Annotated in this window: 39 protein-coding genes and 2 pseudogenes; 14 read left to right on the top strand and 27 right to left on the bottom strand. The window is 64.2% G+C overall.

Annotated features, from left to right (window positions below):
• Positions 1-27 precede the first annotated feature (27 nt).
• The 6 genes from ACLBYD_RS25785 to ACLBYD_RS25810 all read right to left on the bottom strand — a co-directional run bounded on the left by ACLBYD_RS25785 (position 28) and on the right by ACLBYD_RS25810 (position 5,295).
• Positions 28-576: an AMP-binding protein gene (locus ACLBYD_RS25785; RefSeq protein WP_447818638.1), complete on the bottom strand. Its 549-nt coding sequence runs from the start codon at positions 574-576 to the stop codon at positions 28-30.
• Positions 577-618: 42 nt separating this feature from the next.
• A complete protein-coding gene (locus ACLBYD_RS25790) occupies positions 619-1,323 on the bottom strand; it encodes an ABC transporter ATP-binding protein (RefSeq protein WP_447818639.1) in 705 nt (234 codons plus the stop codon).
• Positions 1,316-1,999 carry an ABC transporter ATP-binding protein gene (locus ACLBYD_RS25795; protein ID WP_447818640.1) on the bottom strand — a complete coding sequence of 228 codons (684 nt, stop codon included), beginning with the start codon at positions 1,997-1,999 and terminating at the stop codon, positions 1,316-1,318. Before ACLBYD_RS25795 ends, ACLBYD_RS25790 begins: the two co-directional genes overlap by 8 nt.
• A gap of 72 nt (positions 2,000-2,071) precedes the next feature.
• A complete protein-coding gene (locus ACLBYD_RS25800) occupies positions 2,072-3,178 on the bottom strand; it encodes a branched-chain amino acid ABC transporter permease (protein ID WP_447818641.1) in 1,107 nt (368 codons plus the stop codon).
• Positions 3,175-4,056, bottom strand: a complete 882-nt coding sequence (locus ACLBYD_RS25805) for a branched-chain amino acid ABC transporter permease (RefSeq protein ID WP_447818642.1) — start codon at positions 4,054-4,056, stop codon at positions 3,175-3,177. The genes ACLBYD_RS25800 and ACLBYD_RS25805 overlap by 4 nt, the downstream gene beginning before the upstream one ends.
• A gap of 48 nt (positions 4,057-4,104) precedes the next feature.
• On the bottom strand, positions 4,105-5,295 hold the full coding sequence (locus tag ACLBYD_RS25810) for an ABC transporter substrate-binding protein (RefSeq protein WP_447818643.1): 1,191 nt from the start codon (positions 5,293-5,295) through the stop codon (positions 4,105-4,107).
• A gap of 170 nt (positions 5,296-5,465) precedes the next feature.
• On the opposite strand from ACLBYD_RS25810, the gene ACLBYD_RS25815 reads away from it, so the two are divergent.
• Positions 5,466-6,308 (top strand): enoyl-CoA hydratase/isomerase family protein, encoded by an 843-nt coding sequence (locus ACLBYD_RS25815; protein ID WP_447818644.1) that lies wholly within the window; start codon positions 5,466-5,468, stop codon positions 6,306-6,308.
• Positions 6,309-6,382: 74 nt separating this feature from the next.
• Here the strand turns inward: ACLBYD_RS25815 and ACLBYD_RS25820 are convergent, their stop codons facing one another.
• The 7 genes from ACLBYD_RS25820 to ACLBYD_RS25850 form a co-directional block, all read right to left on the bottom strand.
• Positions 6,383-9,628 (bottom strand): carboxyl transferase domain-containing protein, encoded by a 3,246-nt coding sequence (locus ACLBYD_RS25820; protein ID WP_447818645.1) that lies wholly within the window; start codon positions 9,626-9,628, stop codon positions 6,383-6,385.
• A gap of 23 nt (positions 9,629-9,651) precedes the next feature.
• Positions 9,652-11,319: an AMP-binding protein gene (locus ACLBYD_RS25825; RefSeq protein WP_447818646.1), complete on the bottom strand. Its 1,668-nt coding sequence runs from the start codon at positions 11,317-11,319 to the stop codon at positions 9,652-9,654.
• Positions 11,319-11,981: a nitroreductase gene (locus tag ACLBYD_RS25830; RefSeq protein ID WP_447818647.1), complete on the bottom strand. Its 663-nt coding sequence runs from the start codon at positions 11,979-11,981 to the stop codon at positions 11,319-11,321. The genes ACLBYD_RS25825 and ACLBYD_RS25830 overlap by 1 nt, the downstream gene beginning before the upstream one ends.
• Positions 11,960-12,208 carry a hypothetical protein gene (locus ACLBYD_RS25835; protein ID WP_447818648.1) on the bottom strand — a complete coding sequence of 83 codons (249 nt, stop codon included), beginning with the start codon at positions 12,206-12,208 and terminating at the stop codon, positions 11,960-11,962. Before ACLBYD_RS25835 ends, ACLBYD_RS25830 begins: the two co-directional genes overlap by 22 nt.
• Before the next feature lie 196 nt (positions 12,209-12,404).
• The gene (locus ACLBYD_RS25840; protein WP_447818649.1) at positions 12,405-14,165 is read right to left on the bottom strand and encodes an acetyl/propionyl/methylcrotonyl-CoA carboxylase subunit alpha; all 1,761 of its coding nucleotides are present in this window, start codon (positions 14,163-14,165) and stop codon (positions 12,405-12,407) included.
• Positions 14,166-14,175: 10 nt separating this feature from the next.
• Positions 14,176-15,738, bottom strand: coding sequence for an acyl-CoA carboxylase subunit beta (locus ACLBYD_RS25845; protein ID WP_447818650.1), 1,563 nt, complete (start codon positions 15,736-15,738; stop codon positions 14,176-14,178).
• Positions 15,739-15,836: 98 nt separating this feature from the next.
• Positions 15,837-16,457, bottom strand: a complete 621-nt coding sequence (locus ACLBYD_RS25850) for a TetR/AcrR family transcriptional regulator (protein WP_447818651.1) — start codon at positions 16,455-16,457, stop codon at positions 15,837-15,839.
• A gap of 169 nt (positions 16,458-16,626) precedes the next feature.
• Here ACLBYD_RS25850 and ACLBYD_RS25855 point away from each other — a divergent pair, with 169 nt between their 5' ends.
• Positions 16,627-18,213, top strand: a complete 1,587-nt coding sequence (locus tag ACLBYD_RS25855; protein ID WP_447818652.1) for an AMP-binding protein — start codon at positions 16,627-16,629, stop codon at positions 18,211-18,213.
• A gap of 452 nt (positions 18,214-18,665) precedes the next feature.
• Here the strand turns inward: ACLBYD_RS25855 and ACLBYD_RS25860 are convergent, their stop codons facing one another.
• Entirely contained in the window at positions 18,666-19,250 is a 585-nt protein-coding gene (locus ACLBYD_RS25860; protein WP_447818653.1) for a TetR/AcrR family transcriptional regulator, read from the bottom strand.
• Positions 19,251-19,350: 100 nt separating this feature from the next.
• On the opposite strand from ACLBYD_RS25860, the gene ACLBYD_RS25865 reads away from it, so the two are divergent.
• The 4 genes and pseudogenes from ACLBYD_RS25865 to ACLBYD_RS25880 all read left to right on the top strand — a co-directional run.
• Positions 19,351-20,490, top strand: a complete 1,140-nt coding sequence (locus ACLBYD_RS25865; RefSeq protein ID WP_447818654.1) for an acyl-CoA dehydrogenase family protein — start codon at positions 19,351-19,353, stop codon at positions 20,488-20,490.
• 36 nt (positions 20,491-20,526) lie between these two features.
• Positions 20,527-21,711, top strand: coding sequence for an acetyl-CoA C-acetyltransferase (locus ACLBYD_RS25870; RefSeq protein ID WP_447818655.1), 1,185 nt, complete (start codon positions 20,527-20,529; stop codon positions 21,709-21,711).
• A 568-nt stretch (positions 21,712-22,279) separates the two neighbouring features.
• Positions 22,280-22,555 (top strand): hypothetical protein, encoded by a 276-nt coding sequence (locus tag ACLBYD_RS25875; RefSeq protein WP_447818656.1) that lies wholly within the window; start codon positions 22,280-22,282, stop codon positions 22,553-22,555.
• A gap of 359 nt (positions 22,556-22,914) precedes the next feature.
• Positions 22,915-23,082 (top strand): annotated as a pseudogene (locus ACLBYD_RS25880) (IS256 family transposase); the annotation flags it as partial.
• A gap of 560 nt (positions 23,083-23,642) precedes the next feature.
• Here the strand turns inward: ACLBYD_RS25880 and ACLBYD_RS25885 are convergent.
• Positions 23,643-24,011: a low temperature requirement protein A gene (locus ACLBYD_RS25885; RefSeq protein WP_447818657.1), complete on the bottom strand. Its 369-nt coding sequence runs from the start codon at positions 24,009-24,011 to the stop codon at positions 23,643-23,645.
• Between the two features lie 630 nt (positions 24,012-24,641).
• Between ACLBYD_RS25885 and ACLBYD_RS25890 the strand changes: the two genes are divergently transcribed.
• Entirely contained in the window at positions 24,642-26,249 is a 1,608-nt protein-coding gene (locus ACLBYD_RS25890; RefSeq protein WP_447818658.1) for an ABC-F family ATP-binding cassette domain-containing protein, read from the top strand.
• A gap of 290 nt (positions 26,250-26,539) precedes the next feature.
• On the opposite strand, the gene ACLBYD_RS25895 is transcribed toward ACLBYD_RS25890, so the two are convergent.
• The 3 genes and pseudogenes from ACLBYD_RS25895 to ACLBYD_RS25905 form a co-directional block, all read right to left on the bottom strand.
• Positions 26,540-26,734, bottom strand: a complete 195-nt coding sequence (locus ACLBYD_RS25895; RefSeq protein WP_447818659.1) for an SDR family oxidoreductase — start codon at positions 26,732-26,734, stop codon at positions 26,540-26,542.
• Between the two features lie 40 nt (positions 26,735-26,774).
• Positions 26,775-27,047: pseudogene (locus ACLBYD_RS25900) on the bottom strand (SDR family NAD(P)-dependent oxidoreductase); the annotation flags it as partial.
• Positions 27,044-27,295, bottom strand: coding sequence for an SDR family NAD(P)-dependent oxidoreductase (locus tag ACLBYD_RS25905; protein WP_447818660.1), 252 nt, complete (start codon positions 27,293-27,295; stop codon positions 27,044-27,046). The pseudogene ACLBYD_RS25900 and the gene ACLBYD_RS25905, both read right to left, overlap by 4 nt.
• Positions 27,296-27,598: 303 nt before the next feature.
• Between ACLBYD_RS25905 and ACLBYD_RS25910 the strand changes: the two genes are divergently transcribed.
• Positions 27,599-28,702 carry a hypothetical protein gene (locus ACLBYD_RS25910; RefSeq protein ID WP_447818661.1) on the top strand — a complete coding sequence of 368 codons (1,104 nt, stop codon included), beginning with the start codon at positions 27,599-27,601 and terminating at the stop codon, positions 28,700-28,702.
• A gap of 249 nt (positions 28,703-28,951) precedes the next feature.
• Here ACLBYD_RS25910 and ACLBYD_RS25915 read toward each other — a convergent pair whose 3' ends face one another.
• Complete coding sequence (locus ACLBYD_RS25915) at positions 28,952-30,211, bottom strand: multidrug effflux MFS transporter (protein ID WP_447818662.1); 1,260 nt, start codon at positions 30,209-30,211, stop codon at positions 28,952-28,954.
• Positions 30,212-30,311: 100 nt separating this feature from the next.
• Positions 30,312-31,331, bottom strand: a complete 1,020-nt coding sequence (locus tag ACLBYD_RS25920; protein WP_447818663.1) for a zinc-dependent alcohol dehydrogenase family protein — start codon at positions 31,329-31,331, stop codon at positions 30,312-30,314.
• A gap of 190 nt (positions 31,332-31,521) precedes the next feature.
• Between ACLBYD_RS25920 and ACLBYD_RS25925 the strand changes: the two genes are divergently transcribed.
• The gene (locus ACLBYD_RS25925) at positions 31,522-32,415 is read left to right on the top strand and encodes an MmyB family transcriptional regulator (protein ID WP_447818664.1); all 894 of its coding nucleotides are present in this window, start codon (positions 31,522-31,524) and stop codon (positions 32,413-32,415) included.
• A 29-nt stretch (positions 32,416-32,444) separates the two neighbouring features.
• On the opposite strand, the gene ACLBYD_RS25930 is transcribed toward ACLBYD_RS25925, so the two are convergent.
• Positions 32,445-32,591, bottom strand: coding sequence for a hypothetical protein (locus ACLBYD_RS25930; RefSeq protein ID WP_447818665.1), 147 nt, complete (start codon positions 32,589-32,591; stop codon positions 32,445-32,447).
• 76 nt (positions 32,592-32,667) lie between these two features.
• On the opposite strand from ACLBYD_RS25930, the gene ACLBYD_RS25935 reads away from it, so the two are divergent.
• Positions 32,668-33,066, top strand: coding sequence for an aldo/keto reductase (locus ACLBYD_RS25935; RefSeq protein WP_447818666.1), 399 nt, complete (start codon positions 32,668-32,670; stop codon positions 33,064-33,066).
• Positions 33,067-33,293: 227 nt separating this feature from the next.
• Here ACLBYD_RS25935 and ACLBYD_RS25940 read toward each other — a convergent pair whose 3' ends face one another.
• From ACLBYD_RS25940 to ACLBYD_RS25955, 4 genes are all read right to left on the bottom strand, one after another.
• Entirely contained in the window at positions 33,294-34,274 is a 981-nt protein-coding gene (locus ACLBYD_RS25940) for an NAD(P)H-dependent flavin oxidoreductase (protein ID WP_447818667.1), read from the bottom strand.
• Between the two features lie 111 nt (positions 34,275-34,385).
• Positions 34,386-35,183, bottom strand: coding sequence for an amidohydrolase family protein (locus tag ACLBYD_RS25945; RefSeq protein WP_447818676.1), 798 nt, complete (start codon positions 35,181-35,183; stop codon positions 34,386-34,388).
• A 51-nt stretch (positions 35,184-35,234) separates the two neighbouring features.
• Entirely contained in the window at positions 35,235-36,581 is a 1,347-nt protein-coding gene (locus ACLBYD_RS25950; RefSeq protein WP_447818668.1) for an MFS transporter, read from the bottom strand.
• 197 nt (positions 36,582-36,778) lie between these two features.
• Positions 36,779-37,636, bottom strand: a complete 858-nt coding sequence (locus ACLBYD_RS25955) for a response regulator transcription factor (RefSeq protein ID WP_447818669.1) — start codon at positions 37,634-37,636, stop codon at positions 36,779-36,781.
• 164 nt (positions 37,637-37,800) lie between these two features.
• Between ACLBYD_RS25955 and ACLBYD_RS25960 the strand changes: the two genes are divergently transcribed.
• Genes ACLBYD_RS25960 through ACLBYD_RS25970 form a run of 3 tightly spaced genes read left to right on the top strand, consistent with a single transcriptional unit; the run spans position 37,801 to position 41,258 of the window.
• The gene (locus ACLBYD_RS25960) at positions 37,801-39,417 is read left to right on the top strand and encodes an AMP-binding protein (protein WP_447818670.1); all 1,617 of its coding nucleotides are present in this window, start codon (positions 37,801-37,803) and stop codon (positions 39,415-39,417) included.
• 56 nt (positions 39,418-39,473) lie between these two features.
• On the top strand, positions 39,474-40,256 hold the full coding sequence (locus tag ACLBYD_RS25965) for an enoyl-CoA hydratase/isomerase family protein (protein ID WP_447818671.1): 783 nt from the start codon (positions 39,474-39,476) through the stop codon (positions 40,254-40,256).
• 6 nt (positions 40,257-40,262) lie between these two features.
• Complete coding sequence (locus ACLBYD_RS25970; protein WP_447818672.1) at positions 40,263-41,258, top strand: MBL fold metallo-hydrolase; 996 nt, start codon at positions 40,263-40,265, stop codon at positions 41,256-41,258.
• Between the two features lie 77 nt (positions 41,259-41,335).
• On the opposite strand, the gene ACLBYD_RS25975 is transcribed toward ACLBYD_RS25970, so the two are convergent.
• Entirely contained in the window at positions 41,336-42,040 is a 705-nt protein-coding gene (locus tag ACLBYD_RS25975) for an RraA family protein (RefSeq protein ID WP_447818673.1), read from the bottom strand.
• Between the two features lie 246 nt (positions 42,041-42,286).
• Entirely contained in the window at positions 42,287-42,907 is a 621-nt protein-coding gene (locus tag ACLBYD_RS25980) for a LysE family translocator (protein ID WP_447818674.1), read from the bottom strand.
• 129 nt (positions 42,908-43,036) lie between these two features.
• Between ACLBYD_RS25980 and ACLBYD_RS25985 the strand changes: the two genes are divergently transcribed.
• Positions 43,037-43,489, top strand: a complete 453-nt coding sequence (locus ACLBYD_RS25985) for an Lrp/AsnC family transcriptional regulator (protein WP_447818675.1) — start codon at positions 43,037-43,039, stop codon at positions 43,487-43,489.
• The last annotated feature ends 217 nt before the right edge of the window (positions 43,490-43,706 follow it).

Consider the following 43,706-nt stretch of genomic DNA (forward strand, 5'->3'; position numbering starts at 1 on the left):
CATCTGGCGCAACAAGCACGCCGAGGATCAACAGCTACGGGAGATCGTCGACAGGGCAAACGTTGCGTGATGCGGCACTAGATGGTAGACGTCCCATTCGTCCATATCGAGATAGTCGATGTTGGTGTCCGACCCTGCAAGCACTGTCTCGTAGTCGCGATAGGGCGACAGCGCGTGTGTGGGACCCAGTACCAGGACGCGGTCGTCGGAGATCTGTGGAAGGTTCTGGTGCGCTTCGCGGAATGTGTCGAGGAGCGATGCATCCACAATCACCGCCACCGCCTCCGAGTGGGCAATTGCGTACTCCATCTCGGCCGGCACGAATCGGTAACTTATCGGCACGATCGCCGCACCGAGTCCGGCGACGGCGTACACCGCTTCGACGTACTGTGCGCGGTTGGGCATGATTGCGGCGACCTTGTCCCCGCGTGTCACTCCCGAGGTCGCCAATGCATTGGCCAGGCGGGCCGTGCGTTCGCTGACCTCGCCCCAGGTGAAGCGCTCCGCTCCTTCCAGCACAGCGGTTTTGGAGCGTCGCGAATGGCGAGCGGCGTGTTCGTGCGGGATCTGTCCCACGGTCAGCGCTTCTCGGTAGATACTCACGTTGAACTCCTGTGCCTAGATTCCGAGGTAGGCAGAAACGACATGATCGGACTGGAGGATCTCGTCGGGGGACCCTTCGATCGTGATCGTTGAATCCTCCACCACCACAACACGCGTCGCGCATCTGGTGGGAATCGTCAGGTTCTGCTCCACGATGAGAATCGAGGTGCTCTCGGCCACTGCGGCGATGTTGTCCGCAATCTGCTCGACTACGATTGGCGCGAGACCATGAGATGGCTCGTCCAGCATCAGCACCTCGGGATCGGCCAACAGAGCGCGTGCGATCGCCAGCATCTGGCGCTCACCACCCGAAAGGGTGCCGGCGAATTGCGCGCGACGTTCATGCAGTCGGGGAAACAGTACGAAGATTGGTTCGAGTCGATTCTCCAGCTTGGCACCAGCGTGGCCACGAAGCGCTGCACCGATCTGGAGGTTCTCCATCACAGTCATCGACGGGAACGACATCTGCCCCTCCGGAACGAAGGCGAGCCCTCGTGCGACCCGTGTGTGGGCTGGAAGTCTCGTGATGTCCTGGCCTCGGAAGGTGATCGTTCCGCTGAGCGGCGTAACAAGTCCTGCAATGGTCCGAAGGAGTGTGCTCTTGCCGACCCCGTTGGCGCCGAGGACGCACAGGACCTCTCCACTCCCTACTGTCAAATCGATGTCTCGGAGGATGACGCGATTGCCATAGCCCGCAGTCAGGCCTTTGACCTCAAGCATGGTGTCCTCCTCCAAGGTATGCCTTGATGACCCTGTCGTCTCGCTGGACCTCCGCGGGGAGGCCCTGCGCGATGACCTCGCCGCCTTCGAGGACGATGACTCGGTCCACACTGCTCATGAGGAACCGCATGTTGTGGTCGATCACCAGAACGGTCGCCCCCGCCTCCCGGATTCGGTGGATTGCGACCGAGAGCTGGTCCAGGTCGTTTCCGGTGAGACCTGCCCCTGGCTCGTCCATCAGGAGAACATCGGGCTTGGTGGCCAGTGCGATGGCCACCCCGAGACGTCGAAGTTCTCCGAACGACAACTCGCCCGCTGTTCGATTCCAGCGGGCCGTAAGGTCCACCGTGGACAGGACCTCGAACGGATCCACATCGTGTACCGAGTTCAGTGCTCCGAGCTCCACGTTCTCCAATACCGTGAACTCGCCGAACACTCTGCTCGCCTGAAACGTCTTGGCAACGCCGGCACGAGCGGCTCGACTCAACCGCCATTTGCGGACCGGATCCCCGTTGAGCAGGACCTCTCCCGCAGTCGGCGCGGCCAGTCCGCTCAGCACATTGACAAGTGTCGACTTACCGGCGCCGTTCGGCCCGATCAGTCCGGTGATCGAGCCAGTAGGGAGTTCGATGTCAACATTGTTGAGCGCCTTCAGTCCTCGGTACGCGACCCCCACGCCCCTCGTGGCGAGAATAGGTGTCGCCAGTGAGTTGTCCGCGGCTGGTGTGTCTACCGTCGCATGCATGCGTCAATCTCCGTTCTGCGAGCGCCGCGCTGCCACCGACTTCTTCACGGTGGCGACCGTAGCGTGAAAGACCCCCATGATTCCCTTCGGCGCCACGAGCACCACGAAGAGCAGAACTACGGCATAGATCAGGGTCGAGTAGTTGTCCAGTTCCCGTGACGCTTCGGGAACTCCGGCGATGATGGCTGCACCGATCAGCGGACCGGCGATTGTTCCGGAGCCGCCGATGACCACCATCGCCAGCGGCTCGAAGGAGGCCACGGTGAAGTCGAACGAACCGGGAGTGATGTAGCCGAGCCAATGGCCGTAAAGCACACCGATCATGGCGATCAGAACGGACGACGCGATGAAGGCAGTTTTCTTGGCGTTGCCCACCTGGACGCCGACCGACGCGGCCAGAACCTCGTCATCTCGAACGGCTTGCCACGACAGACCCGTCTTGCGGCGGGTGACCACCGTCGTGCCGAGCATGATCAATACCAGGACAACGATCATTGCGAAGAGATAGTCGGACCCGTCGGAGAGTTCGATCGGTCCGAGGGTGAACGGACGGGCGATCCCGCCCTCTTCGACCGGCCCGGCGCTGGACAGCCCTGCAGCACCACCTGTCTGCGATTTCCAGGCAAGGACCACGTTGTACGCGATGATCGACAGGCCGGCCGTGATCAGCGCAAAGTGCAGGCCTTTGGTCCGGAAGATCACCAACCCCAATAGCCCTGAGATCGCGAGCGCGACTCCCGCCGTGACAGCAAGGCTCTGCAGCCCGGACCAATCCAACCTTCCGGTTCCGATCACCCCGATGTACGCACCGAGCGCCAGGAACGCTCCCGCACTGAGATTGAGTTGACCGGTGTAGCCGACGACCAGGTTCAAGCTGCTTGCGACCAAGGCGGCCGCGAGCACGGCGCTCAGGACATACGTGGTGTGTTTGTCCAATCCGCCGATCAGGACACCGGCGAGGATCACCGCTGCGACGGCGATCCCGATTCTCAGGGGAAGGGCAAGGCCGTGTTTGTCGCGCCATACCGACTTGCCGGGAATGGACTCGGTTTTCGGCGGGGCCGGCACGCGCTCCCCCACGCTGACTTGCGGATCGGATGTGGTTTTCACGCTTGAACCTTCTCCTCCGAGGCACTCTTGAATGCCCCCTGCGGGCGGACGATGAGAAACAGAACCAGGGCCAGAAAGACGATCATGCTGCGCGCCATGTTGTCGATATACCCGGCTGCGAGAGTCTCCAGGATCGCGACGGTGAACCCGCCGACGACGATCGTCGCCATGCGTCCTCCCGTGCCGGCCACCACCAGGATCGCAAAGGCAACGAGTGTCGGGTGTAGACCCATGTGCGGTTCGATGTTCCCGGTGGGAGCGAGCAGTGCACCGGCGAGACCGGCCACCGCCGAGGCGATAACGAAAGTCAACGCGCCGACCCGCGAGACATTCAAGCCCGCCAGTTGAGCAACCTCACGATTCTGCGCGATGGCACGAAGTGATCGACCGAAGCTCGATCGATAGACGAACCAGCCAAGGGCAACCGAGACCAGAAGCACGATGACGACGATCAGAAGACGGTAGTCGGCGATGCGCACCGGTCCGATCTCCCGTACTCCGGATATCGGAGCCGGCACACTGAGGGGATCCTCGCCCCAGACCAGGGCGATAATCTCTTGAAGAATGATTGCCAGCGCCAGTGAACCGATAAGAACGGCTAGAACACTGGCGGAGTACAGCCGCCTGAAGATCGTCCGCTCGAGCAGCCATCCGAGGACTCCGACCGCCACGACCGTCAGAAGGAGTCCTACCCAGAACGGGATGCCCAGGCCTACCACGACCGCGTACTGGATGTATGCCCCCAAGGCGTACATCTCGCCGTGCGCGAAGTTGGGCAAGTGCAGCGTCGTGAAGACCATGAACAGTCCTAGGGCGACCAGGACATAGGCCCCTCCGAGGACGAGGCCGTTGGCGACCTGCTGTAAGAAAATATCCACGATGACTCCTGAGCCATGGTTGGGCGCGCGGATGACCGTACGCGTCAGCTACCCGACGGTGCTCTGCTGTTCGACTACCCAGCCGGTACCGGGGATCCAGTCCGTGACAGCGCCCTTGACGACAACCTCGCGATTGTCGAACAGTCGATCGCCTTCCTGCGGCTCGAACGTCTGAAGTGTTTGGTCCGCAATGTCGGCGACGGTGATCTCCTGCATCGCCTTGATCAGGCCTTCCGGAGAGACCTCCTCCGCTTTTTCCAGCGCGGCAAGGAAGATATGGGCACCGTCGTAGTGGTTGGCGGTGAAGGCGCCGGCTTCGCTTCCGAGTTGCTCGGCGAACTCAACGGCCGCAGTGTCACCGGATGCCACGAAGGAGTCGAGACTGGTGAGAGGTCCTGCCTGAGTCACGTTTACCATCAAGTTCTCGTCACCGATGAGCGTCCCGACTTCGTCGTTGGTGAGCCCACCGTTCCACGAGATGTTGCCGGCGAACCCGAGTTCGCGGGCCTGCTTGGTGATCAAAGCTGTTTCGCTGGGGTACGCGCGAATCATGAACAAGTCGGGAGAGGAACTCGCCATCTGCGTCAGCGGCGCACGGAAGTCCGTGTCGCCCAGCTTGTGCTGCAACTGCAACACCACCTCACGGCCGAGCGCCTCGATACCCTTGACGAGGTTGGCCTGCTCACTCACCAAACCCGTGTGGACCTGGTCGGTGATCATCGCGACGGTCTGAATTTCGGGATGTTGCGCGAGCCAGTCGAGGGTCGCCTGAGTGTAAGTGTTGACTCGAGCAGCCGTCCTGAACACATTGGGGCTCTTGGTGGGTCCCTCGACGGCCGCTGCCATCAGGTGCCAGACGGAATCGGATTGGGCCATGAGTGACTGCACCGCGGACGCGGATCCTGACCCCATCGGTCCCCAGATGAAATCGTAGCCATCGTCCAGGATTTCGCGGGCTCTCGCCTGGGCGACTTCGGGATTCTGCTCGTCGTCGAAGACGTCCAGTTCGATGGTGTAGGTCTCGCCTGCCACCGGAACGCCGCCGGAAGCGTTGGTGTCTTCGATGACCTGCTCGAGTGCTGCAATGCTCGTTGTTCCCCAGCCCGCTGCCGACCCGGTCATGGGATATATCGCGGCGATCCTGATGACCCCGTCGTCGGCTGAGCCGCTTCCGCCGCCACATGCTGCGGCAGCGAATGTCAGTGACACGGCGACGGCCGCGAATCGAGTCTTCCGCATCCTCGCTCCTCAATCCGGCCATCAGCATCGGACTGACGGCACTTGTGAGCATGTGATGCACCCCACATGCTGCGGCACACATTACTGTGGACTTTACGCGGATGTAAAGTCATTCCGAGAAGGAATTTTACACCGGTGTAAAGTCATTGCTTCAAGTAAGGAGATCGGTCATGTCCACTGACGCAGGACAATCCAGGAGCGCGAATTCTTACCGAACCGACACGGACGCACCCGCTGCGCTGATCGAGCGTCACGGTGCCGTTGGGGTTATCACATTCAACAGGCCGCGCTCGCTGAATGCCGTCAACAGCGCCCTTTCCACCACTGTCGGGCGCGCTCTCGAAGTCTTCGACGGTGATCCCGAGATCCGTGCGGTGGTAGTGACCGGAGCCGGCCGGGCGTTCTGTGCAGGGGCAGACTTGAAGGAAGTTGCCGCACAGCGGAGTTTTCTCGATCCCGACCATCCGGAGTGGGGTCTCGGTGGTCTCGTGCACCATCCGTTCACCAAGCCGCTGGTGGCCGCGGTGAACGGACTCGCGCTGGGCGGCGGGGCCGAGATGGTGATGTCGTGTGATCTGGCCGTAATGGACGAGGATGCTCGTCTCGGCCTTCCTGAGATCCACCAAGGACTCATCCCTGGCGCCGGCGGACTCATTCGTTTCCCACGGATCATCGCGCCTAAGCGAGCTATGGAGCTTGCACTTTTGGGCGAAGCGGTCGGGGCCGAGGAAGCGTCCGCTCTTGGGTTGGTCAACAGAGTGGCCCCTCGTGGGCAGTGCCTCGAGCACGCGCTCGAACTTGCTGCCCGCCTTGCCGCACAAAGTCCGGTAGCTGCACGGCTCACGAAGCAGCTGGTTCGAGCAGCCTACGATCCGCCCCGATCGGACGATCCGACGATCTGGCAGCTGGAAGGCGACCTGGTGTCGCAGATCCTCGCCGACCCGGACGCGCGAGCACGAACACGAGCGTTTGCCACAGGACGCCGCACCGAAGCTGGTCCGTCCTCCGCGTGACACAGTCGATCGACTGCGGGCGTGGAACACGCCGCGCCCGCGGTCAACCCACTGCTACCACCCACTCGATTTGGTCACCACGAATCCAGATAGCCGGTGTCCGCACGATCCGCCCGGCGCGCAGAGTCGAACAGCGCGGTGACGACAGTGCGCGTCTGGGCGGGATCAATAACGTCGTCGATCTCGTTGACGGTGGCCACGCTGATCGCCTTGCCTCGGCTGTACAGCTCCTCGACCAACTCGTTGAACCGGCGATTCGCAGCTTCCGGATCGGTGATCGCAGCGAGTTCGTCTCGATAGCCGAGCCGCACGTAGCCTTCCAGCCCCATGCCGCCGAATTCTCCTGTGGGCCAGGATAACGTGGCGAGAGGAACGGTGAAATCGCCTCCGGCCATCGCCATCGCTCCGAGTCCGTAGCCCTTCCGCAGAACGACGGCGACCATTGGCACGTGCAGGTGTGCTCCGGCAAGGAAGAGGCGCCCGAACCGCCGGACCGTCGCGGATTCCTCAGCGGACGGCCCGACCATGAATCCGGGCGTGTCGACCAGCGAGACCACCGGAATCCGGTGCGCATTGCACAACTGCAAGAAGCGCGCGGCCTTCTCCGCCGCCGCCGCGTCGATGGCCCCTCCGAGATGCTGCGGATTGTTGGCGATCATGCCCACAGCACGCCCGCGAATGCGCCCCAATGCCGTGAGTATTCCGATCCCGAAGCGCGGACGAAGTTCGAGGACGGACCCTTCGTCGGCGAGGAAGTCGATCACAGTCCGGACGTCGTAGCTCCGCTTCCGATTCTCTGGGACCACCGACCGCAGCCGCAGCTGGTCGTGCTCCGTGTACTCGTTCTGACGCTCGCCCGCAACGAGCGCAAGGTAGGACCGCGCGACCGCGACGCCGGCAGCCTCGTCTTCGACCAGGACATCGATCACGCCGTTCTCGTTCTGAACCGATGCCGGACCTATTTCCTCGGGCCGGAACACCCCGAGCCCGCCCCCCTCGATCATGGCGGGGCCACCCATGCCGATGTTGCTGTCCGCAGTCGCAATGATGATGTCCGACAGCGACGCGAGTGCAGCGTTGCCGGCGAAGGTCCGGCCCGCAGCAAGAGCGACGATCGGCACCCGTCCCGAAAGACGTGCGGCCATGGTGAACGTCTCTTCGTCGAGTTGTGCGATGCCGGCCATGTCCGTGTCTCCGGGCCGTCCGCCGCCACCCTCGACGAACAGCACCACCGGCAGTCGTTGATCCGCTGCGACTCCGAACATCCGCCGCATCTTGGCATGGTTGAAGTACCCCTGGGTACCGGCCATGACCGTGTAGTCGTAGGCCATGACGACGATCGAGACACCCTGGACGGTTCCGATCCCGGTAACCAGACCATCGGCAGGAGTGCGCTCGATCAGTTGATCGATATCCATCCGCTGTCGCTGCGCGGCCAGCACCAGGCCCCCATATTCGACAAAGCTACCCGAGTCGACGAGATCGTCGATGTTCTCCCGTGCAGTCCGACGTCCACACTTTCGACGTCGCGCGACGGCCTCTGGCCGACCCTCGTCGAGGGTTCGCCGTCGTCGCTCATACCACTCGTCGAAGTCTCGTCTCGGCTGTTCGGACTCGTGCTCGTCGCCCCGATTGACGTCGTCGAAGGTGGACTCGTCCGCAGAGCGAAGCCGTACGAGCACCTCGCCCCGATGTACCCGGCTCCCGATTTCGACGCCGACGGAGTCGATCACTCCGGAGCACTCCGCCCGCACCACGTGCTCCATCTTCATCGCTTCGATGACCACAAGTGGCTGGCCGGTACTCACTACCTCGCCCGGCACGAGTGCGATCTCCACGACGACGCCCGTCATCGGTGCATGCAGCACCGTTCGATCGTCGTCAGCCGAATCCGGATCGGCGAGCTCGCAGCTCGAGAACATTGCTGTGTCAGCGGCTACTGGTGCGGCAGCGAGCAAACTGTCTACCCGGTTCTCGATGTAGTCGGTGGCGACGGGAGCGGCCTGGAAGTCCTCGTCGCTTAGGATCGCGTCGAGCAGTCCCACATTGGTCTCGAGACCGCCAATTACGAGTTCGCGCAGGGCTCGTCGTCCGCGTAGCGCCAGATTCCGACGGTCACCGCTGCTCTGGCTCACGACGATCTTCGCGACAAGGGAGTCGTACAGGCTTGTGATCTGGTCGCCCGGGCGCATGTGGGTGTCGACACGTGTTCCGGGCCCGCCGGGGAGGTCGAAGTTACTCAGTGTGCCCTCGGTAGGCACTACTGTTGCGTCGGGTCCCATCTGCTCGGCGGTGACCCTCAGCTGCATGGCACTTCTCTCCGGGACCTCGCCGGGTTGGTCCGGCAAACCGAGCTCTGCCAATGTTGCTCCGCCGGCAATGCGCAGCTGTAGCTCGACGAGGTCGATTCCGAGGATTTCTTCGGTGACGGTGTGCTCGACCTGGATTCTCGGATTGACCTCGAGGAAGACGACGTCTTTGCCACGTACGAGGAATTCAACGGTCCCGAGACTGCGGTAGGAGGTCGCCGCGGCAAGATCGGTTGCGTAGCCGAGCAGCTTCGCCCGGACGCCTGGTGCAAGATCGGCTGGCGCGATTTCGATCACCTTCTGTCGCCGCCGCTGGACACTGCAGTCGCGATCCCACAAGTGCAGGACACCTCCCTGCCCGTCGCCGACCACCTGTACCTCGATGTGACGGGCCCCGGCGAACAGCTCTTCGACGTACAGATCCCCGGATCCGAATGCCTTTCGCGCCTCCGAGGAACACCGTTCGAAGACCGCGGCGAGATCCCGAGGATCGTCGACCGGTCGCATGCCACGGCCACCGCCTCCCGCGACGGCCTTGACCATGACGCTGGCCCCGGCCCTCAGAGATTCCATGAATTCGGTGGCCTCGGCGAGGGAGGTCACACCCACAGTTCCTGTGGGTAGCGGAACTCCGCACTGTCGGGCCAGACGCCGAGCGGCAGTCTTGTCGCCGAAGGTCGCAAGCGTGTCGATCGACGGACCGACAAAACTCAGCCCCGCTGACTCGGTCAACTGTGCCAGCTCGCGACTTTCGGACAGGAACCCGTAGCCCGGGTGGATGGCGTCACAGCCGTTCTCGATCGCGGCATCGACGACCGTCGACGCGTCGAGATAGGCAGCCGGCCCCGCACCCGGAAGCCCGGCAACCTTGTCGGCATGCCGGGTGTGTCCCGAGCCGACATCGTCGGCAGATGCGACGGCGACCGTCTCGATACCCAAATCCGCAGCCGAGCGCATGATTCGGACAGCGATCTCGCCACGGTTCGCCACGAGAAGACGTTTCACGCTCATCGACGGTTCCCTTCGTCCGTATGTCATGAGTGCCGAGTGAGCCGAATTCCGGCGGACTCGCGGTCCCACACCGTTCCACCGGTCTCACCCCGTAGGAGGTGTTTCTGGATCTTCTGGGTTGGGGTTTTGGGAAGATCACTGACGATCTCGAAGTAGCGCGGAACCATGAAGTACGGCATGTGCGAGGCAAGATAAGTCGTCAGGGCGGCAAGGTCGATGCTCCGTCCCTCACGGGGTACCAAAACCGCCTTGATCTCGTCCTCGACGAGGTCGGAGGGGGCAGCTACGACAGCACATTCGAGAACGTCCGGATGGCCGTTGATCACGCGCTCGACCTCGAAGCTCGACACGTTCTCGCCACGGCGCCGGAGTGCGTCCTTTTTTCGATCGATGAAGTAGTACCGGCGCTCGGCGTCCCGCCGGAAGATGTCGCCTGTGTGCACCCAGCCGTCGACCAGGGTCTCCGCGGTCTTCTCCGGAAGACCGTGATAGCCCCGCATGACCTGCTCAGATGTTGCCGCCCGTACCAACAGCTCCCCCGTGGACCCGTCCGGTACGTCGTTTCCGCTCTCATCCACCAACCTGAATTCGTACTCGGATCGCGCGCGTCCCGCCTCGCCCGCCACTACGCCGGGTGGATCCGAGAACATCACTGCGCCGAGTTCACTCATTCCGTAGACCGCACCCACCTCGACGCCGAATCGCGAGCGGAATCCTTCGAAATCACTTGCCAAGGGAGCCATCACCGCGAACGTCAGCGGGTTGTCCCAGTCGTTCGATTTGGGTTCTGCCTGCTGTAGCAGCTCCGCCACGGCGCCGAGCATCACCGTTTCCGTGATGTCGAATTCACGGATCCAGTCCCAGAACTTGGTCACCGAGAAGGCCGGCTGCAGCACGGCTGTGGCGCCGGCGATTACCGATTGATATGCCCCGTACCACTGGCCCGCGAGGTGGAACATCGGCAGGAACACGAGGATGCGGTCGTCCGAGTTGGGCCTCGCGCTGTCCTCCCGGGATGCATAGGTGTAGGCATGGGCGTGGCTGATCTCCACGCCCTTCGACAGGCCCGTCGTTCCCGACGTGTACATGATTGCCATCAGGTCTGCGGGTCGAGACTCCGCGATGGGCGCGGGATCGCGTACCAACAGGTCGTCGAGGGTCACCACATCGAACCGTGTCGAACGCAGCGCGGTTCCGTCGCCACCCCGAATCACCACAGTCTCGAGATCTGGGACGTCGGCCTCGAGGGCCGTCAGCCGGTCGGCGTATCGATCCTCCATGACCAGTACCCGGGCACCGCTGTCACGCAGGATGTGCGCGAGGAACTGGCCCTTGTACGCCGTGTTGACCGGGACCTGCACCCGACCGGACAATCCCAATCCAAACGCAAGGCAGAGGAAGTCGAACGAGTTGTCGAGCATCAGCGCGACGCTTTCCCGTGGGTTCACACCGAGTTCCAGCAAGCCGGCAGCCACTTGCAGTGACCGCGCGACCGTGCCGCGATAGGTCCATTCGGTCCCGTCCGCCTCAACGAAGGCAGTCTTGTCCGGTGATGTCGACATGACGCGAGCGAACGCCCGCGGCATGGTACGGTCCTCGATCGCTGGAAGTGCATTCATGTGATCTCCCAAATGATGCGTTCGTTCTGCCTCGTTGCGCATGACCGCCTCTGACGGTCGCGCCGCGCCCATCAGGCGCCAGCCCTTGTCACCACCTCGTCCAACGGTGCGCGACTGGTGCGAAAGCGGTTTGCCGGATGATCCGGATCGGCCAGTCCAAGTGCCACCGCACACACCACGACTCGGTCGTCATCGATGCCGAGGTAGGTCCTGACAAAGTCCGAATACTGGGCAATCGCTGCCTGTGCAATGGATCCGACACCGAGCGACGTGGCCGCCAGGGTGAGAGCCGACACGTAGGCCCCGCAATCGATGGCACCGTAGACGCCCTGATTTCGGTCCGACGTGATGACCGCTACGTGCGGAGCTCCGAAGAAGCTGTAGTTCAGCATCAACTGGGAATGACGTGCATCGCGGTCGTCGCGGGCGATCCCGAGGCATTCGTACAAGCCGAACCCGGTCTCTCGCCGACGCTGGGCGTAGACACCTTCGTACTTTTCAGGCATGACGAGGTCAGGGCTCTGGGATTGCGCCTGCACGTGCTCGGTCAGAGCTCCGGCGAACGCTGCGGTCGCCGGTCCACTGGTGAGATGAACAGTCCACGGCTGTGTGTTGGACCATGATGGTGCTCGCTGCGCGAGGCTGAAGATTCGCTCGAGGTGCTCCTGCGATAGCTCGTCGGGCAGAAATGATCGGCAGCTGTAGCGCGCCTTCATGACGTCTTGAAATTCCATGATGTCCTATCTGTGTTCTTGCAGGAGGCCGCGACGGCGACAGCCAGCGCGGCTTCGTACTCGTTCGGCGTGACGTGCGCGCCCCACTGCACCTCATCGCCCTCCCACATTGCGAGGTGGACCATGAAGCAATCACGTACGGCGCCGTGCCAGTGTTCTTCTCCGGGAGGTGTGTGGATCACCTCGCCCGGACGCACGAGGTACACCTGACTCCGTGTCGCGACCACGCCGAGTCCTTTGTCGATTCCGAACGTCTGACCCGCACATGGCTGTGCCACGCCGTTCGTGCTCCGGGAGCGAACCAAACTCGATTGACTCGGATTCGGGACTCACCTTCACCGCGCGCGAGGACGTCGTAGTGCACGTTCCCGGTGAAGTAGGCAGCTGAGCCCTCGACGCTCGGTGCGGTTCGTAGCCGCTCCATTACGCGGGTACCTCCGTCGCGGCGGTCTGGTTCACACTTGCCGTCGATGTGACTACTGTGGCTACTTCGTGCCCGGAGGCGATCACGTCCCCAACCCTGGCGGTGACCGCGCCGACGACGCCGGCTGCTGTCGAACGGATCACGTTCTCCATCTTCATTGCTTCGACGGTGGCGATCGGATCAGCAGCGGCGACTTCCTGGCCGGCAACGACGTGCACAGCAAGAATCGTCCCAGCCATGGGGCTCACAACCGCTCCCCCGTCGTGTGCGGCACGCGCCGCAACACGCTCGCGTCGAGGCCGTTTGGCAGCCGGAGCGATCTGCTGTCCATCGACCTTGACTCCGCGGGGGACTCGGATGACGCGGCCCCCGACCTCCACGAGACCCTCTGCGAGTTGTGGGCGGTCGTCGGTTGCCGCAACCGACAGGGTCGGTTCGAGTACCGATTCGAACCAGCGGGTTCCCACCCCGCCACGCACGAACTCCGGTGCCGTCAACACAGCCATGTCAGCGGGCAGTGTGGTCGGCAGCCCTACCACCCGTACGTCGGCGAGAACACTCACGGCACGTCGAATTACCTGCTCGCGTGTCGGAGCTGTGATGACGAGTTTGCCGATCATGCTGTCGTAACACGACGAGACCGTGTCTCCGGACTCGTACCCGGCATCGAACCTCAGCCCGACACGATGGGGAACGGTCAGTTCGTCCAGTATGCCTGCGACGGGAAGGAATCCGCGAGCAGGGTCCTCCGCGTTGATTCTGACCTCGATAGCGTGACCACGGGGCTCCGGTGTAGCGGAGACGGTGAGTCGGTCGCCGGACGCGATCCGCAGTTGTTCGGCGACCAGATCGAGACCGGTGACAGCCTCGGTGACCGGATGTTCGACCTGAATCCGCGCGTTCACCTCCAGGAAGTAGAACTCGTCTCCGGCGACGAGAAACTCGACGGTCCCCAGTCCGATATATCCCGCGTCTCGACTCAGCCTTACTGCGGCACGGTGGATTTCATTGCGTAGTCCGGCAGGGAGGTGAGGCGCAGGCGCCTCCTCCAGCAGCTTCTGGTTCCTGCGCTGCACGGAGCAGTCGCGATCGCCGAGGGCGACAACATTGCCGTGGGTGTCGGCGGCGATCTGGACCTCGACGTGTCGGGCATTCTCGATGAAGCGTTCGATGAAGATCTCCCCGTTGCCGAAGGCGCTCGTTGCCTCGCGGATCGCACTCGTCACCGCGGACTCGACTTCGGCTTCCGCGCGGATGACCCGCATCCCACGACCACCGCCACCTCGTGAGGCCTTCACCACCAGCGGCCAGCCGTACCGATCGGCGAAGCGGATGATGGTGGCGGTGTCTGCGGCCGGCAGGTCGGAGCCTGGAACCACGGGCACTGCGGCTGCCACGGCTGCCCGCCGCGCCTGCACCTTGTCGCCGAGCAGGTCGATGGTAGATCTGTTGGGGCCGACAAAAGTCAGTCCCGCATCTGTGACCGCCTCTGCAAAGGAGCCGTTCTCCGACAGGAACCCGTAACCGGGATGGACGGCATCCGCTCCGGCCGAGACAGCAGCCGAAACAACCGCATCGACGTCGAGATAGGGGATGGCGGCATCGGACCGAAGGACAACGACCTCGTCCGCGAATCGAACGTGCAGCGCAGTCTGTTCCGTCTCGGAACAGACTGCCACGGAGGTGAGGCCCAGCGCTCGGCATGCTTGGCTCACTCGCACCGAGATCTCACCTCGATTGGCAATGAGGACCTTCTTCATGAGCGGGCTCCTAGATCGGTGAGATCGCACGAAACTTCGGGGGTGAGGTGCGCTGTCGTCGCGTGGGCGTGCGTTTGAGCTTCGACACCAGCAGATTCCTGGTCGCGCTGGGCGTAATTACGTCGTCGATGCCGAATCCGGACGCGGCGGCGAGCGGCGTGATGTGCTCCGAGAACTTGTCGTGCAAAGTCTGCCGGTATTCCTCGGGGTCGTCGGACGACTCGATCTCGCGTCGGAAGGCGATGTCGAGTGCGCCGTCGACAGAGGTGGCACTGATTTCGGCTGTCGGCCATGCAACTGCCAAATCCGCCGAGAAGCTGCGACCACCGCACATCGCGATGTACCCGGCTCCGTAGCCCTTCCGCATCACGACGCTCAGTCGCGGCACGGTCGCCTGCCCGAGCTCGAAGAACATGCGCCCGCTCCTGCGTGCCAGGTTGGAGTCCTCTGCGGCGCTGCCACCGAGGAACCCTGGCACGTCGACTAGATAGACCAAGGCAACACCGAATGCATCGCACAGCGAGACGAAATGAGCCACCTTGTCGCAGGCAGGGCTGTCCAGAGCACCACCGAGGTGCAAGGGTTGATTGGCGACGATCCCAACGGGACGACCACCGAGACGGGCAAAGGATGTCACGACGTTCGGCGCGTGACGCGGCCTAAGCTCGAACATGCTTTCGGCGTCGACGAGTGCGTCGACAACATCGAGCACGTCGTACGCAAGCTTCGGATTGATCGGCACCACGTCGTCCAGCGATACGGCGGTGTCACTGACCTCCGGCATGGAGTCATGGGGTGGCTCCTGTCCGGAGTTCGACGGGAGGAACCCGAGAAAGGCCCGCATCGCGTCGAAGGCCTCGTCTTCCGAGTCCACAGCAAGGTCCACGACACCACGTTCGGCCTGAATGTCGGCCCCACCGAGTTCTTCCTTCGACAAGACCTCACCCGTCGCTGCCTTCACCAGAGCAGGCCCGGCGATACCGATGGAGGAGATACCTCTTACCATCACGACGAAGTCGGAAAGTGCCGCGAAGTTCGCAGGGCCGCCGAACCCGGGTCCCAGCACCGCCGACACGATCGGGACAAATCCCGACAGCGCAACCATTTCCTCGAACAGGGCGAATCCCGCCGCGAAGTGCCAGGAGTCCAGGCCCTCCTGCAGGCGATGCCCGCCGCCGTCCAAGAGAAGGATCATGGGCGTACCTTCTCGGCGCGCCGACTCGGCAAGGCGATGCATCTTGAGTCCGCCTGCGGTGCCGTTGCTCCCGCCCGCCACGGTGAAGTCGAACGATGCCACGGCGACCGGCCGACCGTCCAGGTGACCCCATCCCGTGACGACTCCGTCTGCGGGAGCATCGATCTCACCGTCATACGCTGTATCTCGTGTCGGTGCAACCAACGCGCCGAACTCCGTGAACGAGCCTGGGTCGACCAGTCGGTCGATACGTTCACGGGCCGTCAACTTGCCGAGACGATGCTGACGCGCGACGGCATCCGACCGACCACCATCCAGCCCGGCCTGCCGGACTCTTTCGACCTGACCCGACGCTCTGCACGAGTTCGATTCCGCCATGGGTCTCCTCACCTCCGTATGTAGCGTTGACGGTAATGTCAACGCGTGGAGATCGTCAATGGGCGAGACCCCTCGGACAGGTATGCGCAGCTTGTGAGTCAGGCGTGAAGGGCAATGACCCGTTCATAGAGTCGGGACAGGCTTGCAACCAACTCCCGACGACCCTCTGGCCTGGTGCCCAGGCGGCGCCCGTGGTGAAGCAGGACGGCGGTCATCGCCTCCGCCGCCATGCCGGGCTCCACCGCTGGATCGCACGCGCCCTGCTCTTGCAGGCGCTCGATGAACCGGGCGCCGCGGTCGATCTGCCCCTTCCACAATCGATCCCAGATCTGCGCCACGCGCTCGTCCTCTCCTGCGCGCATTTCGATCAGGCGCACAAAGCCCGAACGTGAAGAGTAGAGCTCGAGTGCCGAGTCGATCGCGTGGGCGATGACCGCCCTCGGGTCCCGATGGTCGGCGCGCGGAGCTCGCTGAGCCTTCTCCGCCGCCTCCACCACGGATTCGGCCAGGGATACGAAGATCTCGTCGCGCGACTGGAAGTACACATAGAAGGTGGCTCGCGACACCCCCGCAACCTCGGTTATCCGCGCAATAGAGGCCTTGGCGTATCCGGCGTCGACGAACACCGACTCCGCAGCCTCGAGGAGGCGGGTGCGGGTAGCACTGTCACTCCGGTCGTAGTCGGTGCGTTTGAACCATGCCGATCTCGCCTCGGTCACGTCGAGAGCCTCCCGTCTGCAGTTCACGCGCTGCGCGCCGTACTGACAGTCTGTCCTATCCCGCGAGAGTGTGACATCACCCCCGAAGCACCGCTCCGACGTCTGTTGACATCACTGTCAACGCCACCTAATGTGACCAGCGCCACGGAACTCGACCAGGAGGATTCCAATGACCCCTGCGGTCTCCCTGCCCGCCATCATCGAAGAACGCAGCAGGACGAATCCTGACGACACCTTCCTCGTCGAAACAGTCTCCGGAGCGAGTTATACCTACGCCGAGATCCACCTCGCCGGCCTCGCGTGGGCCAGCGCGCTGTCCCGGCTCGGCATCGAACCGGGACACACCGTCACAACTCTGCTGCCACCCTGCGCAGACGCAGTCAGCGCGTGGATCGGCATCTCGTGGTTGCGCGCATACGAAGTGTCCGTCAACACGGGATACCGCGGCCGAATGCTCGAGTACATCCTCGGCGACTCGCAGTCGAAGGTCGCAATCATCCACGCGGACTACGTGTCCGAGGTGATCGCGGCCCTTCCCCAGGCGCCGAACATCACCACGCTCGTCGTCGTGGGCCAGGCATGCGTGGACACGCCTAATCTCACGGTGATCGCGGCAAGCGACTTGGTGGGTGCGGTCGACGAGCTAACTCTCACCCCGCCGGCGCCCCACGACATCGCCGCGATCATCTACACGTCCGGGACCACCGGTCCGTCGAAGGGTGTGATGCTGCCGTGGGCTCAGGTCGCCGCCACAGCGGACGGCATTGCTCCGACACACCTCTTCGGCTCCGAAGACGCTTTCTATTCACCCTTTCCGATGTTCCACATGAGCAGCAAAGGTCCCCTCGTTTCCATGGCGAAGGTCGGCGGTCGCTTCGTCATGAAACCCCGATTCGACACCAAGACCTTCTGGAATGACGTCGACCGGTTCCAAGTGACCACCACCATCCTCCTTGGTGCAATGGTGCAGTTCCTCCTCAGCAGGGACGAACTGCCAACCGACGCGGACTCCTCGCTCAGAGATGCCCTGATGCTCCCGCTCCCCGACGACCTCAGCGGATTCGAGAAGCGTTTCGGCCTGCGTGCACGCACCACGTTCAATATGACCGAGACATCGTGCTGCATCCTTAGTGACGGCTACAACGTGGCAAACAGCACAACCTGTGGCGTCCTGCGTGCGGGCTACTCCGCCCGGATAGTCGACGAACACGACCACGAGGTTGCCGACGGCGAGACCGGCGAACTCATCCTCCGTTCGGACACACCGTGGACACTCATGGCGGGCTACTGGAGAAAACCGGAAGCTACGGTGGCTGCCTGGCGCAACCAATGGCTGCATACCGGGGACATCTTCAAAAAAGACTCCGACGGAAACTACTACTTCGTCGACCGACTCAAGGACGCAATCCGCCGACGAGGCGAGAACGTCTCGTCGGCGGAAGTCGAGGCCGACGTCAACACTCATCCGGCCGTGCTGGAGAGCGCGGCAATTGCCGTTCCGTCTGACCAAAGCGAGGACGAGATCATGGTGTTCGTGGCATTGAAGGACGGACACAGCCTGACCCCAGGGGACCTCGTCAGCCACCTCGAAGAACGTACGGCACCGTTCATGGTTCCCCGGTACATCGAGATCGTCGATAGCCTTCCGAAGACCCCAACCCAGAAAATCCAAAAGGCCAAACTCCGCGAGCGTGGCATTTCATCGGACACCTACGATCGAGGCGACGGGCGCCGGTCCGCCGCAGTCGGCAATTGATCGGGCTGGAGTCCACGACGAGGACGAGCTGGGACAATTCGGCCACCGTTTCCCGAACGAGTTGTCTACCTAAGAGATTCGTTGAGCGTCGTGACACACTGCGACGAGGGCGGCATCGCAAGTTTTCGACATCTTCTCCTATCACTTCGCGGATGCAGATTCAGTCGTTGCGGATTCACCAGTGCGGTCTTGATGTTGGCGCCACGGGAAATAACTGGTGATGGACACCGTGCCTGACCTCAATGTCCTGTTCGTAGATCCCGGACAGCGTCTTGATGCACGAGAGCAGCAGGTAGTGAGCATCCACTATGGTCCCTCTTCCCGCGCATAACGAGGCGCAGTGAGAGTTCCTGTACTGGAACGGTCTTCGATCACAGAGCCGATCAACCAAGTGAAGGTTGTTCCGGCGCGACCGACCGTCTCGACCCAGCCGAATGCGGACAGACAAGTCTTCACTCTCTGGATACGCTGACATAAGCCGTAAGGACAGAAGTCAGTTCACGGTACGCAGCGGCATCGTCGAGACCGGTGCCGGCACGGACCCCGCCTTGCTGGATGCGCACCATCATCGTTGCAGCGAGATCTGCAATAAAAGCCACATGCACCTGGCGGAACTCTCCAGCGATCACCCCCTCGGTGATCAATTCCTGGACGCGACGGGCGGCGATGCGCGTGTTGCGTTCGTAGACCTCGCGTGCCGGGGCGAAGGCGTCCAGGTCGTTCATGAACTTGTCCGACGCTGCGGCGAGTGCCTCGCCGACCGCGGTCAGATATGCCGCGATGCGGTCGGACGATCCCGCGGCCGCCACCTTCGTCTCCACCTGTTCGGTTGCTTGTTTGAAAAAGTGCACTGTGGCCGCCGTGACCAGCTGCTCCTTGCTTCCCGCAAGGGTATAGAGCGTGGATTTGGAGCACTGAAGGCGGGCCGCGATCGCATCGAGGGTCAGATGCGCGAAACCTTCGGCGAGGAACAGCTCCACAAGCCCGTCGAACAGTTCGGTGCGGCGGGCGGTGGCGAACGACGAGCGAGGATCCATACGACCGATAGTACTTGGGGACGGATTGCAGTACTGCCCCGTCGACAGTACTGTGAAGCAGAATCGAGTACTGCCTTTCGTATCTATCGAGGAGAATCCTGTGGCCGTCGACCGCCTGCTGCCCACCGACGAGGCCCGTGACCTCATTCAGCTCACCCGCGATGTCGCCGACAAGGTGCTCTCCCCCATCGTCGACGAGCACGAGAAGTCCGAGACCTATCCCGAGGGTGTGTTCGCCACCCTGGGCGAGGCCGGGCTGCTGAGCCTGCCGTACCCCGAGCAATGGGGCGGCGGTGGCCAACCGTACGAGGTGTACCTGCAGGTCCTCGAAGAAATCGCCGCCCGCTGGGCCGCGGTCGCGGTCGCGGTCAGCGTCCACAGTCTGGCCTGCCACCCACTGATGGCGTTCGGCACCGACGAGCAGAAGCAGCAGTGGCTGCCGGACATGCTCGGCGGCGCCACGATCGGCGCCTACAGCCTGTCCGAACCGCAGGCCGGGTCCGATGCGGCCGCCCTGACCTGCAAGGCCGCCGCCACCGACGGGGGATATCGCATCACCGGCGCCAAGGCCTGGATCACCCACGGCGGTATCGCCGACTTCTACAACCTGTTCGCCCGCACCGGCGAAGGCTCGAAGGGTATCTCCTGCTTCCTCGTCCCCAAGGAGACCGAGGGACTGAGCTTCGGCAAGCCCGAGGAGAAGATGGGTCTGCACGCCGTGCCCACCACCTCGGCGCACTACGACAACGCCTTCGTCCCGGAAGAACGCCGCCTCGGCGCCGAAGGGCAGGGCCTACAGATCGCCTTCAGCGCCCTCGACGCCGGTCGCCTGGGCATCGCCGCCGTCGCCACCGGCATCGCGCAGGCCGCGCTCGACGAGGCCGTGGCCTACGCCCAGGAACGCACGGCGTTCGGCCGCAAGATCATCGACCACCAGGGCCTGGGCTTCCTGCTCGCCGACATGGCCGCCGCCGTCGACTCGGCCCGCGCCACCTACCTCGACGCCGCCCGGCGCCGCGACGCGGGCCTGTCGTACTCGCGCAACGCCTCGGTCGCCAAACTCGTCGCCACCGACGCCGCGATGAAGGTCACCACCGACGCCGTGCAGGTCCTCGGCGGCTACGGCTACACCCGCGACTTCCGCGTCGAACGGTATATGCGCGAAGCCAAGATCACCCAGATCTTCGAAGGCACCAACCAGATCCAGAGACTGGTCATCAGCCGCCACCTCGCCGGCTGACCCGCCGCCCCTCCCCTACTGCCGAAAGGTCACCTCATGACCAGCACCGTGATCGTCGCCGGCGCCCGCACCCCGATGGGACGCCTGCTCGGCTCGCTCAAGGACTTCTCCGGCGCGGACCTCGGCGGCATCGCCATCAAAGGCGCACTCGACAAGGCCCGGGTATCCCCCGAGCAGGTCGACTACGTCATCATGGGCCAGGTCCTGACCGCAGGAGCCGGGCAGATCCCCGCCCGCCAGGCCGCCGCCGCAGCCGGCATCCCGATGGACGTGCCGGCCCTGACCGTCAACAAGGTCTGCCTGTCCGGGCTCACGGCAATCGCGATGGCCGATCAGCTCATCCGCGCCGGCGAGTTCGACATCATCGTCGCCGGCGGCCAGGAGTCGATGAGCCAGGCACCGCACCTGCTCGAGAGCAGCCGCGCCGGCTTCAAATACGGCGACGTCCCGCTGCGCGATCACATGGCGCACGACGGACTCTACGACGTGTTCACCGCACAGGGCATGGGCAACCTCACCGAATACGCCAACATCGACGAACGAGCCGTCTCCCGCGAAGAGCAGGACGCCTTCTCCGCCGCCTCCCACCAGAACGCCGCGCGAGCCTGGAAGGACGGCGTGTACGACGACGAGGTCGTGCCGGTACCGGTCCCACAACGCAAGGGTGAGCACGTCCTGTTCACCGCCGACGAGGGCATCCGCCCCGACACCACCGTCGAGACACTCGCCGCGCTCCCGCCCGCATTCGCGAAGAACGGTACCGTCACCGCCGGATCGGCCTCCCAGATCTCCGACGGCGCCGCCGCCGTCGTCGTCATGAGCAAAGCCAAAGCCGAAGAACTCGGACTGTCCTGGATCGCCGAGATCGGCGCCCACGGCGTCGTCGCCGGCCCGGACTCGACACTGCAATCCCAGCCGTCGCGGGCCATCGTCAAGGCCTGCGCACGTGAGGGTATCGCGCCGACGGACCTCGATCTCGTCGAGATCAACGAAGCATTCGCCGCCGTCGGTATCGCCTCGGCCCGCGAACTCGACCTCGACCGGACACGCATCAACGTCAACGGCGGCGCCATCGCACTCGGCCATCCCCTCGGGATGTCCGGTGCGCGCATCGTGCTGCACCTCGCGCTCGAACTCGGCCGTCGCGGCGGCGGCACCGGTGTCGCCGCGCTCTGCGGTGGCGGCGGGCAGGGCGACGCCCTCATCCTGCATGTGCCCTAGGCACCCAACCGGTCCCAATAGCCTTCAGCTGCAGGAAATCCTCCGGTCCTTCCGAGACAGGAAGATCTTTATGAACATCGGTGGAGCCGTCACCACCGGCGGTACGTTCGGTCTCGGACGCACTGCTGTCCCAGCCCTGCACACGCGGCACTCGAACGGTGTTGACTGACCTATCGAGTTCGCGCGCTCGGACATCGCAGCAGCTCTTGATGAGAGGCGTGGGTAAGAGCACGCACTTTGTCGCTGTCGATGTCACCTCCGTGGGGAGCTCACCGCGGCGGTCGATTCCGCCGCGGATCTTGGCAATTTGCGTGTGCCGGTCAACTGCACAGATATCGCCACCCGGCCAGGCCTTGAGCCAATAGCCGGTAGGGCAAGAGGGGCACGTTCCGCGGTCGTACTGGATTGCGGACAATGCATCGGTGTAGGACTGATCATCGATGGGCGACCGTATACGGGTGCCACCGGAACTGCCGGTGTCGTCGGGTCCACAGGGGGAACGCCCCTGGATGAGCCCGAATTCTCGTCGCTATGGCACGCAGCACATCGAGACCCTCCATCACAGAATATGATTCGTGACATTGTCGACCGAATTGCCTACACTGCCCTGCTGATCGAGGCGATTGTCGACCCAGAGCTGCTCATCATCAGTGGACTCAGTTCCGAGCTGGAGGAACTCGGCAGCGCTCTGCAATCACGAATCACCGAATTGCGGCCACTGCCCAGACGAGACCGTACGAAGACCGAGCTTTCTCACATCGGTCGAGAACACCGAGTTCCGGTTATCGTGGCGCTTCAGCAACTCGATGAGGACATTGCAGCTCTGCTGCACACATCGAGTTGAGTTGACAACGGGTCCAGCCCTCTTGCGCGATAATGCTTGGTCTGGTTCTATTTTCGGGCGCCGTCGGCACGGGCAGTCGATGCAGCCACGGCTTCGGGGGACTGATGGCCTTTGCCGCTCCACGATTCTGAGCTGAGCAGATAAGGCGGTAAGCCAGGGCTCGACTCGCTTGCCGCCACCCCGCCCCGTCCCGTCCCAGTACCGCTGAAACACGCCGCTTGGTGGTTTCGACTCGTTAGGACAGCATTCTCGTCTTCGAAGCGGCCGAGCTTCCGCTCAAGGATCTCCGATTCGCTACCAGGGCTGGGCTGTTGGGCTTGGGGCCGTAAGAACCGCCTCGCCCCCATGGTCGATGAACCCGCGAACATTCTCCCAACCAACAAGCCGTATCGAAGCGTCTGTGTTCGGCAACCCGGGCCCGGGACCCGACCGGAAAAGGAACAACACGATGGGCAACGAGACGGAAGCCGGCACTGAACGCTTTCATTATCAGGTTCGAGGGCCAGATCACCCCGAGTGAGAACTAAGAGCGTGTCTCATGTGGATCAATTGGGTTGTGGTGCATGATGTGATCCGTGGTCGATGAGTTGTCTTGCTCGAGCAGTTCCGGTGCGCGGTCGATCGGTTGCCGCGTGGCTGCATGGACGAGGTGCAACTCCTCCTCGACTCCGATCCTGCGCGGTGCCGCGCGGGTCATGGCTCGACCGAACTGGCAACGACGGAAATCACGAAGAGCATGCGGAACTCGTTTCCCCGGGTACGCGAACCGGACGACACGCCACCGGAGCTGTGCGCGCGACCGCTCCCAAACCTTTCGATTTCTTCGCCAGCCGTTCCGACCGCCGAGACTGCACTCGCAAGTCTAAAAGGACTTCGGGCTCCGTTCTGCAACAACGGACGACATGGATACCGTGCAGCCTCCCGGCAGAACAGATCGCACCTCCACGGAGTGTTCGAGGTGATAGGCAGCCACGTGCAGCCCCGCACCGACCGCGGCCAGCGCCGCAAATACCAGAATGCGTCCGTATCCGAAACCGAACGGCCGTGACCGCCGGTGGTGCAGCACGACGCCGAAGGGGAACTGAAATTACACCCACCACAGACCGAACGTCAGACCGACTCCTGCCAGGCCCGTCACTGCGGCGGTCACATCCCATCCCTGCAGTTCGACGACAGCGCTCAGCGACGCGACCGTACCCACGATCACCTCACCAAGCGCGATGATGGTGAGCAGGCTATACCGCTCGGCGATGTGATGCGGATGCCATGGAGTCCGCGTGGCGCGCTCACCGAGAACGGGGCCGAGCAACTCGAGCAGGATCAGCGGGACGGTCAGCAGGAAGGTCTCCCACACTGGGACATCGACGAAAATCAGCACGATCCAGCCGACCGACTGCAGTACTGCCCTGCCGATCCAGGCGGACATGCTGCCCTTGTCCACAGGACGCAGTCGCATGCGGGTGAGGGTCAGCGGGCTGATAAGGTAATACGCATGGGACTGATCGAGATAGACAGAGCCTAGCCACCGAATTGCCGGTGGCTTTCACTTGAGCGGCGATTCTCCGCATCAGTGAATGTTCGTTCTCCGACACGTGCGGGAGTCCGTCCCATTCTGGGATGTCGACACCCGCGTAGTCCTCACCGGCACGTTCGCCTCGCACCGACCTCGGTCCTGAGTGCACGATTGCGAATATGGGTTCTGCCTTTCGGGGTGTGCCGTCTGTTCCTTCCTGACTGTCGAGCGACAGCTCCGCGTCATGGGAGCCAGTTCCGTGCTGCCCATCCGGTGTGACCTATCGCTTCATCGGCAGGCCCGTGGCCGGTTGTCCTGTTCACAACTGCTCACGAAAGGCTTTGCCATGCAGGCCCGCAAGTCCCCCGCTCCCACCTCTCAGCACCGCGTTCGCCGAAAGACCAGCATTCATGCGACCTGGCGACGCCAGTTCGGCACAGGCATCGGCGCCGACCACGGCACTTGCACGCGAACTACGTTGCGGCGTCGTCTCCAGCTACCGCCCCTATCGACACAGAACTGATTCCTGTCACACCCACCGGCGTCTGACGGCAGAGAAAGAGAAACACAGCAGTGTCTACGAAGTCCGCTATCACCCTGCACAATGTGACGTTCGAATGGCCCGACGGCACTCGCGCGCTTGCCGGTGTCGACGGCACCTTCAACACCGGCCGGACCGGGTTGATCGGCCGCAACGGCGCCGGAAAGTCCACCTTGCTCCGCCTCATTGCAGGCGAGCTGCACCCGACCTCCGGCCACATCGACACCAGCGGCGAGGTCGGCTACCTGCCGCAGACGCTCACGCTGCGGCAGGACACGACGATCGCCGAGCTGCTCGGCATCCAGCCGATTCTCGACGCGATGGAGGCGATCGAGTCCGGTGACGCCGATCAACGCCACTTCGATGCGATCGGCGACGACTGGGATATCGAGACCCGGGCCGACGAGGCGTTACATCAGGTCGGGTTCTCCGCTGCAGACCTCGACCGTCGCGTCGTCGAGGTTTCTGGCGGCGAGGCCATGCTCATCGCGATCACCGGCCTGCGCATCCGTCGTACCCCGATCACCCTGCTCGACGAACCCACCAACAATCTCGACCGCGCGACGCGCACGAAGCTCGCCGAGTTCGTCGACCAGTGGCCGGGCACCCTCGTCGTCGTCAGCCACGACCTCGAGCTGCTCGAGCACATGGACAACACCACCGAGCTGTACAACGGGACGCTGAAAACGTTCGGTGGCCCGTACAGCGCCTGGAAGGAACATCAGGAGCAGGAGCAGGCCGCCGCGGTGCAGGCTGCGCGTTCTGCTCAGCAGGCCCTGAAAGTGGAAAAGAGGCAGCGCGTCGAAGCGGAAACCAAGCTCGCGCGCCGGGAACGGACGGGCAGGAAGACCCAGAAAGATGGTGGCATCCCGAAGATCCTCGCCGGCAACCGCGCCAGCAAGGCCCAGGCGTCCGCCGGCTCCCTGCGGTCGACGCTCGACGACAAGGTCCAGGCCGCGCAAGCCGCGGTCGACGCGGCCGACTCGCGCGTCCGCGACGAGGAACACATCCACCTCGTCCTGCCCGATCCTGATGTGCCTCGCGGTCGGCGCCTGGCGGAACTGGAGGACGAAGACCGCACGATCATCATCCAGGGTCCGGAACGCGTGGCACTCGTCGGCGCGAACGGCGTGGGGAAGTCCACCTTGCTCGAGCAACTCGTCCAGCAGACCGAGCCTGTGGCCGGCCGGCCCCACGGCCGGTTGATCACGGACGCCGTCGGCTTCTTACCCCAGCGCCTCGACGGGCTCGACGACGACTCCAACGCGATCGAAAACGTGCAGGCCGTCGCACCGGAGACTCCGGCCGGAACCATCCGCAACCAACTCGCCAGGTTGTTGCTGCGTGGTGACAGCGTCGATCGTCCGGTGCGGACGCTCTCCGGTGGCGAACGGTTCAGGGTCCTGCTCGCGAGGCTGCTCTTGGCCGAGCCTCCCGCCCAGCTGCTGATCTTGGACGAGCCCACCAACAACCTCGACATCACCAGTGTCGAGCAGCTCGCCGAGGCCCTCGACTCGTACCGCGGGGCGCTTCTCATCGTCAGCCACGACGTCGCCTTCCTGGAACGGATCGGCGTCGACACCGTGATCGAGCTCGACGACAATGGAAGGATGCATCAGCGCCGAGAGCTCGGCGTCTGAATCCGTCGAGCCATCCTCAACGGCAACCGCAGGAGGTGGGCCGCCCGTCGGTCGATCCGCCTCCTGCGACTGGATTTTCGTCACCAGGGTGGCTGACGGGGGTGTCCGTGCGGATGAGACGGGCGTTCTTGCGGGCACCATCCGCGCATGCTGACGGCGCCCGTGATGCTGTTGCAGGCCGGCACTTACTGCGATATCCCCTTCTGGGGTATGCGTAAAGACTCCACCCGGCGCGGCGCACGAGCACACCGACCAGTTCTCCCAGCGCGGCGGGCAACGCGGTGCGCCGGTTACGCCGTCATGTAACCGCCGTCGACGGGGAGCACCGATCCAGTGACGTAGGACGCGGCCGGCGAGCTGAGGAAGACCACGGCGCATGCAACGTCCTGCGGAATCCCCCACGCCCCCAGCGGGGTTCGGTGCAGTATCTCCGCGTTGGCTTGCGGATCCTCCATATGTCCGCGTCCGAGCGGGTGTCGATCCATCCCGGTGCCACGGCGTTGACCCGGACACCGTCGGCCGTGTAGGCCTGACGAGCGACTTCGTCAGTTGCACGAGAGCACCTTTCGACGCCGCGTAGGCGGGGATGAAATTGCTGCCGAATGTCGAGTACATCGAGACGACGTTGACGATCGACGCCGCGCGCCCGGCCATGCGCGGACGTGCGAACGTACTCAGACGCATCGCCGCGGTGAGGTTGACCCGCAGCACACGGTTCCAGCCGTCCGGTGTGTGTTCGGATCCATCCTCAAGCGCAATTCCGGCGCAGTTCACCAGTACGTCCACATCCCCATTCATTCCAGCAGATCGGCGAGGGCTGTGTCGTCGGTGACGTCGGCATGGACGACGGTCACCGCCTCACCGCTCGTGTCGGGTTCGTGCCCCGGTGCCGGTAGACCCATGGCCCACACGTTGGCACCGAGGGCGGCGAAGGCCGACGCAATGCCGGCGCCGATGCCGGAAGTACCACCGGTGACAAGCACGGATCTGCCGGCGAACAGATCGGCGCGAAAGACGTCGGTTCTTACCGAACCCGAGGGATTCATCGGCTCTCTCCTCCACATCGCACGAAAGTCTTCACGCCACGGGTGCCCCCTGCGGCCATCGCGGTGAGCCCGGCAACCGCCGATACCGAGTCCGTATCTGCGCCCGGGGCAGAGATACTCGCTTCGACAGCTATCTCGATGAGGATCCCGTCGAAGACTACTTGATTCAGATGAGGCCAACGACGAACGTGGGAGCCCCGCGCCAGGTCAAACACACGTCGGGTCGGTGACCTGACGCCGCGCGCCGAAGCATCAGCATCTTCCACCCGTCACGGCCGCGGCGGTAATGATCTACTGGACGCCATGACGGCACGGGACACTCCGGCGAACCTGACCGAGGTACTGCTGGCCGGTCCGCGCGGTCGTCGTCTTCTCCTCGAATACGCGCAGATCGCCGACGACCGTGCACGCGACGAACACACCCTGGACTCGTTCTCGTCGGGAGTCTTCTACGCCACCTACCGCATCGACGTGGCACGCGGAACCGCAGGCGTGCTCTACGGCCCCGGCGCCGACCAGCCCCTCCCGGACATCTCCCCCGAGGACGTTGCGCGACGATTGGCGAACGTGCCGCTGCCCGCAGCGACCGAGACAGACCTGCGCACCGTGCTCGCAGCCACCACCGATTCCGCCCGGTACTGGCAAGAACCCGACGGCGACGACATTCTTGCTGCAACGGAGCCGATGCGCCCGCAACTGCGACGCATCGCCGAGCACCTCACCGCATCCGAGCACGCCCGATGGTGGAACACCGCCATCGTGCGGGACGAGCAGTGGTCACTGGGCTGGGTCGAACCTCACGCCAGTGTCCCTCCGGTCGGGCACGCGCTCGCCAGATGGCGCGAGAAGGCCATCGCCGAGGAGAAACGAGCAGCACGGGAACGACCCACCGACCCGACGGCCAACTGGTCCGGGGTGTGGTGGTCCACACCACTCGGCGTCCCGTGCTCCACACGAGCACTGGACGACGGTTCACCCGCATGCCTGTGGTTCGTCGAAGACTCCGGCGGCGAGAACCATGCCGGGGCGCGGCGACACCTCGTACCCGGCACCGTCGACGTACTCGAAATCGACGGGCCCGAGGACTGGGCGCAACTCTGCCGACGATTTCCCCTCGAGGTCACCGCACAGAAACGCCACGACTGGTACCGCACCACCGGCCGCGACGGATCGTGGGTGCTGCCCGACTGGCAGGCCGTCGCCGAGGTGCACGGCGGAGTGCACCTCACCGTCGCCGGCTACCTCGCCGCTGCGGGCATCGCCATCGACGTCGACGGTGATGCGGCGTCGGTGATCGCAGGTTGGGCACCCGACGAAACATTCTGGCTCACCGACGACGTTCACGCCGACGGCGACATCGTCGAATGGGTGCGCGACGACCACGACGAGGCGTGGTCCGAGATCTGATTGCTCGGTTCGAATGGCGCGTCGGCGCAGTGAAAGCGTAACGGCAGGATCACCTGAGCGCTGTACGGACCTGTCCTCGTCCTCGCTGGCCCGGGGCACTTTTTCAGGGTCCCGTTACTGACACGAAATCGAGAAACTGACACCGAGATCGAGAACCTACAACAACGGATAATCAGACAGGCGTGTGGCCGGGCCCCATAATCACTCACGGTTGCTGCCGGGTCGGTGACGTAAATTGCCGTTTCGGAATCACTTTCCCGAAACCAGTCGCAGGGCTTCGTCGGACACCTGGCCCACTCGGCCCGTGAGACGCCGACTGCGGTTTCTACGGCCCACCAACGCAATCAGCGCGACGAGCGAGAGCACCACACACACGACAGTCACGATCCCCAACGGCAACACGGCCGACGCTCCGCCGAGACCGACGAGCGGAGCAGCGACGCCGCCGAGACCGAACCGGGCGAGACCGAGAACCGAGGACGCAGTCCCAGCAAGTTCGGGGTACTCGGCAAGCGCGAGCGACGCAGACGGCGGAGCAGCGAACGCCACACCCGACGCCAAGACGAACAGGGAGACGAGCACCACCGACAGCGGCAATCCCATCAGACCTGTGGCCAGGAGTCCGACCGAGCCGAGGCCGGTCACGGCGACACCGACGGCGAGGGTGCCACGATCGGACCAGCGCTCAGCAGTGCGGCCGCCGATCCAACCAAAGACCATATAGCCAGCGGAATTCGCGCCGAACACCACCGAGTACCCCTGCGGAGACAACCCGTAGCCGTCCTGCAGGATGTAGGTCGCGCCGGACAGGTAGGCGAACAGCGCGGCGTGGGTAAGGCCACAGATCAGAACGGCACCGACGAACACTTTGTCGGCGAACAATAGCCGGAAGTCGCTGCCCGACTGTTTCATCCCGCCGGTAGTGCGCATGCCCCTGGGCAGGGTCTCCCGATAGAAAGCAAGAGTGGCGATCATGATGAGCGCACCGAGACCGGCAAGGAACACGAAGATGCCACGCCAGTCAGTGATGCGGGCGAGCTGACCACCAAGAACCGGGCCGATGACCGCAGCGAGACCGCCGAGGACGGTGACTCTGCCGTAGAAGCGGATCAGCGCGCTGCCGGAGTAGACATCGCGGCCGGCCGCTTGGGCGATGACGATGCCCACCGCACCGGCGAGGCCCTGGACGAGGCGCGCGGCGATCAGCGTCTCGATCGTCGGGCTGATCGCGCACAAGAGCGAGGCCGCGATGTAGGCGACGAGACCGACCATCAGCGGGGCCTTGCGGCCGAAACGATCCGACAGCGGTCCGGCGATGACCTGACCGACGGCAAGGCCGACGAGGCACGCGGTCAGGGTGAATTGTGCAGTCGAGGTCCCCGCACCGAGCTCCTGTGTCAGAGCCGGGAGAACGGGAAGGTAGAGGTCCATCGAGATCGGACCGAAGACGGTGAGCACAAGCAACAGAGTCGCGAGGACAGGACCGGCCTTGCGGGCGGTGTCGGACATGCGGAGTCTTTCATGAAGGGTAGGGACGGAATCGGCACAGCCGACAGAAGGCAGTGAGGATCCGGCGCCGGAGCGTTCCGGAGGCCGATGCTCCGCTCTCTCAAGGGGTAAGCAGCACCTTGGTCGCGCGACGCTCGTCCATCGCCTTGTAGCCCTCCGCCGCCTGATCGAGCGGAAGGGTGAGGTCGAAGACGACGCCCGGATCGATCTGGTCGGTCATGATCAGCTCGATGAGCTCAGGCAAGAACCGGCGCACCGGGGCGGGGCCACCGAGCAGGCTCACGGTGGCGAAGAACAGGTCCTGGCCGTCGAGCTCGACGCCGTGGGAGACACCGACATAGCCAACGTGCCCGCCGGGCCGGGTCGCGCCGATCGCCTGGAGCATCGACTCCTGTGTGCCGACAGCTTCGATCGTGGAGTGCGCACCATAGCCGCCGGTGAGCTCCTTGATCCTCGCCACACCCGCCTCCCCGCGCTCGTCGACGATGTCGGTCGCGCCGAAGCGGCGCGCGAGTGCCTGGCGGTCGGCGTGGCGGGACATCGCGATGATCCGCTCGGCGCCCAATCGCTTCGCGGCGAGGATCCCGAGCAGCCCCACCGCGCCGTCTCCGACCACCGCGACGGTCTTGCCGGGACCGACCTCGGCGGCGACAGCCGCGAACCAGCCGGTGCCGAGCACGTCGGAGGCCGCGAGCAGGCTGCGTGCCTGGGCCGCGGTGGGCTCGCCGGGCACCTTTACGAGGGTGCCGTCGGCCAGCGGGATGCGGGCGTACTCGGCCTGGGTGCCGATCGCGCCCATCATCACCTGGTGGACGCATCGGGACTGAAAGCCCGCCTGGCAAATTTCGCAGGTGTTGTCGGAGGCCACGAACGAACCCACGACGTAGTCGCCGACTTCGACGTTCGTGACGTCTGCGCCGATCTGCTCGACGACGCCGATGTATTCGTGCCCCATCGGCGCGTTCTCTACAGGCTCCGCGCCGCGGTAAGGCCACAGATCCGACCCGCAGATGCAGGAGGCGGTCACGCGGATGATCGCGTCGGTCGGCTCTTCGATGACCGGATCGCGGCGGTCCTGGACACGGACGTCTCCGGGAGCGTGCATGACAACACCACGCATGGTGGGGTCTCCTTCACTTGTTCGGTGGGCGGCTATCGCCGACGCACGGCGGTGCCAGGACCGGTTGCGGCACGGCTATCCCGCAGCCATGCCCCCAGCTTTCTCCTGATTTCCCGCATGAGGGAGTCCCGGCCGATGGGGGTACCACGAGGGACTGTCTCGTAGCACTTCGTGTGCCTACCGTGGAGACATGGACAATCGAGCACAGGTGCGTGAGTTCCTCACCACCAGGCGCGCTCGGGTGACCCCGAATCAGGTCGGGCTGCCGGAGGGCACGAATCGTCGTGTCACCGGCCTGCGCCGCAGCGAAGTCGCCGCCCTCGCAGGTGTGAGTGTGGAGTACTACACCAAGCTCGAGCGCGGTGCGATCAGCGGGGCGTCCCCGGAGATCCTCGACGCCCTCGCCAAGGCGCTGCTTCTCGACGACGCTGAACGTGCGCATCTGTTCGACCTTGCCCACGCCGCCAGCCCCGTCGCCCGGCCGCCGCGCAAGCGCAGTCCGAAGAGTTGGCGGCCGCATCAGAGCCTGCAGTGGATCCTCGATGCCGTCACCGCCGGTCCGGCGTTCGTGCGCAACGGTCGCATGGACATCCTCGCTGCCAACGTCCTCGCGAGGGCGTTCTACAAGGACACCTTCGACATGCCCGGCCAGCCGCCGAACATCGCCCGGTTCACCTTCCTCGACGAACGCGCCTACGAGTTCTATCCCGACTGGGACATGTTCGCCGACGTCACGGTCGCGATCCTGCGCACCGAGGCCGGCCGCGACCCGCACAACAAGGAGCTGCACGACTTGATCGGTGAGTTATGCACGCGCAGCACCGAATTCCGTTCCCGATGGGGTTCGCACAACGTCCGTCACCACGGCACGGGGTTCAAGACCTTCCACCACGATGTGGTGGGCGAGATGACGCTCGCATACGAGGGCATGCAGATGGAGTCCGAGCCCGGCTTGTCGATCACCGTCTACGCCGCCGAACCGGGCTCGGACTCCGCGGAGCGCATGCAACTGCTCGCCTCATGGGCCGCCGGCGAATACAGCGACACCGCCCAGATCCCGGACGCAGAGAAGTCCGAACGCTGACGGTCGCCCAGCACTCAGCCGGCGGACCTCTATCGCGCCCCCTGCCCGTCCAGCTTGATGACGCCATCGAGATCGTCGGTGGCGCCAAGGCGGATCACATCGCCGGAATAGTCCATCCCGGCGACGCCGTAGAAGAAGCCGAGATTGCGCCATGGCGGTGCAGGAGAACAGGTCACCGACCCGAGGGGTCCCTGTTGGTACCCCTTCCCACAGGGGCTCCCGCACCGCCGCGCCCAGCCATAGCGTCGAAGCATGAGCGAGAAGACCATGGAATACAAGCACCTCGGCCGCTCCGGACTGCGGGTCAGCAGAATTGGGCTCGGAACAATGAACTTCGGCGACGCCACCGACGAAGCGGAAGCGTTCGAGATCATGGACCGCGCCGTCGAGCGAGGCGTGAACTTCTTCGACACCGCCGACGTAGGTCAGAGGCTGACAGTTTTGTGCGGCCTCTCACCTGGGGTCGTTGTCAGTCTATGCCATCAGGCTTGTCAATCTTCCCTGCATCTCGACAAAGAACGGTGTAGCTTCTCGCCGAACTTGTCAGTAGTGCAGCGCGTGGACCTGCAGTGTTCCGAGTTCGTGTCAGTCAGGGATTCTCACGATCTTGTCGGAATCCTCGGATATTCCGGGCAGTGCGTCCGCTGGTGACTGCCGTGAACTGCAGAAACGCTGAGCCGAGTGTGTCCTACCGACACGAAATGCGGAAACCGACATCGGATCGTGGAACCTGCAAACGGTGTAGGTTTCCGCCGGGCTTGGCAGTAGCGTGGCGTCCTGGTCTGCGGTGTTCCAGATTCGTGTCAGCCAGAAATTCTCACGATCTTGTCAGGATCCTTGAATCTGTCGACAGCAACGCTGTTTCAGTCCCGAAACCGTCAATTACCGAGCTGCTCGGGCAGTGTGCCCGTAATGATCCGGCAGGCTTCGGTGATGATTGTGTGGACGACTGCTCGGCAGCTGGCGACATCGTCGATGAGTCCTTGGGCTTGGCTGGCCCACCACATGCCGCCTTCGACGTCACCGTTGGCCAGCACCTGCTCGCGTCCGCGCGCGCCGGACGCCAGATGGGCGATGTCATCGAATGTGGCTCCCGGTCGACGGGAGATCTCAATGATCTTCTCGGAGATCGAGTTGCGTGCGACGCGGGCGGTGTTGTTGAACTCCCGGAACACCAGCCGCGTGTCGCGTTCGGTGTGGGCGACTATTTGCTGTTTGACGTTGTCGTGGATGGGTGCCTCGATGGTGGCCATGAATCGGGTGCCCATGTTGATCGCCGACGCTCCGAGGGCCAGAGCGGCGACGAGGCCGGATCCGGTAGCGATGCCGCCGCTGGCAATGATCGGGATCGACAATGCCTTGGCTGCGGCGGGGATGAGGACGAGGCCGGGGACATCGTCGTCGCCGGGATGACCGGCGCATTCGAAACCGTCGATGCTGACGGCGTCGACTCCGAGGTGTTCGGCTTTGACGGCGTGACGGACGGAGACGGCCTTGTGGATCACCTTCACCTCGGCGGCCTTGAAAGCGGGCAGGTGCGGTGCAGGGCTACCGCCGGCGGTTTCGACGATGGTGATGCCGCTGTCGATGATCGCGTCGCGGTACTCGTGGTAGGGCACCGGGTTGATGGTGGGCAGGATCGTCAGGTTCACCCCGAACGGTTTGTCGGTCAGGTCGCGGCAGTGGGTGATTTCCTTGACGAGGGCCTCGGGGGTGGGCTGCGTCAGGGCGGTGAGGAATCCGAGGGCGCCGGCGTTGGCGACGGCACTGATCAGATCGGCGGTGCCGACGGCGGTCATCCCGCCACAGACGATCGGATGCTCGATCCCGAAGGTGCGGGTGAAGGCATTGGCGAACATACGTTTCCTCGGTTCTGTCGTTGGGGGTGGTCGGGTTGTACCGGGGTCCCTGGGATGGTCGTGGACGAGGTGGGCATTGTTGTCCACGATCACGGAACCGCCGCGAAATGGTCAGTGTGGGAGATTGAAGGCGCGAATTGCGTTCTCGCGTAGGAACGCAGCACGGGTTTGTTCGTCGAGATCGAGCTTGTCGAGTCCGGCGAGGCAATCGGGCGCGGGCCAGGCGGGGTGGTTGGACCCGAAGAGCACCTTGTGCCGGCCGTGGTTGCGGAGATAGTCGACGATCTCTGCCGGGTAGCGGTTGGTCTTGTAGGCGGAGGTATCGATGTAGACGTTCGGGTACTTCGTGGCCAGGGAGATCGCTTCGCCGGTCCAGGGCACACCGATGTGACCGGCAACTATCCTCAGGTCGGGGAAGTCCAGGGCGACGTGATCGAGAAATGGGATCGGGCGGCCCGGCTCGGAGGGAGCGAGCGGGCCGGTGTGCCCGATCTGGGTGCAGAAGGTGATGTCGAGGTCGCAGCATGCCGCATAGATCGGGTAGTAGTGGCGGTCGTCCGGGGGCAGATCCCACAGCCAGGGCAGGATTCGTACCGCCCGGGCGCCGTACTGTCCGACGCACCGGCGTATTTCCCGGACGGCGTCCATCGGGCGGCGCAGGTCTGCCGAGGCGACCATGACGAAGCGGTCCGGATGTTGTTCGACGATGGTGCCGACTTCGTCGTTGCCGATCAGTTCCCCGGCGGGGCTGTGCCAGGCGCTGAGCATGCCGACGCCGACGCCGGCCTCGTCCATGCGGTCGAGGGTCCAGGAGACCGGTGGTTCGGTCTCAGGAATGGTGCCTTTCGACCAGCGGCGCAGCGAGTTCAGGAAGGACATGTCGAGCCACCGCTGGGTCGGGTGTTGCATCCATGCGTCGATCGTGGTGTTCACAGGTCTTCTTCCGGAGAGGTGGACAGTTCACAGGGGTGCGGGGGCAGCTTTGGTGTCGTGGTCGGCGGTGGGGTTCTCCATGTCTCGGTGGCGGGTTTCGGTGAGGAAGAACGTGCAGATCAGGCTCAGGACACCGAATCCGGCGAGCATCCATCCGATCGCGGCGCCGCCGAAGCGTGCGGCAAGTTCGGCCGCCAGGGTGGGGGCGGTGCCGCCGCCGAGAACGCCGGCGATCGCGTAGGCCATGCCCGCGCCGGTGTAGCGGTATTCGGTCCGGAACATCTCGGGCAGCAGTGCGCCGGCGGGTCCGTAGGAGATGCCCATGATGACCAGCGTCAACGTCAATCCGGCGAAGAACGTGATCGGCGTTGCAATGTCGATCAGCGGGAACAGCAGCAGGCCGCCGGGGATCGACAGCAGGCACGATCCGACCACCATCCGGCGGCGGCCGAGACGATCGGAGTACCCGGCAGCGATGGCGGTGGCCGCGGCGAATGCGACGGCGGCGAGCAGTCCCAGCGACAGCACCGTGGTGCGTGACAGGCCGAGGGTGGTGGTGGCGTAGGAGGTCAGGTAGGCGGTGCCGACATAGAAGAATGCGAACATCATTGCCAAGGAGCCTGCTGCAAGCAGCAGCTCGCGCGGCTGATTTTTGAACACACCGATCAGGGGTCCGGTGGCGGATCGAGGTTGGGTGGACTGTCGTGCGAACATCGGGGTTTCCTCGACCTTGAGCCGGACGTAGAGACCGATCAGGACGAGCAGGGCACTGGCGAGGAACGGGATACGCCAGCCCCAGTCGAGGAAGGCGTCCGAGGTTTCGCCGACCAACAGATTGACCAGCAGGAAGGTGCCGCTGGACAACGCGAAGGCCAGGGACGGTCCGAGCTGGGGGAACAATGCATACAGGCCGCGTTTGTTCGTCGGGGCGTATTCGGTGGCCAGCAGTGTCGCGCCTGCCCACTCCCCGCCCACAGCCAAGCCCTGAGCGATGCGCAGAGCCACCAGGATGATCGGGGCGGCGACACCGATGGTCGACGCGCTGGGAAGCAGGCCGATGGCGACGGTCGCGATGCCCATGAGCAGCAGCGTGCTGACCAGGGTCTTCTTGCGGCCGATGCGGTCACCGAAGTGACCGAAGAGCGCAGCGCCGAGCGGTCGGGCGACGAACGCCACGGCGAAGGTGGCGAACGAGGCGACCGTGCCGGCGGCGGTCCCGAGGGCCGGGAAGAAGACCTTCGGGAACACCAGCGCCGCGGCGGTGCCGTAGATGAAGAAGTCGTAGAACTCGATGGTGGTGCCGGTGCAGCTGGCAAGGGCGACACGGCGCATCGGGGTCGATGCGGTGGCCGCCGGGTCGGCGTTTCGGGACATCGGATCTCCTGCTCGGTGGGCCCCGACCGCCGAGTGGAGGCGGGGCTGTTCAACGCGAGCAGTGTGAGCGCCGTTACACCGGTGCGCACACCCCCCAAAGTGGGTCCTGCTGTTCCGCAGCCACTTTCGGGGGTAGCACTACACGGGCAGCGGGGCACTCGCCCCGGAAGCGAACCTCGGCAGCTACCGTCGGGTCGTCAGCGGATCAGACCGTTCTCCCGGGCAAGGACGATCGCCTGCACCCGGTTGGTGGCATGCAATTTGCGCATCGCGCTCTTGAGGTAGGACTTGACGGTCTCGGGCTGCAGCCCCAACGCCTCGGCGGCCTGACGGTTGCTCAGTCCGCACGCGATCTGTTCGAGAACATCGATTTCGCGGGGCCGCAGCGTGATCGGGGTAGGCGACGCCCGCGGGGCCAGGACGGGGGCGAACCGGTCACCGACGGCCTCGAGACGCGCCCGCAGCACGTCATCCTGAATCTGTTCTGCCAACTGGGCCAGTTCCTGGGCGATGTCGTGCATGTCGGCGCGGCTGAGTCCCGGACGCTCGGCTTCGGTATCTGCCCGCATCAGACTCAGGCGCCGGCCGACTTCGTCCTCGACGGCGATGTCGCGTTCGAGGCGGCGGGCCAGCGGAGCGAAGCTGTCGAACCAGCGATCCCCCAGACGGACATGGGTCCGCGCGGCGAGGTAGATCAGAATCCGAGGTGTTCGGTCGACCACGATCGGTAGGGCGGCGAGGGTTTCGATGGCTTCGGGACGCACCGCGTGGTCGTAGACATGGGTGATGCCCTGCGCCGAGAAGTAGTCGGCTACCGAGACCGGTCGGCCGAGCATCAGCGCCTTGCCGCCGAGCCCTTCCCCGTTGCGCACCACCAGGTTGACGGCCGAGCGGGTCCGCACACCGGTCAGATCGGTGATCTCCAAGGACGCCGCCCCACGCTGGACCGGGCCACCGAAGACCATGTCCATTCCGGCGTGCTTACGCAACGGCTCCAGTGCACGGGCAAGAATGCGCCGTTCGACGGGGATGGTCGTGTCGAAAGTTGCGGTCATCTCTACCTCCACCTGCTCATACAATCTCGACGCTAGTGAGTGCGGTCACATACCGGCAAGGTCGTACCCCCGAAGGGGGGTACGACCTTGGTGCCCCCTCGATCGGGGGTCCCCCGCAGGAGCATCACCGGTCACAGTTCCTCCCAGTGAACGGAGGAGCATCCATGAACCCCACGTTGAGTTACAGCATCGGCCCCACCGAGCGAGCCTTGCTCGAGATGACGATCGGCGAGAGTTTCGACGACACCGTCACGCGGTTCCCCGACCACGACGCCGTGATCGACGTGCCCACGGGGCGTCGGTGGACCTACGCCACCTTGCGCGGCGACGTCGACGCACTGGCATCGGCCTTGCTCGAGGACGGTATCGCCGTCGGGGACCGCATCGGCCTCTGGGCACCGAACTGCCCGGAGTGGACGATCGTGCAGTACGCGGCGGCCAAGATCGGGGCGGTGCTGGTCAACCTCAATCCCGCCTATCGCACCCATGAACTCGAGTACGCACTGAACCACGCCGGGATCCGGATGGTGTTCACCCTCCCCTCGTTCCGGTCCTCCGATTACACCGCCATGATCACCGAGGTCGCACCCCGTGCGCCGCAGCTCGAGCACGTGGTCTATCTCGGCACCGAGCAGTGGGCCGCGATGCTCCACCGCGGCAGCACAACCCCGACAGCGGCGCTGGCCCAACGCCAACGCGTCCTACAACCCGATGACCCAATCAACATCCAATACACCTCGGGCACCACGGGGCTGCCGAAAGGCGTGACCCTCTCACACCGCAACATCCTCAACAACGGTTTCTTCGTCGGCGAGCTGCTCGGCTACACCGAACACGACCGGATCTGCGTGCCGGTGCCGTTCTACCACTGCTTCGGCATGGTGATGGGCAATCTCGGCGCGACAACTCACGGCGCCTGTGTGGTCATTCCCGCACCTGCCTTCGATCCGGCCGCGACACTGCGAGCCTGCGCGCAGGAACAGTGCACCTCGCTCTACGGCGTGCCGACGATGTTCATCAGCATGCTCGACGTTCCCGACTTCGCCTCCTATGATCTGTCCGCGTTGCGCACCGGGGCGATGGCCGGCTCGCCGTGCCCTGTCGAAATCATGAAGCAGGTGACCGCCTGGGTGCCCGAGGTGGCCATCGCATACGGGATGACCGAAACCTCCCCCGCCTCCGCGCAGACCTGGGTCGACGATTCGCTCGACCGTCGCGTCACGACCGTCGGACGCGCCCACCCGCACGTCGAGGTCGCCATCGTCGACCCGGTCACCGGCGAGACCACACCTCGTGGACAGGCCGGGGAATTGTGTGTACGCGGCTACTCGGTGATGCTCGGTTACTGGAACGATCCCGACAAGACCGCCCAGACCATCGACGCCGACGGCTGGATCCACAGCGGGGACCTGGCCGTGATGGACACCGAGGGGTACCTCGCAATCACCGGACGGATCAAGGACATGGTCATCCGCGGCGGGGAGAACATCTACCCCCGCGAAATCGAAGAATTCCTGTACACCCACCCCGACATCCTCGACGCCCAGGTCATCGGCGTGCCCGACGACAAGTACGGCGAGGAACTGATGGTCTGGATCCGCCTGCGCTCCGGCGCAGACCCGCTCGACACCGCCGCACTGCGCGCCTTCTGCACCGGCAAGATCGCTCACTACAAGATCCCGCGCTATGTGCACTGCGTCGATGAATTCCCGATGACCGTCAGCGGCAAGGTCCGTAAGGTCGCAATGCGCGAACAAGCCCTGCAGATCCTTGACCTCTGAACCTCAGAGTCGCTGTAGAACAACATGTTTCAACCCACTTTGTGAAGGAGATTGCGATGAGCTGGGACATCGAGCGTCGGGGTCGCGTTGCGGTCGTGACGATGAACACCAATACGGTCAACGCCCAGAACCGGGCGTTCTTCGACGATCTGCACGAAGCCTTCGATTGCCTCGAACGCGACCACGCGGACGCCCCGGTCGTGCTGACCGGTGTCGGTGCCCGGTTCTCCGCCGGGCTCCACCTCAGTGAACATTTCCGGCTCTTCGCCGACGACACCGACAAGGTCGCGGCCTGGTTCCAGGACTACCGCGCCACGAACATGCGCCTGTTCACCTACCCACGCCCGACCGTCGCCGCAGTCAACGGACACGCCTTCGCCGGCGGTCTGATCACCGCGGCGGTGTGTGATCGCACCGTCGGTGCCGCCGGCGACGCCCGGTTCGGGATCAACGAAGTCAACATCGGTATTCCCATGCCCGCGGTCTATCTGCGCATGCTCACCTACGCGTGGGGGCAGCCGGTGGCCTCCCGTACGTGCCTGCAGGGCGAGATCTTCACCGTCGAGCAGGCCCACGCCATGGGCATCCTGCACGAGGTCGTGCCGCCCGAGGACCTTCTCGACCGGGCCGTCGCGATCGCCGAACTGACCCCACAAGACTGCCTCGACGATTACGCCTACACCAAACGTGCCCTGCAGGCACCGGCGTTGCGCGATATCGCAGAGCTCTCCGACCCCCTCGATCGCAGCGAACTCGCCGTCGGGATGACCAGCGAACCGTCCCGGCGAGCCCACCGCCGGTACTGGGAGCAGCTCAAGGGCCGCCCCGCCGACTGGTGACCGTCCATGTCCGCCCAGAACGCACACGAGATGCTCCCGGACTGGCTGATCTGGCAGCAACGACCGTTCCCCGATGCGAACCTGCTGCTGATCAATGGTCATGAGCCAGCGCTCATCGACAGCGGATTCGTCGGACACGCCGCCGATACCGCCGCCTGGGTCGACGCCCACACCCGGGATCTGCAGTGGGTCGTCAACACTCATTGGCACGCCGATCACGTCGGCGGCAACGCACTGCTGCATGCCCGCGGTGCCGGCATCGCCGCCAGCGTCCCCGACGCTGCCGCCCTCGCCCGCCGCGATCCGGGGTGTTGCCTGGCCGAATATCTCGACCAACCGGTCGCCCCGTACACCGTCGACGAACCCCTCACCGACGGTGCGGTGCTCCGCCTCGGCGACACCGACTGGCAGATCGTGTCCACCCCGGGACACACCCCAGGGCACCTCGCCTTGTGGCAGCCCGACGCCGGTCTGCTCATCGTCGGAGATGCGTTGTCGAACTACGACGTCGGATGGGTCAACATCGCACTCGACGGACCGGACGCTGCAGCGACCGCATCGGCATCGATACAACGCCTGGCCGAACTCAGCCCGCGCGTCGTGCTCCCCGCACACGGACCGATCCCGTCCGACCCGGCGGCAGCGCTGGTGAACGCGCAGCGGCGCGCAGACCGCCTCGTCGCCGACCACGAGGGTGCCGTCTGGTACGGGCTGCGGCGAATCTTCGCCTACGCCTTGATGATCCGAAACGGTATCGACACCGACGGAGTGGAATCATATCTGCAGGACCGTGCCTGGCTGATCGACGGAGCGCGGCTTCTGGGGACCAGTCCGGAGGCATTGGCCGGCGAGCTCGTAAACACCATGGTCCGTAGCGGCGCGGTCGTGGTGCGGCGCGGTCGCCTACACGCCACCGCCGAGCACTCGTTCGTGCCACCCGGGTCGGTGCGCACGCCCCTTCCCCGCGCCTGGCCGTCGCCCACCCCCGGACAAGCACCATGACGCAGCGAGACGCCGACCGTCCCGAAACCATCAGGTTCCCGGACGATCGGCGATCTCGCCGCAGGCAACACCAAGTGTTATTCCTCGATGGCTCCGCCGATAGCCCGCAAGTGCTGACGGAAGGTGATGCCCTCGTGATCACGCCGGGTCAGATACTCGGCGAAATGTGCCTGCGCACGGAAACTGGTGCCGTCGTGCATACGTGCAGCCTGGTTCCGCTCGGTGTCACGGATCGCGGTTGCGGCAGCAGCGATGTCTGCGGCCCGGTCCAGCGGCAGGAACAACACACCGTCCTCATCGCCGAGAACGAAATCATCGGCAGTGACCCGATGTGTTCCCACCTGCGCACTAGTGAGCGCCTCCGATGACTGGGGGTCGAGTCGCTGCGGCCCTGCCGGCAGTGCGCCGCAACTGAAGACGGGGAGACCGATGGAGCTGAGCTCGCGTGAGTCCCGGTGAAACCCCCAGATGACGATCCCGGCGAGCCGCGCATGGTGAGCTTCGAGAGTGACGAGGTCACCCACGCAAGCTTCGTCATCCCGACCGTCGTTGTCGACTACAAGGACCTCGCCGGGACTGGAACGATCGATGGCTTCGAGAAACACGTCGACGCTGCCGGTGTGGCGCGCGGGACGAATCCGGCCGACGATATGCACGTTTCCCCATAGGGGCCGAACACTCGGTGGCGCCTGACGAACCGGTAGATCCAAACGCATGACCGCATCCGCGACATGCGGCGTGGTCAACATATGGAAGGTTCGTCGAAGTTCGTATGAGTCCATCAGGATGGGTCTCCTTGCACGGTAGAGAGGCGAAGTCCGCGTACGTCGCAGAGCACTACAAGAACTCCTCATCACGATCGGGAGGAATGTGCGAACTGTGCATGCCGCGGGGTCGGATATCAATGTCAGGCAATGACATCCGCCATTTCATGGTGAACCGATTCGAAAGAATCCGAACAGCACACATCTCCTTTCCGAACATCGACCGAACGTATTGGAGGACGACAGTCGCTGTCCCAGTGCACCTCATGTCATGAGCCGCTCGAACAACAACACCACCCCGAGGGCGACCATCACTGCTCCCGAGACCACGGTCACCACCCGCGCCGCGGTGGGTCGAGCACGGAGCACCACTCGCGCACCGGCACCGACCCCGAGGTAGACCACCGCGCAACTGACCGTATGCACCACACCCAGCACCACAATCTGCAGTCCGAGCGGCCATGAACCCGCCGAATCGGTGAACTGCGGCAACAACGCCACGAACAACAACACCACCTTCGGGTTCAGCCCACTGACCCCCAACCCGGTCACTGCCTGCCGAAACCGCGACTGCGTCACGTGTCCTTCGGCGGCCTGGACCGAGGCGGTCGAGCGCACAAGCATCACCGCGCCCAACCACACCAGATACACCGCTCCCGCCACCGTCAGCACCGTCATGAACACCGGACTTCGAGCAACCAAAGCCGCAACCCCCGCGGCCACCACCGCCGTCATCAGCAAATGGCCCGACAACATCCCACCCACCGCCGGCAGCACGGTCCGGTGTCGCAAACCTGCCGTGATCGCATACGCCCAATCCGCTCCCGGCGTCAGCACAAACACGAACGACACCGCCCAAAACGCGGCAACAGCGCCGACCGCCACTTTCACCCTCCCTCACCAACCCAGACAAACCCGCAGTTCGAGTCCCTGGCAGAAAGACTAGGAAGAGTTCGGGAGAACACGTTTCCAAAGATCCCTGTAAACAAGGCCTATTGGGGAAAGATCTCTTGCATGGACAGTACGGACAGGAAAATTCTTGCTGAACTCCAGCGCGACGGGCGACTAACCGTTACCGAACTCGCCGACCGGGTCCGTCTGAGCATCTCCCCCTGCCATCGACGGCTTCGCGCACTCGAGCAGTCCGGCGCCATTCGCGGCTACCGCGCCGTCCTCGACGCCACTACCTTGGGTCTGGCCTTCGAAGCACTCGTTTTCGTCACCATGCACTCCTCGGACCGCGCCACCCTTGACGCCTTCGAATCCGCGGTCGTCGACATTCCCCACGTCCTTCAAGCACAACGCCTTTTCGGCGATCCCGACTACCTGCTGCGCGTACTTGCCCGCGACCTACCGGCCTTCCAGGAGCTCTACGACGAACAACTCGCGACCCTTCCCGGAGTCCAACGGCTCAGCTCCACCCTGGTCATGAAGAGCGTCGCCGACGACCGGCCCCTCCCCCTATAACAGTTTCTTGCCCTGACCAACAAGCGCAGCCCCAGGACCATCCCATGCGGATCCGCCGCAGCCAGACCTCGCGTTGCGGTGACCACCACCAGGCTCGCCGCAGTGGCCATGATCTGTGGGCCTCGCGCTGTTCGTCGAACGCATCATCGAGATCACGATCTAGTGCCGCACCCGTGAACCTTTGCCCGTTCTGGCCGACACGCCGACCGGTTGCGGC

Source organism: Rhodococcus sp. C26F, from assembly GCF_053345925.1.

What these genes read in the sequence shown, in the direction of transcription:
- ACLBYD_RS25790 (WP_447818639.1), bottom strand. Translation starts at nt 1,323, where the DNA reads ATGCTTGAGGTCAAAGGCCTGACTGCGGGCTATGGCAATCGCGTCATC.
- ACLBYD_RS25810 (WP_447818643.1), bottom strand. Translation starts at nt 5,295, where the DNA reads ATGCGGAAGACTCGATTCGCGGCCGTCGCCGTGTCACTGACATTCGCT.
- ACLBYD_RS25815 (WP_447818644.1), top strand. Translation starts at nt 5,466, where the DNA reads ATGTCCACTGACGCAGGACAATCCAGGAGCGCGAATTCTTACCGAACC.
- ACLBYD_RS25820 (WP_447818645.1), bottom strand. Translation starts at nt 9,628, where the DNA reads ATGAGCGTGAAACGTCTTCTCGTGGCGAACCGTGGCGAGATCGCTGTC.
- ACLBYD_RS25825 (WP_447818646.1), bottom strand. Translation starts at nt 11,319, where the DNA reads ATGGGCGCGGCGCGACCGTCAGAGGCGGTCATGCGCAACGAGGCAGAA.
- ACLBYD_RS25830 (WP_447818647.1), bottom strand. Translation starts at nt 11,981, where the DNA reads ATGGAATTTCAAGACGTCATGAAGGCGCGCTACAGCTGCCGATCATTT.
- ACLBYD_RS25840 (WP_447818649.1), bottom strand. Translation starts at nt 14,165, where the DNA reads ATGAAGAAGGTCCTCATTGCCAATCGAGGTGAGATCTCGGTGCGAGTG.
- ACLBYD_RS25845 (WP_447818650.1), bottom strand. Translation starts at nt 15,738, where the DNA reads ATGGCGGAATCGAACTCGTGCAGAGCGTCGGGTCAGGTCGAAAGAGTC.
- ACLBYD_RS25855 (WP_447818652.1), top strand. Translation starts at nt 16,627, where the DNA reads ATGACCCCTGCGGTCTCCCTGCCCGCCATCATCGAAGAACGCAGCAGG.
- ACLBYD_RS25860 (WP_447818653.1), bottom strand. Translation starts at nt 19,250, where the DNA reads ATGGATCCTCGCTCGTCGTTCGCCACCGCCCGCCGCACCGAACTGTTC.
- ACLBYD_RS25870 (WP_447818655.1), top strand. Translation starts at nt 20,527, where the DNA reads ATGACCAGCACCGTGATCGTCGCCGGCGCCCGCACCCCGATGGGACGC.
- ACLBYD_RS25875 (WP_447818656.1), top strand. Translation starts at nt 22,280, where the DNA reads ATGATTCGTGACATTGTCGACCGAATTGCCTACACTGCCCTGCTGATC.
- ACLBYD_RS25885 (WP_447818657.1), bottom strand. Translation starts at nt 24,011, where the DNA reads ATGCGACTGCGTCCTGTGGACAAGGGCAGCATGTCCGCCTGGATCGGC.
- ACLBYD_RS25895 (WP_447818659.1), bottom strand. Translation starts at nt 26,734, where the DNA reads ATGGATCGACACCCGCTCGGACGCGGACATATGGAGGATCCGCAAGCC.
- ACLBYD_RS25905 (WP_447818660.1), bottom strand. Translation starts at nt 27,295, where the DNA reads ATGAATCCCTCGGGTTCGGTAAGAACCGACGTCTTTCGCGCCGATCTG.
- ACLBYD_RS25910 (WP_447818661.1), top strand. Translation starts at nt 27,599, where the DNA reads ATGACGGCACGGGACACTCCGGCGAACCTGACCGAGGTACTGCTGGCC.
- ACLBYD_RS25915 (WP_447818662.1), bottom strand. Translation starts at nt 30,211, where the DNA reads ATGTCCGACACCGCCCGCAAGGCCGGTCCTGTCCTCGCGACTCTGTTG.
- ACLBYD_RS25920 (WP_447818663.1), bottom strand. Translation starts at nt 31,331, where the DNA reads ATGCGTGGTGTTGTCATGCACGCTCCCGGAGACGTCCGTGTCCAGGAC.
- ACLBYD_RS25925 (WP_447818664.1), top strand. Translation starts at nt 31,522, where the DNA reads ATGGACAATCGAGCACAGGTGCGTGAGTTCCTCACCACCAGGCGCGCT.
- ACLBYD_RS25935 (WP_447818666.1), top strand. Translation starts at nt 32,668, where the DNA reads ATGAGCGAGAAGACCATGGAATACAAGCACCTCGGCCGCTCCGGACTG.
- ACLBYD_RS25940 (WP_447818667.1), bottom strand. Translation starts at nt 34,274, where the DNA reads ATGTTCGCCAATGCCTTCACCCGCACCTTCGGGATCGAGCATCCGATC.
- ACLBYD_RS25945 (WP_447818676.1), bottom strand. Translation starts at nt 35,183, where the DNA reads ATGCAACACCCGACCCAGCGGTGGCTCGACATGTCCTTCCTGAACTCG.
- ACLBYD_RS25950 (WP_447818668.1), bottom strand. Translation starts at nt 36,581, where the DNA reads ATGTCCCGAAACGCCGACCCGGCGGCCACCGCATCGACCCCGATGCGC.
- ACLBYD_RS25955 (WP_447818669.1), bottom strand. Translation starts at nt 37,636, where the DNA reads ATGACCGCAACTTTCGACACGACCATCCCCGTCGAACGGCGCATTCTT.
- ACLBYD_RS25960 (WP_447818670.1), top strand. Translation starts at nt 37,801, where the DNA reads ATGAACCCCACGTTGAGTTACAGCATCGGCCCCACCGAGCGAGCCTTG.
- ACLBYD_RS25965 (WP_447818671.1), top strand. Translation starts at nt 39,474, where the DNA reads ATGAGCTGGGACATCGAGCGTCGGGGTCGCGTTGCGGTCGTGACGATG.
- ACLBYD_RS25970 (WP_447818672.1), top strand. Translation starts at nt 40,263, where the DNA reads ATGTCCGCCCAGAACGCACACGAGATGCTCCCGGACTGGCTGATCTGG.
- ACLBYD_RS25975 (WP_447818673.1), bottom strand. Translation starts at nt 42,040, where the DNA reads ATGGACTCATACGAACTTCGACGAACCTTCCATATGTTGACCACGCCG.
- ACLBYD_RS25985 (WP_447818675.1), top strand. Translation starts at nt 43,037, where the DNA reads ATGGACAGTACGGACAGGAAAATTCTTGCTGAACTCCAGCGCGACGGG.